Source organism: Thalassovita autumnalis, from assembly GCF_001458255.1.
In the GTDB taxonomy this organism is placed as follows: domain Bacteria; phylum Pseudomonadota; class Alphaproteobacteria; order Rhodobacterales; family Rhodobacteraceae; genus Thalassobius; species Thalassobius autumnalis.
Window position 1 is genome coordinate 1 of record NZ_CYSB01000037.1, and the last position, 56815, is coordinate 56815.

Consider the following 56815-nt stretch of genomic DNA (forward strand, 5'->3'; position numbering starts at 1 on the left):
AACAACAGGTTATGAGGAACGGCGCGGCATAATCCGAACCTCGGCATTATGGGCCTTATGCCGATGTCGGCATAAGGGCCATGCCACGAAGGCCCCCCATCGACTGAACCGCGATTTCGGGTTCTCGAAGTTTGGCAACACGTCCTATGCGCGCGAGGAGATCGTCGCGGAATTGACCTCGGTGTTCCTGGGTCAGACGCTCGGCTTTACGGCGCATACGCTCGAGATGAATGCCGCCTACCTCCACAACTGGTTGCGCGTTCTTCGGTCGGACAAGGGCGCGATCTTCAAGCACGCCGCGGATGCGCAGCGCGCCTGCGACTATCTGATCGCCAGATCCGAGACGGGCAGGGCAGGGGGCCGCGCCGAGGCCGCCTGACCACACGGAGAACGGAGACTCGCATGTCACGCAAGGAACCCAAGACGCTGCGGGTGGCCTGCTTCAACGACGGCCGCCGCAAGATCATCACCTTCAAACGCGGAGCTTATTGGTGGAGCCCGTCCGACGGCGCTTATCCCCTCTCGGCAGCGCTCGAGAGCATCAAGCACCAAGGCGGCTGGATCGAAACCATCCCCAACCCGAATTACAGACCCAAGGGGCTGTTCGGGTAGTGCACCTTCTGCTTCGGTCCTTCCGACAAGCAGAAAAGAAAAAGCGGGCTTTGGGAAGGGTGTTTCAACTTCTCAAAGGAGATTCCCCATGTCCATGACCGTTCAACCCCAGCCAGACCGTCCGGATCCGAACGTGATCGCGGCGCAGAACGACGCGTTTCGCAAGCTCGCGTGCCTTGGCGTGCCGCCCGCGCAGCCCATCCAAGGCCGGATGCATGTCACCCGCTCGCTCATGGAGGCCGGTGACGGCTTTATGGCCGAGGCGGTGAAAGCCACCGGTGAGTTTACCACCTTTGAGCAGGACAATGATCCCGAGGGATGGCATGATTTCGGGGCGGTCGAGATCCGAGGCGAGACCGTGTTCTGGAAAATCGATCTGTATGAAGCGGATTCCGATTTCCGCTACGGGGCCGAGACCCCGGACAATCCGGCCACCACCATGCGCGTGTTGACGATCATGATGGCGCGCGACTGGTAGGGCAGGGGCTCTTCCCAAGAAAACCCATTCGCAAACTCAAGGTCCGCTGACCCCTCAAAAGGGAGAGCGGACCTTTTGTCCTTGTGATCCCCAGATCCGGGGATTGGCCGCACATTTGAATGCGCGGGCCGCTCCAAACCCACCGAAAAGGAAACCCCATGACCACAAGCTTCAAACCCGTCTCCGTCGCTATTGGCGATCTGACAGCCCACCCCGCCAATGTGCGCAGCAACTCCCCGGAAACCTATGACCCCGAGAACATCGCACATCTGAAAGCCAGCATCGCGGTGCTGGGCCTCTTGCAGCCGCTCCTGGTCCAGAAGCTCGACGGCAAGTTCGCCGTGCTGGCCGGTGGTCGACGCCATGCCGCCCTGAAGGAACTGGTCGCGGACAAGAGCGAGAAGGGGTTCACCGCGAAAACCAAGGTCGACTGCCGCCTCGTGCCTGAGGATTGCGACGTCACCACGGCTCTGTCGCTCGCCGAGAATATCACGCAAGCGCCGATGAACGCGATCGACGAGTTCGAGGCCTTCGCTCGGATGATGGAGGTCGACGGCCAGACGCCCGAGACGATCGCCAAGACATTCGGCACCACCGTTGCGGCTGTGAAGGGCCGGCTGCGCTATGGCCTGATTCAGCCCGATATCCGCGCTGCAGCCCGGGCCAAAGTGATCACGCTCGACACGATGAAGGCTTTCGCCGAGCACCCGAGCCAGGAGGTGCAGAAGGAGGTCTACGAGGCGCTCACCAAGGAAGACAGCTACCTGCAGGCCTATACCGTTCGACAGGCGCTCAAATCCCGCGGGGTGCAGGTCAGCGATGATATCGGGGCTTTCGTGCGCGCGGACTACGAGGCGCGTGGCGGCGCAGTCGCGGCTGACCTTCTGGAAGAGCATTCCGTGCTCGAGGATGTGGCGCTGGTCGAGACCATCCTGCTCGAAAAGCTCGGTGCCGCTGCCGAAGAGGCCCGCATAAAACTGGGCTTTGCCTGGGCCGATGCGATGGTCCGGTATGATTACGCGACCATGGCCGACTACGGCCGGGTCTATCCCGGCCCGATCGAGCCTGATGAGACCGCCCAGAAGCGCATCGATGAGATCACCGCCGAGCTCGAGCAACTGCAGCTACAGATGGAGGATGAGGGGCTCGAGGACAGTGCCTACAACGCGCTTTACGAGCGCGTGGACGCCTTGGAAGAGGAAGCGCGCGATCTGCAGGAGGCCTATAGCGCCGAGGACTTGGCCCGTGCAGGCGTGGTCGCGTCCTGGTCGAGTGGTCAGGTGACGCTCCATATCGGCCTCGTACGCCCGGAGGACACCGTAAAAGCGGAGGGCACGCGCGGCGCCTCGAGTAGTCAGACGGGGGAAGAGGCCCCTGACCCGGGCGAGATCAGCTACCCGGCCTCGCTGGCTGAGGACCTCAAGACCGAGCGAGCCATGGCGCTTGGGGCCGCGATGGCGCTACATCCGGAGGCCACGCTGGATCTGACGCTCTTCAAGCTGGTCAGTGACGTTCTGGCCAGCGGCATGAGTGTCACGCAGGCGATCAAGATCGATGCCCGCAAGGAATACCGCAGCCATGCCAAGATGGACGAGATCGACGAGACCTCGCTCGAGCAGGTGGCGGCGGCGCATGATGCACTTGATCTCTCCTGGCTCGATGACGCCCGCGCGCCCGCCGATCAGTTCGCGGCGTTTCGCGCGCTCGAAGCAGGGGAGAAGGCCAAGCTCGTGGCCTATGCCACGGCCAGCACCACGCAGTCCTGCTTCGCGCGGGACCGCCAGCGCGACAGCCTGATGCATGCGTTCGAGATCGAGATCATGCCCGACATCCGCGCCCACTGGACGCCGAATGCGGCGCTGTGGGGCCGCTTCAAGAAGGCCTGGCTCCTGAAAATCCTCGGCGAGGATCTGGGCCTCGCCCAGGAGGCGGTGACGTTGGCTTCGTCCAGCAAGAAGGAGATTGTCGCCTTCTGCGACAAGCTCTTTGCCGAGCCCTTTGCCACGCTTACGGACGCGCAGCGCGCCGCGGTGGCCGCCTGGTGCCCGCCGATGATGCAGACCGCCGGTGCCGCCTTTGATGAGGCGGAGTCCGCTGCGGAAACCCCGGAGCCTGACAGCGAGGTCGCGCAAGCGGCCTGAGTCCTCACGCGACCCGCGCGAAGCATTTCGCCCGCGCGGGTCGCCCCTCCCACACCCAACGGAAAGACATCCCCATGGCTATTCTCAAGTTCTCTGCGTCCGCTGTTGCGGCGCAAATCGCGCATGCGCGCGCCTGCAAAACCTTCCTGCCCAACTGGAACGGGCCCGTGGACAGGCCGGCCCTGATCCTCATCGTCGGCAATGGTGTGCATCTGCGCTCGAACGGCATCGATGGCACGACCACCCGTATCGTCACCACCGAGCAGGCCGATCCCTCCTTTGCCTTCGCCGACGGCATGAACCCGTTCCGGGACACCGACTGGATGGCGCAGCGCCGCATGTCGTTCCGCGATCTGACCGGTCAGTTCTACACGGACATTCTCGACGATGTGCAGGTGCTCATCGACCGGGGGCAGGGGGCGATCCGGCTTGCCACGGATGGCCACAGCATCCGCGTCTTCGTGCGCCGGGCCTCGGATTATCTCATCGGCGGAACCTACGAAGTGCCCTCGGGCCTCGGCGGCACCTTCCGGGTCATCCTAAAGGATGCCTGCGACACCTTCGCGATCGTGCAGAACTGCGGCAATTGTGAGGATTTCGACGCGATGCAGCCCTACCGCGTGCCGCTTGATGCGCTTATGGAAATCGATGACCGGAGGGTGGCGTAATGGGTTGGCTCTTCTATACCGATCGCCGCGTTCAGACCTATGCGGATGAGAAAGCGGAGATTGCCCGGCTCTGTACTTTCGAGAGCGACACGCGCAAAACCGAACTGGTCAAGGCCTGTAAGGTTGGCTCCACCTGGTATGCAGCGGCTAGGGTTACCAATCGCGACGGCACCCCTGTCGAGGACGCGACCTATGTCACCGATCCTGACGGCTCGATCACTTTCGCCGCCGTCTTCCTTACCCGATATGATGACGGCTGCTGGGGCTACAAGGACATGGAGGAAAGCGCGGGACCGGTCGAATCCCGCGCGCCACTGAGCCTGTTGGCCCTGCTGTCCGAGCTGAAGGACCCAGACAGCTATGCTCATGCCTGGCGCCAGCGCTGCCAGGACTGGGCTGCGATCCCGGACTACGAGGAAGGCGACAAGATCAAGCTCGCAGCACCTGTGACGCTCACCGATGGCAGCACCTGCCAGATCGTCACCGCGACCCACTACAGGCGTGGGCGGCAAAAACGCCGCTGCTACCGCATCGAGGAAACCGGTGGACTCGTGCGGCTTTCGAAGGCCTCGCTTGCGGGCTCGGAGCTGCTCAGCTCTGCAAAGGGCGAGGCCAGTCCTGTGCTGGCGGAGTTCCTGGCGGGGCAGGGTGGCTGAGTTTCCCGCTGAGACAACACCAGAGGACCACGCGCGCACATACTGCCGACTTGAAATCGTATCTCAAATGAGATACATCACTCCCATCAACTGGAGGACCATCCATGCCTGCCCAAACATCCATGCTTCATGTCCGTGTTGACGATCAGCTGAAAGCACAGGCTTCGGACGCACTTGCGGGCGTCGGTCTGACGCTCTCCGACGCGGTGCGTATTCTTCTGACCCGCGTGGCCGCAGAAGGCGGATTGCCTGCCGGATTGACCGCTGATCCGGATGCCTATGACGCCTGGTTCCGGGCGAAGGTACAGGAAGCGCTGGACGATCCAAGGCCCACAACGCCCCATGCCAAGGCGATGCAAGACGCCCAGGCATTGATTGACGGGAAACGCCTTGCCAAATCTTGAATGGAAAGCCATGGCCATCGCCGATCTGTTGGCCATCATTGACTACATTTCCGACGACAACCCGGATGCGGCTCAAGTTCTCAAAGACGAGATTGAACACAAGACGTCTCTCCTTCCAGAACGCCCTCAGATGTACCGCGCGGGCCGTGTCGATGGGACTCGGGAGATGGTTGTCCGGCCAAACTACATCGTGGTTTATGCTGAAAGCCCTGAGATGGTGACCATTCTGCGGGTACTTCATGCTGCGCAGCAGTGGCCTTGATTGGGGTGCAGGCCCCCCGCTAAGAAATTGCCCGCTCTACGCCTTCAAAGTGTAGGGCGGGCTTTTTTTCCTTTGGAACTCAGACCCTGATCCAAAGGAAACCCCCATGTCCAAGCCCCGCTCAACGCTCCCCAATCCTGTTGAATCCGACGCTAACCTCACCTCTGCACTCGCGCAGATCGGCACGGAGATCGACCACCAACCCCTGCGCAGTTCAGCGCTCGCGCGTATCATGCGCGAGACGTTCCAAGGCAGCGATGCCGGGGGTGCCTGGGACTGGCGCATGGCCTACGACCTGATGCAGGCGGCGGCTGTGCAGGCGCTGCTACGTGGCGACAACAGTGAGGATGATTACTCCGCCGCAAAACTCCTTGCGTCACGTCTCCTGACGGAAACCCGCCGCTCCGAGCAGCAGATCCGGCTGCAGCAGTTTTCCACGCCGCTGCCATTTGCGGCGCTGGTCTTGCGGGCCGCGGCGATCCGCGAGGGCGAAACCGTGCTGGAGCCCTCGGCTGGCACTGGTGCCCTGGCTGCTTTCGCCGCCCGGGCCGGTGCCACGCTTGTGCTCAACGAGATCGACCCCTTTCGCCAGCGCCTTTTGCGCGCGGTTTTCGGTGGCGAAGTGATGGGCCATGACGGCGAGCATATCGATGATTTGCTGCAGACGCCGGTCCTGCCCGACGTCGTGGTGATGAACCCGCCCTTCGCCTCCTCGGTCGATCGCTCCCGGGACAAACACATCGCCGCCAAGCATCTCATCGCGGCTGCCAAGCGCCTGGCGCCCGGTGGGCGGCTGGTGGCGATCATGCCGCCGGGGTTCACATCTGAGCGTGATGCCGCGCATTGGTCGCGCGCCTGCGGTCTCCTGACGCCGCGACTGGCGTTGACGATGCCGGGGCAGGTCTACCGCAAGCTCGGCACCTCTGTCGAAACCCAGCTCATGGTCTTCGACAAGGTGCAGGAGGATGGCGAGATGATCCGCGCCACGGTTCATGATCTGGAGGAAGCCTTGCCTTTTGTCGACGCCGTGGCCGCGACCCGGCCCGAAGCGCGCCCCGCTCAACGGGCGGCGACAAACCCTCATGCGCGATCGGTCGGTCCAGTACCTGTCACGCGCAAGCGCCCAGTTGCCACAGTCGCCGCCTCCAAACCACGCGCCAATGCTGCCATCCCGCTCAGCTTCACAAGCTTCGATGTCCCGCGCGACAACACGCCCGTCTCGGATATCTATGCGCGCTACCGCCCGCAGCGGATCGCGATCGCGGGGGCGCAGGAACATCCCACGCCGCTCGTCGAAAGCATCGCCATGGCCTCTGTGGCACCGCCGGTGCCCTCAGGTGCCGCCAGCGCAGAATTGCGTCTGCCCGGAAAGCTGATCGAGGAGGGACATCTCTCCGAAGCGCAGCTGGAGACCATCATCATGGCCCATGATGCCCATGGGCGTAACCTGCCAGGACGGTTCACCATCGACGAGGATCAGACCAAGCTGACGCGCGCCGATGATGACCCGGAGGCACGTGCCTTTCGCCTTGGCTATTTCCTCGGCGACGGCACCGGTTGCGGCAAGGGCCGCGAATGCGCGGGGCTCATTCTCGTGAACTGGCTGGCCGGCCGCAGGAAGGCGATCTGGGTCTCCAAATCTGCGACGCTCATCGAGGACGCGATCCGCGACTGGACCGATCTCGGCGGCTCGCCCGCCGACATTCAGCCGCTGTCGAAGTGGAAACCGGATCAGCCCATCCCCATGGGCGACGGCATTCTCTTCGTCACCTACGCCACGCTGCGGTCCGCGGGCAAATGCGGCACCACGCGGCTCAGCCAGATCTTCGACTGGATGGGCGAAGACTTTGACGGCGTGCTGGCTTTCGACGAGGCGCACGCGATGCAGAACGCGGCCGGGTCCGAGCAGGGTAGGGGGGTCAAACCCTCCCAGCAGGGCCTTGCTGGCCTACGGCTGCAACTGGCCGCGCCGCGCGCCCGCGTCTTTTACATCTCGGCCACGGGTGCCACGAGCGTGCACAACTTGGCCTATGCCGCGCGGCTGGGGCTCTGGGGGCAGGGGCCAGAGTATCCCTTCCCAAGCCGCGAAAGTTTCGTCTCGGCAATGGAAGCCGGCGGTGTCGCCGCCATGGAGGTGGTTGCGCGCGATCTCAAGACGCTCGGGCTCTACACGGCCCGCGCCCTCAGTTTCGATGGCGTGGAATACGACGTGCTCGAACACGCGCTCACCCCGGCTCAGATCGAGATCTACGACGCATACGCGGGCGCGTTTCGGACGATACATCACAATCTCGAGGCGGCACTGACTGCGACCGGTGTCAACGACGCCTCGGGCGAGAGCAATGCGTCGGCCGCACGCGCCTCGGCCAAGTCCCGATTCGAGAGCACGAAACAGCGCTTCTTCAACCATCTCCTGATGGGCATGAAGGCGCCGAGTATCATCCGCGCCATCGAGGAGGATCTGGCAACGGGCCACGCGTGCGTCATCCAGGTGGTCTCGACGGGTGAGAGCCTGCTGAAACGTCGGCTTGAAACGATGGACGCGGAAGACGAGCTCGTCGAGGGGGCCTTGACGCCGCGCGACTTCGTAGTGGGCTACCTTGAGCAGGCCTTCCCGATCCATGCGCAAAAGCTGGTCGAGATCGACGGCAACATGGTGGCCGAGCCGCTCCGCGATGAAACTGGCGCGCTGGTTGTTTCGCGCGAGGCGCTCGCCCTGCGCGATGCGGCCATGATGGAGTTGATGACGCTGGCGCCGATCCCCTCGGCGCTCGATCAGATCCTCTGGGCTTTTGGCGACGAGGCCGTGGCCGAAGTGACCGGAAGGTCGATTCGACCTCTGAAGGCGGACGATGGCCACCTCTTCATCGAGAAGCGCGCCGCCAGCAGCAATTCATCCGAGACCCAAGCCTTCATGGACGGCGAGAAGAATATCCTGATCTTCTCCGATGCGGGTGGGACGGGCCGGTCCTATCACGCGGCGCAAACGGCGAAGAACCAGAAACGGCGGCGGCACTACCTCTTGGAGCCAGGCTGGCGCGCGGATGCGGCCATCCAGGGGCTCGGCCGCACGCATCGCTCTGCCCAGGTCAGCGCGCCCTTCTTCCGGGTCTGCACCTCGGATGTGCATGGTGAGAAACGCTTCACCTCGACGATTGCCAAGCGCCTCGACCAGCTGGGGGCCTTGACCAAGGGCCAGCGCGAGACCGGCTCGCAAGGAATGTTCCGCGAGGAGGACAATCTTGAAAGCCCGATCGCGCGGGCGGCATTGCGTGGCTACTATGCCGATCTTGCCGCCGGGCGCACCGAGGCGATGAGCTACGAGAGCTTCACCGACTGGACAGCCCTGCGACTGATCGACAAGGACGGTGTGCTTCTCGAGGAGCTTCCCCCGATCCAGCGGTTTCTGAATCGGGTGCTTGCCCTTCCCATCCACATGCAGAACGCGCTCTTTGCCGAGTTCATGCGCCGGATCGCTGATCAGACCGAACGGGCGCGCGCGGCAGGCACGCTCGATCTCGGCGTGGAAACCCTGCGTGGCGAAAAGATCGAACAGGTCTCCACAGAGGATCTCTGGACCTGCCCGAAATCCGGCGCCGTGACGCGGATCGTCGGGCTGGAGGTTACCGACCCGGTCCACGTGCTGTCAGCAGATGACGCCCTCTTGCGCAATCCCGATAAGCTGCCGATGGTCAATCGTGCCTCCGGCCGCGCGGCGCTCATCTCGGCGCGCCCCATGCAGATGTATGACGAGGACATCGTCACGCTCATGCGCAAGACAGTGCGGCCCAACGGGTCGAGCTATCTGGAGGAAACGCGGTTCGCGTCCTCGGCCTGGGAAGAGATCGGCAGGCCCGAGTTTGCAGGGCTTTGGGATGCCGAGGCTGCGTCCCTGCCAAAAACCACCACGACCAGGCTCTACCTGCTGACCGGGCTGCTGTTGCCGATCTGGAAGGAGATTCCGGCCACCAATGAGCGCATCTACCGGGTCACGCCCGACGGGGCGACCGCGATGATCGGGCGCACGTTGAGCGAAGAAGGGGCGGCCGCGCTCCGCGCCCGCTTCCTTGTCTCCAACCCGCAAACGCCGCAAGAGATGCTGACTGCCGCCCTCGGCACCACCGCGCCGGTCGATCTGGGCCGGGGCCTGAGCCTGACCCGTCGCCGGGTCGCAGGCGAGATGCGCCTAGAGTTGGGCGGCGCGGATCGGGGCATGATCGAAGGCCTCAAGGCAATGGGGTGTTTCACCGAGATCATTGCCTTCCAGCTGCGGGTGTTCCTGCCACATGGGGACAGGGTCGACACGGTCAGCATTCTGGCCCGGATCGTGGGGCAGGGAACCAGCAAGGCGGCAGACCAAGCCGCCTGAAAAGCCAAAGCGGGCTTTGTGTCGGGCATCGCGGATCGGCGTTTGGCCGGTCTGCGCTTTCCGGGCGCGCGCTGACCAATGCCGCGCCCGGCCCCCCAATTGCAGACAAAAGGACAGACCCATGATCAAACCCCAAATGGACTATGCCGCAATGGCGGCTCAGTGGCGCGCGGAGCGCGAAACCACCTTGAAGGCATCCCGAGCGGAGCTGATCGCGCAATTGCGCGCGCTTGGCATCAACGAGGTCATCGCTGAATACGAAGGCTATGGCGACTCTGGCAATGTCGAGGATGTGACGGTGCAGCCTGCGGAGGTCAAACTGCCGGAGGCGCTTGTGACAGAGGTTGGCGACTTCGCCTGGTCACTCGCTTATCACCATCACCCGGGGTTCGAGAACAACGAGGGCGGCTACGGCACGCTGACCTGGGACATCACGGGCGACAGCATCACGCTCGATCATGCGGACCGCTACGTTGAATGCTCGCACAGCCATGACGAAGGACTGTGAGATGGCCCATCCGCTTCATCATGCTGAAAGCTCCGCCCGGAAATTCGGCGGGGTGCCGTCTGACTATCAGGCCGTCCACGATTGGTTTGACGCCTCGAAAGAGCACCTCGCGCTTTTCACGCACCGGGCCTTGCGCCATCATTCCCAAGGCCTGTTCGAGGCCGAACGGGTTTTCGGCCTGACCCTGACCAATAGCGCGGGTCGGGACATACCCGTGCGCTGGATCGGCGAGCAGCATGTGCGTGAAGACTGCCAGGGCCGCATTCCGAGCATGGCGGACTGGCTGCGACGGATCCAGCCAGAGCCATGGATGGCCAATGGCCATATCGAGCAGCATGTCAGCGGGGAGCCCTGCGGCGACCCAAGGGTCGCCTGGGCCTCCGAAGTCGCCGCCGGACGAACGGTTCTTGGCCTGAAGGATTGGATGGCTGCGCGCGCGATGCAAGCCACGCAAGGTGCCTGACAGGACCCGGCTTTTTGCCAATTGAATGCCGCACTGAAGCCCGGTTGGAAGATCGGGCTTCTTGCGTCGTTTCCCCACCATTCTTCGTGAGGAGGATCACATGACACTCGATGACATCAAGGCGGCCGTTGATGCCGGCCAGACCGTGCATTGGACCAATACCGGCTACGTTGTCCACAAGGACAGGCTCGGTCAGTACCTGATCACCTACGTGCCGAACGGCAGCTGCATCGGCTTGACCGATCGGGGCGGGCAAAGGTTGAACGGTAAAGAGGGAGAGTTTTTCGTCGCGCAATCGGAGGACAGCGCGGAAAATCCGGGCAGCCAATCAAGACCAGACGGGCAGGAGAGGGGCATAGCACCCGGAGGCGCGGGAGCATTCCCACTCGGACGGCAGCTCTGACCCGTGGGCGGGGCTGAAAGGAAAGCAGGCTTTCTGATTTGTGATCCCTCAAGGGGTCGAGAAAGCAATCCCGGATGCGTTGGCAAGAACGTCAGGCACCGGCCAATCCAAAAGGAACCATCCCATGTTCGCAGGAACCCTCACCCGCAATGTCGAGACCGCAGCCGCTCAGTACACCGGCATGATCCACTCGACGCGCTTTGACATCGCCATCCAGTTGGAGGCGCGGGCCAAGATGTCCGAACGCAGCCCGGATTTCGATGTGACCGCAGTCAACAAATCAGGCCGCAAGGTGCGCATCGGCACGGCCTGGAACGAGACCGGCAATACCAGCGGCAACCCCTACATCTCGATGCAGATCGATGTCGGCTTGGGCCCGTTCCGGATCAACGCGGTGCAGACGAAAGAGGCGCGCGCGGCCCAGAGCGGCGAATTCGAGATCATCCCGCTGGTCTCGAACGGCCTGATGAAATCCGGCTCGATCTCGGGCGAGCTGACAGCCATGGACGCCGACAACGCCTTCACCGGCTACATTGCCAACATGATGTTCGATCTGGAGTTCATGCTGATCGAGAACAGCTATAAATCCGAGGAGACCCACCCCGATTACCGGATCGAGGTCAGCTCGCCCCGGGGCACACCGATCCGCGTCGGCTCGGCCTGGATGGCGAAAAGCAGCCGCACGGGCAATGACTATCTGTCGCTGCTGATCAACACGCCCGATGGCGACCTGCGCGTCAACGCCGTGCAGAACGAAGAGCAGCGCGGCGGGCAGACCTTCTCGATCATCCCGTTCATCGATAGCGGTGAACAGCCGCAGGACGCGGGCGCGGGGCTGTCGCTGGTCGCGTGATTAACGCGCGAGGGGAGACGATCTGAACCGAAAGGGGAGCCGTGGGACCACGGTTCCCCTTTTGCTGTGCTGGCGTGGTTGATTGAACCCGGCCTACATTTCAGACGTTCGTCTCGCCCGCAGCTAATGCTACCGAAGAGCCCAAAATGCGTAATGCTGCATCTTGCACGGATGGCTTCGAAGCGCGCGATGCTGACATTGGGAATGGTAAGGGTGACCCATTCCTGCCGTTTGCCAACGTGTCCGGATGCTGCGGCTGCGACCCGCTTTGCTTCCATTCGCCGCACCAGAAAAGGACCTCGAGCTGGTCAAACGCCAAGATTCTTTGACCGATCCTTCAATTTGAAGCACAGTGCTGAGATGGCGTCGCTTACTCAAATTGAAGTTCTTCTCCCGGAATTCCGGGCCTATGCGATTGCCATTTGTTCGTCCTCCGATGATGCCGAAGACCTTGTGCAGGACGCCATCGAGCGGGCACTGAGAACCGACAACCGTCCTACGATACTCAACGAACTGAGACCGTGGATGTTTCGGGTGATCCGCAACCTGCATTACGATGAGTTGAGAAAAAGACGTGTGCGCCGGGAATATTTGGCGGCGGAGAAACGTCTCTCTGATGAAGCAGGAACATCGGACGTGGCACGGGACATCCTCATTCGCATGGCCTTCGAAAAACTGCCGCCGGACATGCGCGAAGTGCTGTGTCTTGTGGACATTATGGGATTGAAATACGCCGAAGCAGCGAATGTGATGAGTGTAGCGAACGGGACGATCATGAGCCGTATCAGCCGCGCCAGGAAAGCCCTGTTGGCGCTGGTCGAGGGGACGGACGCACGCAGTGAGATTGAGAAAAGCAGAAGATGAACGAGTTGAACGAGAAAGACTGGAAACTGATTAACGCCTATCATGACGGCGAGTTGGGCGATACGGAGCGCCGAGCCCTGGAGGCGCGGCTATCGTCGGAACCGTTGCTCGAAGAGGCCTTAAGGGATGTTTCGAGCGTCTCAGCGAGCCTTGGTGCCCTGCGTCCGGATACGCAGCAGATTCCTTCGCTGCAGCCGGACATGCCAGCGAACCAGAACTCGCGACCCGCACAGTGGCTTATTGGCGGGGCGGTTGCGGCCGCGATTGCTTTGGCCGTTGCAGCTGGTCCTCAGTTTTTTAAAGCACCGTCGGCCTTCGACATCCACGCAGACTTTGCAGCCCAATCATTCGTGGTTGAGTCGGAAGACATGCGGGTGCTCGCGGCTGAGCAGAACGTAGATGCCCCGAACCTCGGCAGCGCAAATTTGATGGCTGTTGCCGTGAAAGACATGAATGACGGCCATGTGACCCACTACGCGGGCCGCAATGGGTGTCGTCTGACTTACTTCCGTGGGGCGCTTTCCCCGGGTGAACAGAGCCCTTCGGCAGGAATGCAAGTCGCTGAATGGTCCACGGCGAACAATATGTGGCATATGATTGTCGCAACTGGCATGGACCAAGAAAAGTTTGATGGGATTGCATCCTATCTGAAGCTGACGACCGGACAGCAGGCCAACGAACAGATGATGGCATCTTTAGCCGAAACGACGGCGAATGCAGCGCGTTGCGTAGGCTAGCTAAAGCAGCACGAACTTCAGACCAGAAATCAAGACCGCCAATGCCAGGATAAAAACCAATGGTTTGACAGGCAACGACCGTACTCCCAGCCCAGTGCCGACAATTGATCCGACGAATACAAGCAGTGCCCAAGGCAACAATTGTCCAGGGATGCTGCTCACATTCGTAAGGTTTCCAGCCAAACCAGCGAGCGAATTGAAAAAAATGAACACGGCAGCGATGCCTGCAGTCTGTCTGGCACCCGCCCAACCTGAGATCACAAAGAGCGGGCTGAGCAGGACACCACCTCCGATACCCGAGAGGCCGGAGAAAAGCCCGATTGCACCGCCTGCCGAAACACTCCCGATCAATGGCAATCTTCGCTTGGCATCGTCGTAGAACTGCGGTGATCGGGTCACGGACCACACCATGTAGACGGCGGAAAGAACTAGCAGCGTGCCGAGTAACGGCCGATATACACTGCCTGGCAACTCTATGCCGCCGCCGATGAACGCCAACGGCATTGACGCTAAAATGACCGGAATGGCCGATCGCCAATCCACGTAGCCAGCCCGCGAAAACCGCCAAGTCGCGAACCCGGCGACCACAACATTGAGTGACAGGGCAATCGGTCGGATGACGTCTGGTGACAGACTGAAAAGCGCCATGATCGCGATGTACCCTGAAGCGCCGCCATGACCAACAGAGGAGTACAGGATCGCCGCCACTCCCAAAACTGCACCAATCAAAATGACGTCAAATGCTTCCATCGCATATCCTCAGTACAGCGCGAGATCAGGATGTCGGGCCCTGACAATTCGACTTGTTACTGACCCCATCTATTCAGTTGAGCGGGCGCGGAAAGTTCGGCCTGTCGGTGTTGTAGTGTTCGGCAAGATAGTCGAGGATCTCGGTTCTGTCGGGTTCCTCGATTTCGGACATCCCTTGCTCTTCGACCATCCACTCGAACATTTCGTCCCATTCGGCGCGGGTCAGCCCCTGTTGGGCGACAATCATCTCGGAATGACAGGCGATACAGCTATAGTACGTTGTCTCGACGCCCGGCGCATCGAACAGAACTCCGAATTCGTACTCTTCCTCACCCTCAGTCGTCTCTAATACAGCCTCGGTCGCGCCGAGGGTTAAGGGGTTGTCGGAGAACGTGTTCAGATAGGCGATCAAGTTCGCACGATCTTTTTCTTTCTTGAGCCCGGCAAAACTCATCTTGGTGCCTTTTACCTCGGCTTTAGGTTTCGTGAGAAACGCATCAAGCCGTTCAAGAGTCCACTCGCCACCGTATTCGGTCAGGGCTTTGGAATACTTGAAGCTGTCATCAGCGGCGACTGGCCCGCCTAAGGTGCCATAAAGGTTGGGGCCGACCTTTTTCTTACCACCTTGTTCGACGGTGTGACAGGCGGCACATTTCTTGAAGACGCGCTCCCCCTTGGTGGCGTCGGCGGCGGCGAGGGCTGCGTCAAGATCAGCAAGAGCGGGTGAGGCAAGGCCGAAGGCAAGTGCAAAAAGAGAAAGATTTCGCAGAGTTGCGAAGCACATGAGGTTACTCCAGTCTGGAAGTGTTGGTGGGGGCGGCTTCAAGCCGCCCCGGTATTGGTCAGCTTGCGCGAACACCCACGCGGTGCATGGTATTGTTCAGATAGCCTTTCGGGTTCCAGTCGATGGCAAAGGGCTGCATGGTGCCTTCGCTGTCGGTGGCACGCGCCCAGACCTCGTAATATCCCGCTTGCGGGAATGTGACGTTGGCGCGCCAATTCTGCCAGGCACCGTCATTGACCGGCGCATCCAGCTCAGCGTCCATCCAGGTTGAACCGAAATCGGTCGAAATCTCGACCTTGCTAACGGTGCGATCGCCTGACCATGCATGGCCGCGCACCTCGGTCTCCATTCCGGACTCCGCGCCATTTGCCGGGAAGGTTACCAGCGATTTGACCGGCATCCTCTCGATGATCACGAAATCTTCCTTCGGCACGTCCTGCCCTGCGGAAACTGGATAGGCCGGAACGCGATAGGCCGTTCCCGTCATCTTTGGGCCGTCATGCACCTGATCGCGCAACTCGATCCGGGTTAGCCACTTATGTCCCGTCGAGGCCGGCCAGCCCGGCACGACAAGACGCAGCGGAGCGCCGTTCATCGGGTGCAACGCATCGCCATTCATCTCGAACGCGATCAGGATGTTGTCGGTCATGGCCTTTGCAATGGGTACGCCACGCGAGATCGGCAGTTTGTCCGGGTCGCCCGACAGGTGTCCGTCGGCGCCGTAATGCGCGGTGTAGACAACGTTCGACTGCACACCCGCCTTCTCGAGCACGTCCTTGAGGCGCACGCCGGTCCATTCCGAGCATGCAACGGCCCCGTAGGTCCACTGGTTCCCCTTGGCTGGTGGATTGAAAAAGCCACGGCCGTTACCGCCGCATTCCAGAGTCAGCGCCATAGTCACGACCTCGAACTGCTCACGCATGTCAGCAATGGTCAGTTCAAGCGGCGTATCGACGAAACCGTCAATGGTCAGCGTCCACGTAGCTGGATCGACATCTTCCGGCGGGATGCCGTTGTTGCGAATGAAGTGGCGGCTGGTGGGCGTGATCGCATCGTCAAGAAGTTCGGGCGGGGTCTCGGCATTCACCGGGCGGTCATTGAGCAAAGTCAGCCCGTCTTTGCCGAACAGCACATTCTCTTGCGCCATTGCGGCGGGCACGAAACCGATAGGCATGTTGCGGTGGAAGGGGATTGATGTGCCAACCATCGCGGCCATCGTGGCCAGGCCGGTGCGCTTCAGAAACCCGCGCCGGTCTGGGTTCGCGACCCGTCCGAAAAACTCTTTGTCTGCCTTCTCCGGATCGTCCGCAAAAAACTCCTGAACCGAGCGTTTCTTGTCCTCATCTAGCGCCATGTTTTCCTCCCTAGGCTGCTGGTGCGGTGCACAATCGCACACCGTCATTTGATAGAGAGACGTACAGGGAAGGCGATTTATTCCGAACGTTTGAGAATTTTTTGACACGCAGGTTCGTGTGTCCGAGTTTGCAGCGCAAAAAAGCCCACTGATGCCAGCCACCGGCTATCTAACGCGATTTCCAGTGTCCGCTTTTGAGTTTGCCGTTCGACGTGAGTGCATGAGCTGCGAAAGACCGTCTCCGCCCTTGCTGTTTTTCGTTGCCGTCACAAAACGCAAAAAACAGCCGTTCGCTACAAAGTGGCAGACGGCGGCAAAGTCCGCATCTTGTCCGTTCAACTCGAGCGCAGCGAAGGTTCAGTCTACAACTTCTTGGCCACTCCATGGCTGTAAGGCTAGTCAGCGAACAGCTGTCTCGCTGACGCCAGTCGCATCCAATCCCGGCCGCCGAACGCGACAAGAGCGAGATATATCTGTGCGGCGTCCACATCCGGTTTGAATACGATGGTCAGTCGCTGACCGGTGCCGCCATGGCGCACCAGCCATCCGTCCAACTTGCCGCTGAGGCGAGCACCAGATTTTGGGTTTGCGGCAATGTTCTGGATAAGGGCATCGATTTCATCGAGCCTGTGGCTCGCTGCTACAACGTCACCGTCAGTCACGTCGACAATATGATCAACGATACCGATAAGGTCCCGTTCGAAGAACGGATGCCTGATAAATCGCATCAGGTCTTTTTGGCCATCGCGGCAAGATGGGCCCGTGCGCTGGCCGTGACGTCGGACGCTTCGCCGACGGGTTCCCATTGGTCGAGTGGCAGAGACAGGCGGCGTTCCAATTCAGCCTCAAACAAAGACCGTTCACGATCCCGCTCTGCCTTGGCCTTCGCCAACTCACCCGAGACCGCCGCGCTCATATTTGGGTACTCGCCAGCTTCGACCAGTTCCTTGGCAAATGTGTAGGCCGTGTCGGTGAAACTGACGGATTGCTTTTGAACGCTCATTGCGGACTCCTTGGTGCTCCAATAGACTACCGAATTTCGCCGCTTCTGGCAAGCAGATCAGGCCGACCGAGCGAAATGCGTCAACAGCCTGTCGGCCTCCCCAGCTCGGTACGCCAAGTCGCAGGTGAGAACGGCCCTTCGGTCCGTCGCGCATTCGGCCATGCGGCCTCACCGCGGCGTCGCGCCTGGCATCCCGGTTTGCCCGCCTCGCGAGCACGTCCCTCCCCGGCCGCTCCGCCGGATTGCGCTCTGGTCTGTTTTGGCCTGAGGCCAAAACGATCCCGCCGCTCCATCCGTCTCCCGCGTCCGGTCGGGCCGTTTGCCTGCTCGGGTCGGGCAAACCTATCGTCAAAACACACACACATGAGCGTGGAAGCATATCCTCCGGATGGCCCCCAAATCAGCCCGCGTCAAGGATCGCAAAACTTTTCGGCGAGGGCGGCGCCAGTGGTGGGGGGTGGTCCCGTGCACAAGGGTGCGCGTGTCGCGGGTGCTGCGCGCAGAAAACTTTTGCGCCCGGCAAGCCGGCGGCTGCGCCGTCCCTGACCCGGGCAGATTCGGAAACCAGGCATTCGGCCATGCCCCCACACTCACGTGGTGGCCTTGCAACCGAACACTGGAGACCAGACATGGCTTACGACACCGCAAACACCTACGAGACCATCGAGCTTTTCGGACTGACCGAGAAGGACGCGCAGCTGCCGATCCCGGAGGATCGCGTCCTGACCGACCACATCATTCGCGAGAGCTTCGAGGTTTTGCTCGGTCAGCTGCGCGGGACCGGGCTTGAAGCCGAAATAGAACCGCTGGCCCATGGGCTCGCCACGATCCTGCAGCGCCGCAAGGTGGCACTCGGCAAGGAGGTCGACCGCACCGCCGACAAGATCGGCGCGCTGGCAAAATCCCACGACGGATCGGAGATCGCCGAGACCGCGCTCGAAGAGGCGCAGGCGCGCTTTGTGCAGCTGCGCGAGATTGTCAGCGCCATCGAGGTGATGAGCGAGGCAGCGGCGGAATGCTACGAGATCGAGACGGGCCACGCCTACATCCCGGCAGCCGGGTCGCGCGCAAGCGTCCGGGCGCAGGAGACCGGGGCGGTCTTCGAGGCACGGCAGCTCCTCGAACAGCACGATCGCGAGACTGCCGAGAAGTCGAAAGTCGAGGGGGTTCCCCTGATCGTCTCGGGCGCCACCGACTGGACCGATGTCGATGTGATCTTCAACACGCTCGACAAGGTTCGCGAACGGATCAAGCAGAACCGCAATCAGGAGATCTTCCTCTGCCACAAGGGTTGCAAGCACGGGGCGGAGATGATTGCGGCTCGGTGGGCCCGGGCACGCGGGGTCGCGCAGGCGCGCTTCGATCCGCGCTGGTCTGCGCATGGGCGGGCGGCACCGTTCAAGTGCAACGACGAAATGCTGGATGACAAGCTCGCGGCGACGGGGGTTGTACTCTTCGGCGGCAACGGGGTCGCGCTGAACCTCGGGCAGAAGGCGGAAGCGAAAGGTCTGACGGTCATGCGGGTTGCTGACCCGGCGAAGAAGACTGCGCTGGATTGAAGAGAGGGGGTCGCGCTTGGCGCGGCCCTTTCGTCGTTTCTCAGGGATGTGGAGGTGACCTCAGTTTCTTTTGCCTAGCAATTTTGTGTTTTGATAGGTATATGCGTGCCAAGCAAAACTTTGAAATGATAGGCATGACCCCACTCAGCAGCATCGCGATGAGCGCCTACACCGATCTGGTACGTCTTTTGAAGGACGACGCTTTGTCCGGTGTCGAAGGCAAGCCGACGCTCAAGGAGCGCGGCGACAAGGCTTATTGGTATGCGGCTCGGCGCGTTGGAACCGAGATGCGGTTCATCTATATCGGCGAGAACAGTGACGAGACGCGTGCACGTATCGACCGGATCGAAGAGCTGCGCGCAACCGCCAAGGATCGGCAGGCGGCACGGTCGCGGCTTGTTCGGCTCTTGCGTGCGGAAGGCATGACGCCCACCGATCGGGCAACGGGGTCCATCCTGTCGGCGATGGCGGCTGCTGGGACTTTCCGTTTGGGTGGCACCATCGTCGGAACCAATGCATTTCGCTTCTATGAAGGCGAGCTTGGTATCCGTCTGCCAATTGGCGGTATGGCCAACACCGGCGACATCGACATCGCCCAGTTCGAAAAACTGAGCGTGGCGCTTCAGGATCAGGTCGACCCGGGTCTGGCCGAGACCTTCTCGGCACTCAAATTTGATCCGGTCCCTGGGCTCGACAAGGGCCGGACCTGGCGATGGGCCCAGGGTGGGAGTGGCCAGTTGGTCGAGTTTCTCACACCAGCGTTCGGGGATGAGACCATCCGTGATTTGCCAGCATTGGGCGTGAACGCCCAAGGATTGAACTATCTTAATTTCCTGATTGCCGAGCCGATCCATGCGGCGGCGATCTATCGATCCGGCATACTCGTGCAGGTCCCGCGCCCGGAGCGCTATGCGATCCACAAACTGATCGTTGCCAATCGGCGGCGGGATGGGGCAGGCAGCCTCAAGTCGGCCAAGGACCGCGAGCAGGCGGCCTTCCTGATCGAGGCGATGGCCGAGGATCGCCCTGATGATCTGGCCGGCGCCTATGCCGCTGCTCTGGAGGTTGGCCCGCGCTGGCGGGAGCATATCGGCAACTCGCTGAAGCGGATGCCGGAGACGAAACTAATCCTCGACGGGTTGGGAGTGTGATTGTCATGGCGAAGACACACAGGATCCACCCAGTTACTGATCTGCAGCTCTCAGGATCGTTTGCCAATCCTGACCTGCTCCCAGGACGCGTAAGATGATCAACTGGTCTTGCTCAACCCGATAAATGATCAGATGCCTCGAGCTTGGATGGATGCGCACAGGTGGATCGAACTCCGGGCGCTCACGGGCCATCTCCGGCATGAAGAGCAACCGATCGAAGGTATCTTCTATGATGTCAGTATAGCGGTCGGCCTGCGCCATAGACCACGTCTGCGCTGTGTAAAGCCAGATGTCTTCCAGGTCGCATTGGGCTGCCGGTGTGAGCCGGTAGGCAGTGAGATTACTTGCGGGCATGTTTCTCCCGCATCTGCGCCTTGAACGTCTTAAAGTCGAACGGCTCGGGGTTGCCGCTCTTGAGGCCAACATCGATCGCTTGTTGCAAAGCATCGATCGCTTGCGCGCGCTCCTGGTCACGGCGTATAAGGTGACGCACATAATCGCTCGTATTGCTGAAGCTGCCATCCTTCAGTCGTGCTTCAACCCAGGTCTTCATCGGATCGGGGAGAGAAACATTCATCGTTGCCATAGCAATCCTCCTTCATTGGGTAAGATATCATCGTATGCCAAGTCTTGTCAAAATATTTGGCAAAAATTGCCATACACTTGTCCGCCTCCAGCTTCTCGCGGACCTTTCGTCATGTCTCATGGCGCGTGCGGTCGGTCACGCATGATCGACAGTCTGCGGCGGCCAGCACCGTTATCCCTCTACCAAGTCCGTCAGAGTGCGGCCCATCCGCATCGGTATGGGCTGGGGATGGTGCGCACCTCACGCACATCGTTAGCGGGGCAAGACGCGAGGGGTCGAGACATCGCATTTGAGGCCGAAGACTTGCGCGTCCCTCGGGTGGTGTTTCGGAACATCGCATCCACGCGGGCGGGCTCCGTCAGCACCCCGGCCAGGCTCGGTGAACTTGACGCGGATGGTGGCGGCTGCGTGATAGCAAGGGTCATCCGGGTCTCTCCTTTTTGCTCATAGATGTGGATCGCACGGGGTCGGCCCAATCGTGCCCTCAGCTCACGCTTCGGCAAGCACAAATACGGCTTCCACGGCTAGCCGCGGACCCTCCGCATTTGCGCTTGCGACCGGCCCTCTTGCCCCCGTGCCGGGTGATCCCCATCGCAACAAGGAGTAACCCAAATGACCAACCACTACGTCGCCACCGTCCCCGTCAAGTTCACCGACACCGATGGCCAGGAGCGCACCCGCTTCCAACGCGTCGGCGCGATGTTCCGCAACACCCGCAACGGGGACGGCTCGGAGTTCTTCAGCCTCAAGCTCGACTTCCCGGTCGCGGTCTCGGAGCTGGTGATGTTCCCACCGAGCGCGAAAGATCCCCAGGACTAAATCCTGTGACGAGGATGGGCCGCCCCGGGACGATCTTGGGGCGGCCCGATCCCTGTTCCAGGGATGCCGGGTCCGGCGGTCAGATCGCCCGAGGCTGCCTCACGAATCTGCCGGTCGCTGCGCATTCAACGGACGCACTTCCCCCGGAATGATCAGGTCGCGACAGACCGGCCAGTCAGCCTCAAGGGGGCCATCCACAAAAACCTATCGGCCAGGGCCTCCCGGTTTTTGCGGCAGAGATTTGGCAAGCCAAATCTGGCCCTCCTTGACCCTGCCTGTCCGCCCTGTCGGTGAGGTTTGCGCCCGCCCGCGGTTCCGTCCGAACACATGCGTGTTCGGCCAGACCCTCGGGCGGTGCTGGAGAAGGGGGCCTTTGAAGCTGGAGGCTGTGCTGGTGGTGAGGGCGGCAGAGCCGCGTCCCTGCGGGCCGCGGCGTGAAGCGGACACCAAGGCTGCCTGAGTCTGAATGCGACGCAAGTATATAATTGACAGCGAGGTATATTATCGTAAGGTAGAGGCAGCCTTGGTGGAAGGTGGCAGGAAATAGGGGGTCTTTCTTCCGCATGTCCCGAACAAAACGCCTGACAGAGATCGAGAAGATGCAGATCGTCCGCGAGGCCGTGGAGGGTGTGTCGACGTCCGAGCTGGCCGAGCGTTTCGAGGTCACATCGCGGGCCGTGCGCTACGTCCTGAAAGCCGATGCCGAGCGCCAGACGGATGCCGCGATCCCGGTCTCAGCAGTCAGTGTGAAGGTTACGGCTGCGGAGCTTGAGGCGCTCGATGCGGTGTTGGCGAAGGCGGGGATCGAGAGCCGGGCCGAGGGGCTGCGGCGGCTCATCCAGGCGGCAGGCGGGGTGTTCGTTCCGGACGTGCAGATGGCAGTAGAGATGGCGCGCTACCGCGCCTCTCTGCACGAGGTTGGCAATGGCGTCGCGCAGATCGCCAAGCAGATGGCGCAGGCCAACCGGCAGGGGCAGGGCGCTGGCCCAGAGTTCACGGAATTGCGCCTTGCCCAGATGCGCGGGTTGGCGCGGTTCATCCTGGATTCCGCTGACGAGATCGACCTTCTCCTGCGCCGCCGTCGGGACGCCATGCAGCTGCAGGCCACGGCCGCGCTGAGGGAGTTTGCCCATGCGGCTGAATGATGCTGTCGACGCTGTTACCGGGGAGGTGTTCCGGGATGGCTGGAGCCGCGTCCGGGGCTCGATGCAGGGGCTGCATGTCGCCAAGCAGAAACAGCTCATGCGCGCGGCAGCTGGGCACAGGCCAGCCGTCTTCAAGGCGATCCGGGGCGGGGGCACGCATACAAAATCGCAGCTCGCAAACCAGCTCGATTACCTGACCACCAAGTCCACCCATATCGTGGATTCGTGTGGGTTCTTGGATGGCAAGGTGAAGCTCGAGGCGGGTGAAATCAAGGATCTGACCGAGCGCTTTGCCAAGCGGTGGGATGCAGGCTTCAAACCCAAGCTGGGCCAGACCACACAAATGCTCATGTCCTTCCCCATCGGCACGCGGGGTGAGGATGTGCGCGACATCGCGACGGATGTGGCCGAGCGGTTCTTCCAGAGTGACGCGGGGCATTTCGACTACATCATCGCGGTGCATGAAGACCGCGATCACCCGCATGCGCATCTGGTGCTGAACCGCCGCTCGCAGGAAGGCGAGTTCTTCTTCCTCGGCCGCAACCACCGCTTCAACTATGACGACTTCCGCCTCGCCATGGTCGAGGAGGCGGAGAAGTATGGTGTGCGCCTGGAGGCCACGCGCCGGGTGGATCGCGGGGTTGTGCATTACCCAGCCCGCACCAGCGAGGTTTATGCGGCGAAAGAAGAGGGTCGCGCGCCTGTTGAGCGGGAGCGTGTGGGGCAGGACCTGACCCGGACGCTGGCGGAGATCGCCAACACCAGAACTGTCTACCATTCGCTTGCTGCGGAAGCCTCCAGAGAGGCCCGCGAGGATATTGCCGCGGCACTCTTCCGCGCGGGCGAGGTGCTGGCGCGTGGCGGGCAGGTGGACCGAACAGGAGATGTGTATATGGCCGAGGATCAAAGCTTTGAGGATTTGAGAAGCCTCTATGCGGAGAAGCTCGCGCGGGTACAGGGCATGATCGCCGAGAAGGCGGACGCGGAACGCCCCCTACTGGAAAAACGCCTCATCGAGATCCAGACGCAGGTCCAGCACATGCAGCCGCTCGGATTGCGATCATCCACGCTGTCAGAGACCCCCTCGGAGGGCGGGATCTATTCCGAAGCCAATATCGACGCCAGCCAGCGCGAGCGACTGGCCGAGCCCGACCTGAGATCGCGCATTGACGTAGCACTACGGGGCACCGGGATCAGCACATCGGAAGTGGTGGCCCGGATCGAGACCGGGGCGTCAAATGCAGCGCTTGAACATCAATGGATCGCAGATGATCTCTCCAAGGTGGCCAAGGCGCGCGATCTGAACCTCGAACGCCGCGCTGATCTGGAACAGGCGCGCGACATTCTCAACGATGTGCATGTCGCGCTCGGCACGCTTCTGGAACGGGAAAACGTGCTGCGCCGGGATGGTGTCGTTGAAGCCGAACCGGTCAACGAGCGGTTCCACTATCAGGAGGACGCGGTCCGGGCGATGGAAGGGACAATCCGTCAGGAGATGCGCGCCGAGGGTCTGACATCGCAGCAGATCGAAGAGCGGGATTGGGAGGTGGTCTCACGGGCAGAGCGCCGGATCGAGGCGGAGCAGCGCGCGTATCTTGAGGCACATCCGCAGCTGCTCGCCCGTCCGGACGATGTGATCGACCGGTCTGAGCCCTACAGGGAGACCATCACCGATGCGGTCCGCGCCAGAGAGATCAGCCGCGAGGTCGACCGGATCATGGAGGGTCGCGATGCCCGCACCCCTGTTGCGGATGCAGTTACGGATGAATTGCGCGCGCGCTATCCGGACATGCCGTCCCACCTCGCCCGTGGTCTCGGCGCGACCTATGCGGCCGTCGTCGAGATACGTGACACGGAGGTCATCAATCAGGTCCGCCGCGAAAACGAGTTGCGCGAGGGGCTCGGGTCTGGCACGCGCGACGAAATCGTCGCAACCCGCGATGAAACTGCGCCGCAGTCTGGCCGTGCCGACCGCCTTGCAGACGAGATTGCGCGTGTCCTGGACCATGAGCGGGCGGGGGAATTGTCCGCGCCCTTCGAGACCGAGGCGGAGCGGGACGCCTTCCGCGACGAGATCGCGCGGGTGCTGGGTGAACGCCAATTGGCCCGCCTCACATCCGGCGACGCCGACGCGCTGGACAAGGTCCTCGAGGACCGCCTCGACCGGCTCTATGTCGCCAAGGTCTACCTGCAATCGGATGCAGCGACGGCCAACACGGAGGCCTTGCGCCAGGTGGTCGATGATCTTGCCGACACCGAATACGAAAAACACCGCGCGACAGACGTGGATGGCGAGACCGAGCGGGGTCAGGTCCATTGAGCGCCTCCATGGGCAAAGCGCGGATCGCCACGGGCGTCCTGCTGGTGACGCTTGTGACCGGGGCCATGGGCTATACCATCGCGTCGGCGGTGCTGACCTTCCAGGACCTTGGCTTCGGGGCCGAGATCGACTTCGCCTATATCGCGCTGAACTACATGGCGATCCTCGATCGCCGCCCGGAGGACGCGCAACTTATTCACCTGATCATCGGCAGCTTCGCCGCCGCGGGTTTGATGTTGAGCCTCGCCCTCTCGGGATCGGCCCTCACACGCTTTGGCCAGACCCATTGGCAGTCTGCGCGCGAGATGAAGGCCAACGGGTTTTTCGGGGCGCCCGGGACCGGGTTCATCCTTGGCAAGCTGGGGACGCCTGGCTCCCGCGCCAACTACATTTGCTCCAAGGTCTTCCCGCATGCGCTGATCGTGGCGCCCACGGGCCGCGGCAAGACCACGGGGTTCGTCATTCCGAACCTGCTGACCTGGCAAGGCTCCGCCGTGACGCTCGATGTGAAGGGCGAGTGTTTCGAGGCCACGGCCCGACACCGCGCAGCCCAAGGCGACAAGGTCTATCGCTTTGCCCCCACCGATTGGGAGGGCAAGCGCACGCATCGTTACAACCCGCTCCTACGCATCTATCAACTGAAAGATCCCGCGCGCCAGCAGATGGAATTGCAACTCCTGGCGACGCTCTTCCTGCAAAGCGACAATGACCGGGTGCAGGGCCTCCTCAAGGGCGGGATCGATCTCTTCGTGGCGGCAGGACTGCTGGCCTTCCAGCGCAAGCGTCCGACCTTGGGCGAGATCTACCGCATCGCGGCCTCGGGCGGGAACAAGCAGAAGGAGTATTTCGCGCGGGGCCATGAGGTGGACAACAGGGCCGCCAAGCTGATCTTCACGCGGCTGGCCTCGACCAACAACGACACGCTGACCTCCTATGTCTCGCTCCTGATGACATCGGGGCTCGATCAATGGCAGAACCCGGCCATCGATGAGGCGACGGCAGTCTCGGACTTTGATTTCCGGACGATCCGCAAGAAGCCCTTTTCGGTCTATCTCGTGGTCCAGCCGCTAATGGTCAAACCCCTCGCGCCGCTGATCCGACTCTTCTTCTCCGATCTGCTCTCCGCCATGCAGGAAAAGGATCCCGGGCCAGACGAGCCGTGGCCCGTGATGATCATGCTCGACGAGTTCAACCGTCTCGGCAAGATGCCCATCGTGGTCGAAAGCATCGAGACCCTGCGTACCTATCGCGGCCATTTGGCCGTGGTCACCCAAACCATCCCCGCCCTTGATGAAATCTACGGCGAAAACACCCGCCGCGCCTTGCAGGGGAATGCGGGCGTGAAGCTCTACCTCACGCCCTCCGATGAAAAAACCGTCGAGGAGCTGAGCAAGGCGGTCGGCAAGACCACGAAGACCGTGGTCACGCGCTCCCAGTCCATCGGCAAAAACCCCTTTGAAGGGCGCAGCCAATCCACACGGACCGAGGAGAGCTCTCTGCTCCCCGAAGATGAGGCGCGCCGCCTGCCGCTCGACGAGATTGTCATGGTGATCGATGCGCAGATGCCGGTCCGGGCAAAGCGGATCCAGTATTTTGACGACCGCCTGTTCAAGGCGATCCATGCGGCGCAGTCGGGCGAGTTGCCGTTTCCAGAGCCTCGGGGAGGGGGGCCGCAGGGCAATCTGCCGCTGAGTATGCGGGCCATGCCGATGACCCCGCCTTCCAAAGGGCCAAGTGGACCTGAGGATGTCGTGCATAGCGCAGGTCCGGCTGCTGACGGTCTGCCGTCTGAGCAACCCGACGCCGTTCCAAAGAAGACCGCGCCCGTCGTTCAAACCGTCATCGCCGAGGAGCAGCGACAGATGGAGATGGATTTTGGGGGTCAGGTCGCGGACGCCGAGGCAGCAAGCGTAGTTGACGAGGCGCAGATGCGCTCGGCTGTTGATGGCTTGGACGCGATGCTGCGGGAGGGGGATGGCGAAAAGCTGGTTGCTCGATAAAGTGGCGGGCATCGCGTGTCTGTCAGGGACGGCGGGAAGCGCACGCTCGCTGCAGCGGCATGGAGCCGCTCCTACGACTGACAAAGCCGACGTCCACAAAGGACGAGTATGCTCCATTGGGTGTTTCTTTCGAAACTACCGAAGTTCGCAGCAGTTGTGACTTGCTTCAAAAATTGAGAATCTATTGCTAGAATGCGATTGCGAAGAACCAATGACTTGCGACCGCAAGCCGTGCGGAAGAGTTTCAAGTAGTTGCAACTGATTTTGCCGCGAAGTTCAGAATGAAGAAGTTGGGATTAGGCACGACGCAGGTTCGTGGCGCGCACTTTGGCGAGTGAACGTCATCTTGGAACACAGAGGGACTTGGTCCCAAGTTTGCCTTGACCACTTCTGGGGAATATCTTCGATGCTCAACTTAGCATAACCCGGCGAACCTGATGTTAAGATGGGACGGATACTTTTTCCGTGGCATTGATGGGCTACAGGTTGTAGCGTCGGCGCTCTACGGCCCAGGAATTTGTATGTCGGCGCTTATGACTCGGAGAACACATATGACCGCTGTCCCGCACGGTTTCACATTCATTGACCTCTTCGCGGGCATTGGCGGCCTGCGCATAGGTTTCGAGGCAGCAGGAGGAACCTGCGTATTCACCAGTGAGTGGAACAAGTTCTCGAAGGAGACCTATCGCGCGAATTTCGAAGACGAACATGAGATCAAGGGCGACATCACAAAGGTCGACGAGCAGGACATTCCAGCACACGACGTCCTCCTCGCCGGATTTCCGTGCCAGCCATTTTCCATCGCCGGGGTGTCGAAGAAAAACTCATTGGGGCGGGCCCATGGTTTCGCAGACGAGACACAGGGCACATTATTCTTCGACGTGGTTCGTATCCTGAGGCACCACAGGCCAAGAGCGTTCTTGTTGGAAAACGTAAAGAACCTCCTATCGCACGACAAGGGAAATACGTTCCGGGTCATACTACATGCCCTCGACGAACTCGGGTACGATGTCGACCATAAGGTGATCGACGCGCGCCATTGGGTTCCGCAGCACCGGGAGCGTATCTTCATCGCTGGCTTCCGGCGCGACGTGCCCGCCGCGTTTTCCCTCGACGAGGTGATGCTCCCGGAAGGTCCTGCACCGACACTTGCAGACATACTGCACCCGCAGGACGGTTCGGAAATTGTCGAGGAGCCTTATACCACCGGGCCCTTGGCCCGAGTAGGAGACAAATATACGCTCACGCCCAACCTATGGAAATATCTCCAGAACTACGCTGCCAAGCACAAGGCCGCCGGAAATGGTTTCGGATTTGGCCTGTGCCAGCCATTCAACGTCGCGCGCACACTGAGTGCCCGTTACTACAAAGATGGCAGCGAGATACTGATCGCTCAGGACCACGGCACGCCCCGGCGCTTGACGCCAAGGGAATGCGCGAGGCTGATGGGGTTTGACCGGAAGGGCTCAAACCAACCTTGGAAGATCGTTGTCTCCGACACCCAGGCCTACCGGCAGTTCGGCAATGCAGTTGCTGCCCCAGTTGCAATTGCCATAGCAGAAGCCATGGCCCCTTGGATCACCAACACGGTCGCACTGCACCCCAAACGGGGCAAGCGTGCCTGACAAGCCTCCCATGACCCGGTCCGCGATGATGTCGCGGATCGGCCCCAAGGATACCAAGCCCGAGATCATGGTGCGCAAGGGCCTTCATCGGATGGGATTCCGCTACCGCCTTCACACCAAAGACCTTCCTGGAAAACCGGACATCGTGCTCCCGAAATACCGGACGGTGATTTTTGTTCACGGTTGTTTCTGGCACGGGCACGAGGGCTGCCGTTATTTTCGGATTCCCAAGACGAATACTGTATTCTGGCAAACCAAGATAGGGCGGAACCATGAAAGGGATGCTGCAGTCCGACAACGCCTTGTAGAGTCAGGCTGGCGCGTCCTAATTGTATGGGAGTGCGCAATACGACAGGTTTCAGAGGATTTCCTGATACCCGTCATTGCAGATTGGTTGGCGGGCCTTGAAAATGAGGCCAGCATTTCAGAGCAGAACTTTTTTTCTCGTTTGGAGGGGAAGTCCTGCTCGCGTGTGAAGTGAAAGAGCAGGAAGATGAACGACCTCATCAACGATCCGAATGCCGCACGGCTTATCGTCGGTCTTCGGGATACCGGTTACAATGTCAAGACGGCTGCGGCTGACATCATCGACAATTCCATCGCTGCCGGGGCCAATACCGTGAACGTCAACATCGAGTTGATGCACGATGGACGGAAGATCGTTTATTTTGGAGATGATGGGCACGGTATGAACTTTGACGAGGTCCGCAGAGCAATGCGTTACGGGGCCGACAAACGCTCGGATGCGAAAAGTCTCGGGAAATTCGGATTGGGGTTAAAGACGGCCTCCAGTTCAGTCTGCAAGCGCTACAGCCTGATTTCACGGAAGTCGCCGGACGAGGAATTGGCCAAGTTGACTTGGGATCTCGAACATGTCGAGGCACAGAACACTTGGGAGATGCTCGATGATCCGGTGACACCCGATCAGGCCGAGCTTTTCGAGGAGCTTTGTGGTGAGACCGGGACCCTAGTCGTTTGGGAAAACTGCGATCGCATCCTGTCAAAGGATTACGACCCCGGCTCCAAGGAAAAGGCGGCGATCAAACGGCTGTCAGAGACCTTGGCGAAGCACCTTGCGCTCGTCTTTCACCGGTTCATCGACACGGCAGACGACCGCGAGAGGAACGTGGCGATCCGGATCAATGGTGCAGATGTAACCGCATGGAACCCGTTCTATCCTGACCGGTCTGATCAAGTCCTTGCCGAGTCAAAGCAACGCATCTTGGTCGAGCTGCCAGATGGCAGCGAAGCCGAAGCAGGAATCAAGGCGTGGATCCTGCCTCACCGTCGCGACATGACAAAGGAAGAAGAAGCCGAATTCGCGCGCATTTCGAACCGGGCGCAGGGCTTTTATGTTTATCGCGAGGGACGCCTCATTCAGGATGGCGGCTGGTTGGACGTATTTGGTGCACCTGAACCCCATACTTCGCTCCTGCGCATTGAATTCGACTTCACTCATGAATTGGATGAAGCCTTCCGTATCGACGTGAAGAAATCGCGCATCCTGTTCCACCCAGAATTGGAAGACGGACTTCGCAGCCTCCTGCAACCGGTCTACCGCGAGGCCGGAAACCGGTATCGCCGTATCACCCGCGACGATGCCAACAAGAAGGCAAAGGTCAACCACGGGAGTTCAAACAAAAACATCGCTGCAACTGCCAACGTTACAAAACCACAGGTAGCCAGCGCAGATCCGGCAAGCCAAACCGTGGAGCTCAACAACCGGCGCGGTGTGAAGATCCGTATCAAGGTGCCCGTCCAAGATCACGTCAATCCGGACTCGATCTACGTGGAGGCAGTTACAACCATCACCAGCGGACACCTGTTCGAACCGGCTTATCGCAGTCCCGGTGTGGAGGACCACGTGCCTAGCGTGCTGTTGAACAAGCATCACGACTTCTACCAGAAAATCTATCAGCGGGCTGCTGGAAGCGGCTATGCCGTAGAAGGGATGGACCTGCTGCTCTATGCCTTTGCCATGGCGGAACAGAACAACACCGATCCAGAACTGGAGCCTGTGTTTGAGGACATCCGCGAAGAGATCTCCTCCAACCTAAAGAAGCTGCTCCGCAACCTCCCTGATCCAACGTCGGTGGAGCTGACCGAGGATGACGAAGACTGAGATGCTGTCAGCCCGCCAAACCCTCATCCGTGAAGAACTGGAGGCTGGAACCGGCGCCGCGATTGGCATGGCCGTCGACGGGTCGAAATCGCGGACTGGCTTGCGGATCTGGTTTGCTGATCTTGAGGAACGGCACGGCCCCGTGGCCGAGCTGCGTCCGTACGGTCTAAAGGGTTACGCGGTGACGCTGGGATTCGGTGCTTTTGCTGGTGAGGTCGTACGTCGGATCGCCTGTGCCGTGCCCGAAGATGTCCGTCTGGCACGAGCACTTGTCGCGTCAATTGACAGCTCTGTGGAGGTCGAAATCCAAGGGCAGGACAAAGCCGACTGGAAAATCACCTCCGGAGATTTCCGGATGACGGCCATCACCCGGAACCTTCCGCGCGATCCCGAGGTCGCACTGACCGAGGTCAGCCGCGACACAATCGTACCCATGATGGCTGCCATGGCCGAGCTGATCGGATACGATGTCATTGATGAGGACGACATCGGTGAGCCAGAATACGAAGGGGCGGAACTCGTCTCGACAGTCAGGCGCCGGGAACGAAACCCCCGAAATCGGCTCCTGTGCATCAGGCTGCATGGCGAAATCTGCGCCTGCTGCGGCGTCGATCCACGCGAAACCTATGGTGCCGCAGGCAGCATCATCGAGGTTCATCATCTCGAACCGCTTTCGCTTCTGAAAGAGCCACGCCCCTATGACCCGGCACGCGACCTCGCGCCGCTCTGCCCGAATTGTCATCGCGCCGCGCATACGCGCCGTCCCGAACCATGGTCGTTGGAGGAACTTCGCGAATTGATGGCCGTTCCGATGGGCAAGGCTGGTGCCCAGTGAACAAACAGGCCGAAATGCCCATCACCTTTGACGCGGTTGTCGCTGAATTCAGCGACCGTTTCAGCGTATCGGAGCGGGTGCTCGATCCGGCCCTCCGGATTGGCAACGGCACTTTGCGCCTGGCGGCACGTCTGGGTGGCATTCGGACGTTGCGTGGCACCCAGACCTTCATCGAGGCGCCCTCACCGCGCCATGCATGGGTGCTGGACGGCAACACGATCAGGCCTCTGCCGCAGGATACACCGGATATGGTCAACGAAATCCTTGAAGGTGCCGATCCACAGGACGTCCCGTTTGCCTTGGGCGTGAGGCTTACCCAAGAGCCGAACGAGTTGATCCTGATCGAAGCAGACCCTGATGTGTTCCGGTCCGGCAGGGCTGCCGCCGACGAGCTTGTCTCGGCAGTGGTCATACCCGGGCTGGACGCGAAGCTGTTTCCCTATCAGGCGCGCGGTGTCCAGTGGATGTGGCAGACCGCCAGGCGAACTGGAGGCCTGATCCTTGCGGATGAAATGGGCCTTGGGAAAACGCTGCAGATCATCGCGCTCCTGATGATGGATCCTCCTCCGCAGACTGCGCCGGCGCTCATCGTCTGCCCGACAAGCCTGATTGCCAATTGGGTCCGTGAGATCCGCCGCTTTGCACCGTCACTTTCAATTCTGGTGCATCGGGGCGCGTATCGCGCTGGTATCTTCCGCGACCTGCAGGTCGCCTCCGTCGTCATCACGACCTACGACACCATGGTCAACGACGTCGCCGTGCTTTCGTCCCTGGAATGGTCGTGGTTGATCTGTGACGAGGCCCAAGCCGTCAAGAACCCTGAGTCCAATCGCCGTCAGGCCTTGGCGACCATTCCACGGCGCTACGCCATCCCCATGACCGGCACGCCGGTCGAGAACACACTCCTCGACCTCTGGTCGCTGGTCGATCTGGCTGTGCCCGGCATGCTGGGCGAGCGCAGCGTCTTCGAGGTCGAATATCCCGACACTTTGGAAGCTGGCCAAGGCTTGGCGCAGCTGACCGACCCGGTGATCCTGAAGCGGCGAGTGGCCGATGTAGCAGGCGACCTGCCCGAACGGATCGATGTCGACCTACCAGTATTGCTCGACGACGACCTTGCCCGGCAATACGAACTGGTCAGGCAGTCGACCCTCGAGAAATACCCGGTCGCAGGGGCGCTGGTCGCGACACTGCAATTACAGCTGTTTTGCGCCCACCCATGGCTAAGAAGCCAAGACGACGCTCAAGACCACGAAAATGCCCACGTTGTTGCAAGCGATGCAGCGCCGCTCATGACGCCTAAGATGGAGCGGGCAATTGCGCTGCTTCATGAGGCATTCATCAATAGGCGCAAGGTGATCGTTTTCGCGTCCTACAACAAGATCGGCGATCTGCTGAAGCGAGCCGGATCGGAACTGCCCGCCGCTTGGTGGGGTGCCATCAATGGCAGCACAGCTCAAGAGGACCGCCAATCCATCGTAGACGAGTTCTCGGCTTTCGACGGCCCTGCCTGTCTCGTGCTCAACCCCCGAGCCGCTGGCGCGGGGTTGAACATCACCGCTGCGACCATCGTTATTCATTTCACTCCCCTCTGGAACCCCGCACTCGAGGCGCAAGCGAGCGCCCGCGCGTATCGCCGGGGTCAAACCGAGCCGGTCACGATGTACCGGCTGTTCTACGAGGATACGGTGGAACAGGTGATGATTGAGCGTTCTGCCTGGAAGAATGACCTTGCAAACGAAACCGTGCCTTTGGCGATCCGCGACGACGAAGATCTGACACGGGCACTCAAGTTGACACCCAATGGAAACTCCCCATGAAGAAATTCCTCAAGACCCTCAGCGCAAACGATGTAGGATCGACGGGCGCCCACATGGGCGGCATCCTAATTCCGAAAGGCGACGATGAGCTTCTGGCGTTCCTGCCTCACCTGGACCCCAATGAATACAATCCAGACGAATGGATACTTTGCGTGACACCTGACGGTCGGGAGTTTCGCTTGCGGTACGTCTACTACAACAATCGCTTTCACAAACCCAATGGAACACGCAACGAGTACCGGATCACACACCTGACAAAATACTTGAAGTCAGAAGGGGCAAAAGAGGGAGACATCTTTGAAATCTCCAAAGAAGACGGTGCAACCCGTTACCTGATGAACGTCGTCCCGGCCACAAAGGACGAAGAAGAATCTGCTGACAACGGCCCTGTCCGCATCAAGATCTCTGCGGGGTGGCGCCGCGTACATTGACTCTCAGTCGATCGGGAAACCGGAAGGCCGAAGGTGGTTGCCAGAACGTCCTACTTACTCGATCAGATTCTTGAAAAACGAGAGCGGTCCCGCACTCAACAAGCTCCGATCAAGAAAGCCATTCCAGACCTCACAGCTGGTTTCCGGAAGGAAAACACAGTTATGGCAGGCCGCGTGGTTTCCGTTCGAACCACTCCGCGCCATCCCTTCATAACAAAGCGGGTCAGCGGAGCAAAGCTCATGGTCGGCCAGCGCTTGCAGTACCAATTGCTCCATGCGGGCTGGTCGTGCCTGCCGTGAGAGGCCGCCCATCGTTCCGTCTGCATCCGGCGTCGAGGTATAGATCAGCAATCCGGCCATATCCGGCCCGACATAGAGGCGCTCACGCAAAGCGCTCGAGGAATAGCCGCTGTCGAGAGACATGCGCGCAATGAGCGCATGCGCCAAAGTGTGGATCAGCATGTATCTCGCGTTGAGTTGTGACGGCGCGCCATCCACCTGCTTTCCCTCGGCACGAGCCGTGTCCATGTGCGTCTGGATCAGCAAAGCAAGATGTTCGACAACTTCCGGCCGACTTTCCCATGCCGAAACAGCTTCGAGGTCCAACGACAGGAAAACGCCTTCCCCATGCATGGCAACGGCTGGCAGCCATGACAAATCAGATCGAGACAGCGGCACCGCGTCCGGCTTGCCACCGACCTGCGCCCTCAGCCTCGTAAACCCGGTCAGGGCACGCACCTCCCGAAGACGTTCCACCGACGAAATCCAGGAGATCATCCCTGAGAATGTGGCGGGCACAGGTTGCTGGCGGTTGAGCAGGATCATCTCGCTTTCGTCAGACGAAGAGGTATCCGTCAAGAGCATCCGGAACTCGTCCAGTCGTAGATCACCTTCAATGCCGGAGTTGTCTTCCTTCATCTCCCTAAAGCGAAGGGCGATTTCCTCGGCACTCTCGGGGGCGTCCCAATTCGGCAGGATCTTCTTTTTGATGAAGTCGATCATCTTGTCTTCATCATCATCAAGGTAATCGAGCATGTCGACGAAGTCCGCGATCTTTTCCCTGAATGGCACCTTCCAGTCAGGAAGCGTAATCGCGCTTTGCTCAATCGAGAAGTAGACGTTGCTTGCGCCCCGTTGCGTGATCCGCGGGGCAGCCTCGCACCCGGTTTCGCGCCCGCCAAGCCATGGCCTGCCGCCTCCGCACTTGTGTTTTGGGATGCCATTGGGTGAAAATGCTTCGGCCATTGAGCGGTCAGCCCCGCAGGACTTGCACGTCAGGAGAAGTCCTCCAATGCCCGCGCCGACCGTCTTCAGTGCCAAGACGGGCCGAGAACACCCGGCTTCGTGCGTCAGCCATGAAGTCCAGGGAAAGTCGTTCAGGTGGCCATTTTCGCAAATCGTGACAAAACGCACAGGTACCACCGCCGGTTTTCCACGACATTTGCCGCAGTGCAGGCTGTCGCCGTTTCGCGAGGGCGCCCAGTGCCCGGAGCGGTTGATCACATGACACTCAGGACATGAGAGCCAATCGGGAAAGCGTTCGATAGGAAGCACGCGATCCTTCGTCTGACCATCCCTTTGATAGGTCCCGACCGGGGGCGCCCGGAAATGATCGACGCCCAAAAGCACTTCAAGTCTCGGTTCGCGGACGACATCCTGTTTATAGCCGCCTTTGGTATAGGCCTCCCACGCTTCCAGCCCCTGCATGACACCGGAAAGCAACGCTCCGCTTCCCGGCAAACGGAAATCGACAATCGCACCAGGACCGAAGGTTGAGATGATCTGGCTGCGACGGATGCTGCCGACATTCTTGCTCATTGGATTTCCTCAGCACCGGACGGCGCAATTTCCTTGATGACGAATTCTGTCGATGGCTCGACAGCGCGCAGCGTTCCGGGGGTGGCTCGCGCATTACCTTTGGTGAAGCCGGACGCATTCGATGTCGCCTGTGCGTCAGCTGAAATCAGCAGACCGTTGTCTGACCAGTTGTCCCAGTACTTCGGCAGCGCTCCACGGCGCAACCAGAGCGTCAGGAATTTTTCAAGCTCCCGACGTGCGGCAGCTGCCTCACCCGGGTCTACGTTGGAAATTCGCTGACAAATAAGATCTATCAACGCTTTCAGGTCCGCCTCATGGTTCTCCGCCGCGGCCGGTGTGTCCAGCATGCCTGGCACCAGATGCCGCGCCATAGCAACGAACGGGGCATGGAGCGCCTTGTCCCGTGCCCTCGGTGCGAAGGGCGTCACACCTGTCGCCTCGACATCCCGATAGAGGGCACCATGCCACGTCGGGAAGGTCTCATAACGGCTTCGGTCGCGGGACTTGCTCGCATTGTAAAGCGTGACAACAAGACCGGGTACGCGACCACGGCCAACGCGGCTTGTTGCCTGAATGTATTCGGCAATAGTCTTTGGCTGGCCATTGACCAGCATCAGACCAAGACGCCCGACGTCGAGACCGACCGAGATCATGTTTGATGCCAGCACGACGTCGGCCGACTCGCCGCTGTCTCGGGTTGCATCCAGTTCCAGCAGCTTGTCGCGGATCTCGTCCGACTTCACCCTGCTTGTTAGTTCAGTCGGCGGCTGCAGGTGACGCGGCTGTTCCTGCCGTCGCGCTGAAACCAGTTCGAGCCCATGCGTGACGTCGTCCTGCATGATGATCGAAGCGCTGCCGAGTTCGCGCAGCGAGTTGAAGTAGCCAACAAGCGTCCAGTAGTAATCTCCCTCCAAGCCGGAAAATGACGGATCGGCAGCGGCTTGGAGGAGCGACGATGCGATCGCCTGATAGATATAGCTGCCAGTGCGACCAGCCGTGGTCACCCCCAGGTACAGTCGGCCAGGGCTATCCTTTTCGACACAGGCGAAGCCTGAGTTGGAATGATGCAATCCCGGAGGCGGAAATTGCATGACGGACCGATCAAACAGGTTCAGCACCTGATCCGACGCTCGCCTGATCGTAGCAGTGGAGCCAATCACCTTCGGGCGCCTTCCTTCCCGGCTGCACATTGCGTCGATGGCGGTTTCGAAGAGGCCCGCCATGCTGCCCAATGGCCCAGAGATGAGATGAAGTTCATCCTGGATGATCAGATCGGGCGGAAACCGGCTGGCATCGCCAAGACCGAAAAGACGACCGGTTTCCTTCTTTGTGACGATCTGGACGAATTTGTCCGCAGTGCCCAGCAGTAATGTCGGAAGTTCGCGGTAAATATCCTCGTCAACTGTCCAGAAGGGAAAGTGGTCGCGCGCAAGCCCTGATTTGCATCCGGTGTCACGGCAGCATGCATGGATCCGGTCGCCACTGGACGCGATGTCCCATTCGAGATGCGAACCGCAGTCGGGGCAATGCTCGATCTGTGCAGGTGAGCCTGTCTTCTCCGTTTCGACGATCCTGTTCGGGGTGGTGTTCCTGCCGACCCAGAGACCGATGGAAATCGGCGCGCCTTGCACGAGGGAGGTAGGGATGTCGATGCCTGCGCAATCACAATCCCCCGTCCTCAAGAGATCGCAGGCAAGTATCATCGCTGCGGCCCGCTGGAACTGCTGCGCTGTCAGCAGACGCAGCGTGTAGCGCATCAGGACGGTCACACCTCCCGTGTCGGGTCCACCCTGCTGACGGCGCAGGAATATGGTATAAGCGGTCAGCAGGAGGTAGGCCTCGGTCTTGCCGCCGCCCGTGGGAAACCAGAGCAGATCCATCACACTACGATCAGTATGATCCCTGTCCCCCGCCGAAGCCATACACAGAAGCACGAAGGCCATCTGAAAAGGTCGCCAAACGAGGGGGCCGATCTCGGGGTTCCGCTTCCGTTTCCATTCGTTCTGCTGCCAGAGTGCGCGGTTGGCGAGCCGGAACGCGAGGAGCTCAGGACCATCCTTCCGGAGCAATTCCACGCCCTCTCTCATCCTTGCCAAAGCTTTGCGACAGTCATTCAGATGACGCTGCGCAGTTTCCTGCAGCCCTGATGGCAGCGCATCAACCTCTGCCTCTCGAGCAGAAATCCATTGATCGTAGCACGCGCAGAGGTCATCAAGCGCCGCGCAAATGTCGGCATGGGACGCGACAGACAGCCACTCGGATCCCAGCGCCCCTTCAAGCTTTGTCGCGACGAGTTTCGCAAAAAATTCTGGGTCACCCAAAGGTCCCGGCGATCTGACCAGAGTTGACGGCAGCCACTCCGTTGCAAGGCGGACCGTTCCATCCGGCATTTGCTCGTTTCGGATGGAGCAAGTATGACCAGCGCCATAGTCAGGAGCGTCGCGGTAAAGCAGTGCGGCCGTGGCGCGGTCTTCATCCGGCATCCGCTGCACCGGATCTGGACGGGGCACGATGACGCCAAAATCCGGATCGGCCTCGACGCGGAAGCCGACCTGATACAGATTGCCGACATCGCGCAATCCGGGCTCGGGCTTCTCTGGAGAGACGTTCTTGTTCAAAAGAATGATCGTCACAAGGTAAAGGTCGCCGTGTTTGCGCGTACGCAACCAGAGGGCCAGATCGGGAATCCCCGGCACATCGTATTCGCCATCGTGATCACTTGGCAGCTCGATGAAGCGGTGTGCCGTCAGCTGTTCGCGTGCCCAATCGAACCGCGGACGCCCGTCATCCGAGGTTGCACGGGGTAGGGCATCGTAGCGGGCCGCTGAGACATCCACATTGAGCAGGGCGTTTTCGCCATCCTTCGAGCGAACGGCGAATGACAACCCTGCCGAACTTGGGCGGAAGGTATCCGGCGGCACCCGGGACGCAGCATCGTCCTCCTCATCGGATCCAAGAACCGCTTCCTCCGTCTCGGCTACGCCCTGCGGGCTCTTCTGGGCGAACAGGATGCCTGTCATGTAGATTTCGGAGGGGCTGTCTTGCAGGATCTCATCATCCGCCAAGGGCCCCATCAGATCCTGCCTGAGGCGTTCGATCATCCGCTGGCGCGCTACATCCTCGGCGTTACTGGTCATCTTCATTGTCCTCGTTCCCGGCGCCCCGCACGACGCCCTGAAGCACCGGCAGCAAGGTTACCGCTTGAGTTTTACCATCGGTCCGACGGTCAACCACAGTCGTGGCTCCGACCACGCGCAAGGTTCCGGAAGCGAAACCGCCCCGGGTGGCCTCGATGTAATCGAGATCACCGGTCAACGGGCTTTCAACTTCCGCCAAGAGGTCTCCACTGTCTGTGACGAGATGCCAAGGCGCTCCATCACCAGATCCAATCCGTCGGAATGAGCAATTCGGTTGAGTGTACGCGGCCTCCCAGATCGACAATGCAGGAGTGACCCCAGCGAGCGGACGCAATCCTTCCGACCCTGACAAAAGAAGGCCCCCGCCGTTTCCACGCAACCATCTGCTGCCATTCTTGCCAAGCCGAACCACTCCCGGCTGCGCCCTACCCAGATAAAGGTGTGTCGATGCCCGTGTCGCCCCAACGAACAGAACTCGGGCTTCCTCCCGCCAGTCAACATCATCGCCGGACGGAACCGGAGGCAGCATGAGAAGCACGTTCGATGCTTCCCGCCCCTTCGCACCGTGTATGGAACCCAATATTGGACCTGCAGTGCCGACATGATCTCGTACCTGTCCCACAGGCTCTCTTTCCACAACTTCGGCGATGTCCTGAGGACGGGGCGTCGGTCCATTCCCGAGGGACTGAAGGTCAGAAAGCACGTGCTCTGCGATAAGTCCAAAAGGCGCGGGATTGAGGTCTGCAAGTCGCCTTCGTATATGCTCAAGCCGGATTGCGCCCGCCGGAGCAACGCCGGCGCAAATGGCTCCGACCGTTGGATTACAAACCGTGGTTTGCCCCGACAATTTCAGACGATGCACACGGGCTGCCCGCGTTAGCCGAACCGACGCGGCCTCGGTTGCCGCGCGGCCCCGGAAGAGGACCAGGCTATCGTCCCGCCACGGAAAAACCTGCCCGGTCAGGCTAACGCTCGGGTCGGTTGCCACATCCTCGAGCATTTCCCGGATTTCGAGGTAGGTCGAACGGGGATCGCCGTCTGCCTCGAGTAGCGTCCGCGCACGTGAAAAAAACTTCCGCAAGCTGTCTGATTTTGTCCGATGGTTCGCCGCCAAGGAATGGTCTTCCCAACCATGGGTGCCTCTGAGCTCGGCATGGAGGGACCCACCGCCCCCTTTGTCACCGGCCCAAGATCCGTAGATCGCCTGCGCTCCGTCACCCAGTATCGTTACGCCAATACTCGCTGGCAGCGCATCGATCAACGCGCGACAAAACATGCGCCGCTCTCCAACGATGTCCTGTGCTTCGTCGATCACCAGATGGGAAATGCCTCTCACCAAATCCAGCATCGCCTGGTCTCCGTCCGAAATCGCTTTTCGAGCAACACGGATGATCCGCTCATGTCCTCCGAATGGCGCATCCCCAAGAGAGGTCACCAAGTTCCACGCAAGCGAGTCGATGGTCCCGCAAATGACTCCGCCGGAGTAAGTATGTTCAGCCAAGGCATGCGAGATACGACGCCCCACCTCTTCAGCGGCAACCCTGGTAAACGTGATGAGTCGAATACCTGCAGGTGGAAGACCTTGCTTCACGAGATGGATAACGCGTTCGGTTGCGCTGTGGGTCTTGCCACTGCCTGGCCCGGCGGTAACGATTTGCCTAGCACCTGCCGAACGCTCGATGACTGCCGTTTGCGATGGATCGGCAGCGTTTCCCTCAGCCCGGGGCAAAGGGAAATATTCCCGCAGCCAAGCAGATGTATCCGTGGGGATAGGCTGGTCAGGCACGACGCCTGCAAGACACAGCACCCGCGTTACTCCTTCGCAGGATGTCGCTTCCCCCGTCCAGACTCCTGCGTCCAGAATTTGCCAGAGCCCGGCAATATCAGCATTTGAAAGCGCGCCAACCCAGTCGAGAAAACTGACAACATCCGGAGGGACCACATCCGTTGTCCGCAACAGGCCATGGGGTACACCGTGAGAAGGGTCGCCCCCAAGCACGATGCACCGATCCCCTTGGTACAGAACTGTCTCCAAGCGCCGCTTGACCAAAACCTTGTCACCGTAGGACTTGGCGGAACCGAGATCGCCGCAAGCAATCAGAGCTGAGACGACAACCCATGCCTGCTGTTTTGCTGCTTCCTCAGATAATCCGTCGGCTAAGGCAGCCCTGCTCAGACCTTCGATTGCCCGAGATGCCGGAACGGCACCCAGATCATGGACGTCATTGCGCAATTGCGCGGCGAGCTTTTGAGCCGGGACGATGGTGTCCAACGTGTCGACATCAGTGTTTTGCATTGCGCGTTGCACTCGACCCAAAGTAATGACGTACGTATTGAAATTTACTACAAACCGCTTCAAGCATTTGAAACCATTATTGGCAAGCGTGTGACGAATAGAAGAGATGAATGATTTGTTTGCCAGTGAAAATCTGCTGGCGCAGATTTTTTCAGACCTATCCCGGCAACGGGATGGTAGAACGATCTACCTGATCGAACACGGGCTCACTCGCGACGAAATCGAGCAATTGCTTTACCTTGTCAGCAACCGGGCTCAGCTGCACCAGTTCACCAAGCGAGCGTGGCAGGACTTTCCATTGTCGCTTTCTGTAATCGTGACCGAGGTCGGATACGAATATAGGGGGACCGGGACGGACTTCTGGCCATTGGTTGAGTCAGCAATCAAGATCGACATCCCAATTCCGCAACGAAGCGGAATCTCCGAACTGTTCCGCGATTGCTCGAGACGGCTCGGAAGTGCGCGACCTCTGGATGATGCGTGGTCCTCGGCCTTCCCGCATCTTGCATGGCCTGTGCGCAACGCAATGGTCCCTCGCGAGGTTCATGGTCCCCTTGCGCGGCTCGTCAGGGAGTTCCTCAGCCAGACGCGCGGCCTTAGCGTAACCCGCGCCACACTGCCGGGCCTGCGAGAACTTGCCCGCGGCTTCGGTTCACGACGGCTGGAGTCATGGCTCCAAGATGACGACCTTGCGCTGGCGGTCATCAGCCATCTCGTCTCCGGTCGGACAGGCGATCTGGGTATGGCAGCCGGCTTCCTGCAGCGGCTCACCAAAGACTTGCGTTCCGAAAGCGAGGTCAGGCGGCTTGAACGCGTCATCCGGGCGAGGCGCCTTTCACAGCATCAGGGATTGGGGAGTCTTCCCAAGGCGACTTACGAACTTCTGCTCGATGATGCCGAAGCCCGAGGCTTGTCCGTAAGAGGACCGAGCCTCACCCCTGCCGAACTCGAAGCTGTCAGGTCAGAAGTAGATGTCCCTCTTTCGGCATTGACGGTCACCGTCGGCGCGCGCTCCACAACGCTTGAGCGTTTCCTTTGTGGAGATGTGGTCTTCATCGGACGTCCAATCGGAGTAGCCCCTCGCCCGCAAATCAGCGGAATCGAGGTGCCGGCTTGGCTTGAAGCCGTCGTTGATCCCGCGCCGGGACTGCTCTTCCGAGACGAGGGCGACGACGGCTATCAAACGCAGCTCAGACCCACTGACCGGGTGACGCCGGGCGTCTCTTTTTACGAGCTGGTTCTTGAAGGACTGGCCCTCGATGAATGGGGGGACGGACTCTACCACTTCATCAGCGGAACTCCGGAGGGCGATGCGGTGCTGGCCCGGCAAGGGATCCACGTCGAAGCTGAACCATTCTTCGACTTTCTCGGCGGCCTGACCTTGCGCCACGATGGTTCCACCGTAAGCCAAGCGTCGGGACGGCCAGTCCAGGCGCGCCCGCGGACAGCGGTCACAATCCTTGCTGAACGCCTCGACCAGTCAGAAAGCATCGAGTTCCGGCTTGCCGATGCCCTATGGCACGGGTTGCCGATGACCGAGGGGATCTGGACACTGTCGCCGCTCGACACGTCGAACGTTGCGCCGATCGACTTGGTTTTTCGCGAAATCGAACCACCAGCCCCCGTAAGCCTGTCCCTTCAACCTGATGGGATCGGCCTCGCGGAAGTCGCACGAGGTGCCGGGGCGCTGCATCTATCGACCCCGATTGCCCTGCATGATGTGGACATTGACATCACGTTGAGTTCCAGTGACGGCCAGTCCAGTGTAGTGCGTATCTGCGCGCCGAGCACGCCCCTCAGAATCGCTTTCGACGGCCCCGAGTTTGCTGATTTCCGGGCCACAGCCCGTCTTTGGAGCGGGGGCGGAATGCACGCTCGTCTAAAGGCTCGCGCGAAAGGCCTGGACACCAACGCTTGGGCACTGGCAGCTCCAGAGCCAGAGTGGAAATATGATCGCCGAAGCGGAAAATGGACTGCGGAAGGGCGAGAGACGTTCGAGTCACTCGTCTGCGACCCAGTGACGTCCTGTACAGTTTTTCACCCGTGCACCAAGACGCCAGCGGCTCCGTCTTCGGGATATGGTCTTCTCCGTCCAGCCGAGGGAACTGACGGCGCCTTGCGCAGTGGCGTTCTGGTGGAACCCGAAGCCGGCACGCTGCTCAGCAGCATCCCCAAGGCCGTCGCGGATCCAATTGCGCGCATCGCGACCACCCAAGGAGATTCGCGTGGCCTTGCCGAAGGGATCGAAGCGTACATCAGCTGGAGCCTTGCCTCAGCTGGAACCGTAGTTGGTGAAGGTCTTCGATCCAGCGCCCGCCGAAAACTCGAGGATCAGCTCGTCGCCGCGCTCTGCGGTGGTCTATGGATGAAGACGGAAAAGTCCTGTCGCGGACTTGGGACGGGCTTTCACCGGCGGCTGGTCGCCGAAGCCATGAAGGCAGACCTCGTCTGCGGCACCACAGCGTTTTCCCCACTGGATGACGATCAGGAGCACGAACTCGCCGTCTATCTTGAAGACTGCTTTCGCCAAGTATTGCCCGCGCCGGATCTGATCGTCATTCCTGACGGAGAGATGTGGCCGGAATTGGACGATGCGGTCCTCGATGCTTGGGAGAGGCTTTCGGAGAACGCCAAGTCCAAAGGCGCAGCTGAACTCGAATTCGACGCTGGCAACGCTGATGGCAGCTGGCAGAAACTCGTGGCGCGTGCCCGTGAAGCGGCCCGCCTTCCGGAATTGTCTGCACTGGTGCTGCCCTCACAGCGCGCGCAAAGCCTCGAACGGGTGCCGTACGAATCCAGCCATAGCGACGATCTGATCGCAGCCCTGGTGTCCAGCCATGTGGATATTCAGTCCCGAAGCGGACGCTGGATCGCGCCCGCCGACCTGCGAGCCTTGTTGAACCTTTTCCTGGCACCAGAACGTGTCATGGAGGACCCGGAATGGCGGGGCAGACTGCTGCGCTTCGGCGCGGACCGCTTCACCGCGCGTGCCGTTCGCTACGCCGCCTTGCGCTATCGTGCGACAATGAATGTTGACCTTTCATGAATACGTTTCACCTTGCCCAGTCGGGCTTTCACGCCCTCGAACGCCTCGTCGCAGCCGAATCCTGGGAAATGGGTGGGGCCCTCGGCGTCGCAGCTGACCCCTACCCACATCAGATCGCAAACCTGCGTCGCATCCTTGCCGACACGGAAATCCGTCACTTGCTCGCCGATGAGGTCGGCATGGGCAAAACGGTGCAGGCTTTGATGATCCTCAATATCCTGCGCAGGCGCGATCCGTCCTTGCGGGTCGCAATCGTTGCACCCGAACGCATCTGCTACCAGTGGCAGGTCGAGCTTTCGGCGCGCGGCCACATAGCGGCCCACATCCTGACAGACGCAGATGAAGAGCAGGAGCATCCCGATGGCGAAGGATATGTCCACCTGATAAAAGCGGACATGGTCTGCAGGCAACCGGCACGTCCCTCGCCTGAATATTATGACATGCTCATCGTGGACGAGGTCCATGCCATGAATCTCGATGACGCAACGTTTCTTTCCAACATGTGCCGTGAGCGTGGAAACTCTCCACGGTTCAGACACGTCCTGCTGCTGACCGCAACGCCACGGCTGGGCAATCCTGCTTGGGCGCAGGCGGTAATTGGCGCGATCGAACCAGAACGGTCTGCAATAGCCAATCTCCTCGGTCGCGAGCCCCTCGAATTCATTGCTGAAGAGGCCGCTGCGGCGCGGGGGCGCGTGGCGGACGGCGCACTCTCCGCCGCGGCATATAGAACAGCCTTCGCAGCAGATCGTCGCATCCTCCGCCAAACGCGGAGCCAGTGGCCCGGCGTTGCGCCGACGCGAAAGGTGCGCACGGTCCGAACCGCGCCCTCTGATGCCGAAATTCCGAAGATCATGCTGCAAAATGCAGCCTGTCGCGACGGTCGCGACAGCACGATAGCGTCTGCCCCTTGGTTGCAGTGCTGTCAGATGTTCCGTGCCGGATCAAGCCTACGCGCCGTTCTGCGCCACCGAACCTTCTCGGCTTATCCGGACTTGCGTGACGAGGTGGAGTCCACGCTGTCACGCAATCCCGGCAATGCATTGTTCGACGACCTTTGCGACGTGTTGCTCGGCTTCTGGCAAAAGGATGCAGAGCGGCGCATAATTGTTGTTGCCGGAGACACGCCCACCGTCGACATGCTGGAACGGCGCCTGTCGGACATGTTCCCGCACCTCTCAGACGGCGGGATCGCGACCATGCGTGGTCGCTACAACACCGATCTGGTGGATGTGGTCAGCGCCGTGCAGAGCCAAGCCACGGTCCTGATCATGGAGGAATTTGTCGAGGCGGGTCTCAACCTTCACAATTTTGCTGCTGACATGATCTTCTACAATCTGCCGTGGCAGGCCTCGCGTATTGATCAGCTCATCGGTCGCCTCGACCGCCTCCGCTCCGGCGGGCTGAGTGCGTACATTAAAGATCGAACTGTAGGCACGATCGGCATATGGCGCTTGGTTGTCGCCGGTTCCGCAGATGAGAGGGTTCTGGAAGCCCTCGACCTTCTTGATGTTTTCGAGCACCCTTTGCCGTACCTCGACGAAGCCCTGTCCCAACGCATCGACGGGATCATCACCGACGCGGCGGCTGGTCGAGCCAATTTCAGGCAGGCTGCTTCTGAACTGAAAGAAGAGCTTTCCTTCGGTCTAAATCAATCCGGAGAAAGCGTTGCTACGGTGGCACCGGGCACGCCGGATGACATCACAGAGGTCGTTGGTAGTATTCGTGAAGCGGAGCATGCAGGAAATACTTGGTTGCGTTTATTGCACGTTAGTGGCGCGTTGAAAGGCGGTTTTCCAAAAGCCAACGATGGCGAGCGTGTCGCGACATTGTCTTTGCCGCTGCTCTTGGAAAAGAGCCCCTATAAACTCGGTGCAATGACAACGCAGGAATCCGAAGTTTTCCGCTGGCGCCGGGACCGGCTTGGAAAGCCTCCCAAAAAAGATGTGGTCCTGCCAAATGATCGCCTCGGAAAACGGGCACGTTTCTTTTCGACCGGAGACGAATTGCATGATGACTTGGTTCGTCAAGCATACGCTACGTTGAAAGCCGGGACGGTGTCACCGATCCCGGTCGGCGTCCATTTGTCGGATGATAACCTGGCTGCAGATCTGATCGGGAAGACAATTCTTCTGGTTCGTAGCGCTTGGCGACCCTCATTGCTCAAGGACAAACAGCTCAGAGTGCGCGACGACGATGTTCCTGCTGTTCGCGTGGGCCGCCTTTCAGACCGCCGGTGGATCTCCACCCTGTTCCCGGATGCTGTCAGAACGCGCTGCCTCGTCGTCTCCGATGACGGGAGCGTCGAGGTCTGCACCGACGAGATCGCAAGAGCCCTCCTCAGAGAAGGCTGCAAACCGACAACGAACCGTCAGATCCAAATGACGATTTCGCCTTTCCGCCAAGTTCAGAAGCTTGTGACCGCGCTGGAACGGGAGATGATCCATGAAGATCGCCAGTGCCTTGGGAAGTTGCGCGAGGAAGCAACGGCGGCCTTTTCAGACAGAAAGCAGATTTTGACGTCTGAGACAGAAACATATGTTCGATGGAAGCAACTCAGCATCGAGCAATTGCGCTTACGCAACATCACAGACCAGCAACAGATTCAGATGACAGAAGGTCAGATCGCCGCTGAACAGCGACGCATGGAAACGCGGATATCAGGAATGACGGACCGGTTGAGAAGTCTTGAAGACGCGCTTTTAAGCCTTGCAAACCATTCGAAGACGGAAAGCTACGTCATCTTGGTCCGTGTCCTTCCGTCACCCAAGCTTTCGATCTAAGATGTTTTCGGAATGCCGGAGAAAGGGTGACCGTTTAGTCTGGCCGATCTGGCGGAGCCTATCGGAAATCGACATTCTTGCTCTCCTTCAAACGACGTCAGAGCGGGTAGACCGGACGACTACTCCCTTCGCCCGCGGCTTTGGGCCGTCACCGTCGTCCAAGTCGACCCAGTCTCGCCAGCTGCGCCAGCATTTTTGACCCCGAGTCTGCGGATCCTGTGCCTACTGCGGAACCCGTCTGCCCCATGCCTTGTCTCACGGGCATCTGCTGCACGCCGAAGAACTGCCGCGCCCGGAGAGCTGCGTATTCCCCCCCACTTGCCCCACCGATCAGGTAGCGATTGTAGGCCTGCTGGCTGCCCATGGCGGCGCGGGCGAAGCTGTAACCGCCGCCGAGACCACCTGAGAGGGCGGGCATCATGATGTTTCCGGAGATCGCGCGAACGATGAACGGCGTGGCGATAATGAAGCCCTTGGCCATGAGGACCATCATGAAGAAGGGGATGAGCGCGCCGATGTTGGAGGCCCCTTCCGGGTCGCCAAGCTCGCCGATCAGAGCGGAAGAGACGCCAGTGATCGTTGCGAACACCCCTGCGACGACGATTGGGTAGAGTGCGAAGGAAACCAACGCCGAAAGCCAACGCGCGAAGTAATCCTTGGTCACTTCGAACAGGGTCAGGAAAATCATGACCGGTGCGATCCCGATCAGAAGTGCGATCATCAGGCGGGATGCCACGAGGATGAACGCGGCGAGCCCACCGAGGATCGAAAGCAAGAGGACCCCGACAATGTCGAGCATGGCACCTGCCATCCAGTTCAGCTCTGATCCGGCGGCATTGAGGTAGTCGCCGAGTTCCGCGATCAGCCGGTCGAATTCTTCGGCGAAAGTTCCAGAAGGCCCCGGGGTGCCGCCACCAACCGAAGCAACCAACGCGCCTGCGATGCTGTCGATGCCGGCCAAGATAGCGGCGGAGAGGGCGTTGAACTGCACCCAGTTGGTGGAGAATATCCCGATCAACCCGATCTTGACCGCGAGCCAGAAGGCCGTGCGCCCGTCCATCGCTTTGTACTGGTAGATCATGTTCAGGAAGACGAGGATCACCACGAGCGTTGTTCCCAGGACGAGAAGCGTGCCGACCGTTGCCGCGACCGACCCGAACTGGGTTTCTGCGGCGGTGTCGAGATAGCCCTGGGAGGTTTCAACGAAATAGGTGACGACGCTCATGACGGGGCTGCCTTACCAATTGCCCGCGGCTTCGCAGATGGCCTTGGCGGCAGGGCGGGCAGCGTTTGCGCGGCGGTTGTAGGCGTCCGAGGCTTGCAGCATCTCCCATCGTTCGTCACTCGCGTACCTTTCCCGAAACACCGCCTCGGCAGCGTCCCAAGAGGGGAACCGGGTTTCACAGTCGCAGCTTTCGGTCTCGACGATGCGCTCGAGATTCTGGGCGCGGTAGATGTCTTGAACCAACACGCGCTGATAGGCTTGGCGCAGGGGGATCTCCTGCATCCACATGGGTTCAGCGGGCCGGTCTGGACAGACGTCGAAACTGCGCTCGAGGGTCGGCACGAGATTGCGCTCAGCGAAGCCGGGTGCCGACGTCAGGCCCAAGACCAGCGCAGTCAGTACGAGGGTACAGCCCGCCTGCCTCATGCCGTGGCTCTGGCGGGTGTGGTCTCGCGCTTAAGGAAGACAGTGTGTCCCACGTTGGCGAATTCCGAGGAGCTGATCGACACGACCTCCCAGCCTTCGGCCCCCTTCACATTTAGGCTGGCCTGCATGTCGGCAAGACTGGTTTTGCGGGTCATGGGAAAGGACAGGATATCGTATTCAAAGGTTTTCATTGGGAAGCTCCGATCTCATTGGTGCCGGGGAGGTAGAATTCGGTGATGCCGCGTTTGCCATCATGGCGACCGGCCTGGATGATTACGTCGATGGAGTTCTCGATGTACTGGATCATGTCGGCATAGGTCATCGGGATCTCGGTCTTGAGTGCGGCGATGGCCAGACGCTGCACGGCAAGTTGCGGGGTTTCTGCGTGCAGCGTGGTCATTGAGCCGCCATGGCCAGTGTTGATCGCCTCGAGGAAGGTCATGGCTTCCTTGCCTCGCACCTCGCCCAGGATGATCCGGTCGGGGCGCATGCGCAACGTTGCGGTGAGCAGCACATCGGCGGTCTGGAACTCCGCATCGCGATTGGCGATGAGGGTCACGGCATTGGGCTGGGTCGGCAGAAGCTCGGCGGCTTCCTCGATGGTGACGATGCGTTCCTCGGATGGCACGTGCGAGAGGATCTTGCGTGCAGCCACGGTCTTGCCGGTGGAGGTGCCGCCAGAGACGATCATGTTAAGCTTGTTGTCGACGCAAAAGGCCAGCGCATCGTCGATCACGCCCGCGGCCACCACTTCGCGCAGTTCGTGGGTTTTCTCGAGGCGGAGTTCTTCAAGCTTGCGTTCCTTGCCAAAAAGGAAATCAAGCGCAATTCCCTCGAGCGGCAGGCTTGAGAAGAACCGAAGGCTGATCGACATGGCCGAGAGCACGGCAGGCGGGGTGATGACCTGTGCGCGGATCGGACGGCCCTTGTAAGTGATCGAGACCGAGACGATGGGGCGGTCCTTGCTCATCGTGGTGTTGGCAGAGGAGGCGATCTGGTTGCCGAGGTCCTTCACTTCGGTTGCTGTCAGCTTCTGGTCCAGCTTTCTCATGAAGTGATCGCCCTGGAACTCGCCCCAGCAGGTTCCGTCTGGGTTGATGCAAATCTCGATGACATCGTCGCGGGCGGCGGCGTCGATCCGGTCGAGCGAGGTTTGAAGATAGCTCAGCGACATGGGCTCAGAATATCTCCAGATCGCGGTCGACCATGACCGTGACGCGGGCGCCCTGGTCGACATAGATGACCGGGCCGATCGAGAGGTAATCGCCAATCACACTGTCCGTGGCATCGGCAAGATCATCGCCCACGTCTTCGAGCACATCCGCGGCGGTTTCGTCCTGCACATTTGCAGCGGCTGCACTAGGCGCGGCGGAGATCAGTGAAATCAGCGCGGCCGAGCCGAAGCGCTCGTCAAAGCGCGTGTCGACAAAGCCGGTGACGCCGGAGCGACCCAATTCATCGCCCCCAAAAGAACTGATCTGGATGGTCTGGTTGTCGGGCAGAATGATCCGGTCCCAAGCGATCGTGACCCGGCGCTGCGCGATATCAACGCCCGAACGATAGCGCCCGATGAGGCGGGATCCACGCGGGATCAAGAGCCGAGAACCGTCGAAACTGAACACGTCTTCGGAAACAACGGCCCGGGTCTGGCCGGGCAGAGAGCTGTCGAGGGCGGTTTCCATGACGGCCTGGATCATCGTGCCCTGGATGATCGTGTTGGAGGGGTTGGCGATGACCTCAGCTTGCGTCACCGAAGTGGGCAGCGCACCATTCAGCACAAAATCCGTCACTTCCCCAAAAGTCCGTTCGGTCAAAGCAGTTTCATTTGCGCCTGAGGTGCCGCCAAAGGCGATGGTGGGCGAGGTGATGCGGCGCTCCTGAAACGCGCGCTCCTCAGCAGCGCGGCGTTCAAGTTCCGCGAGCCGTCGTGCTTCTTCCTCGCGGCGCAGCCGTTCTTCTTCCCGCGCGCGCAACTCGTCCTCGGTGGGCCCGGTGGGTGCGGGGAGGGGGCGGTTGGCCTCGAGTTGGGCCAGTTCCAGATCCATGCGGAGTTGCTCAAGGCTGCGATCCCGCGCCGTCAGTTCGTCCTGGAATCGTTGCTGTGCGGCTTCCGAGGCGGCTTGGAGCGCAGCGATCTGAGCGGTCAGCGCGTCGATCGCCTCTGCGGCGGCGGTGTCTTCCTCGACGACCGGTTCAGGGGCGTTGCGCAATTCCTCGATCTGGGCCTGAAGGGCTGCGAGCTGTGCCAGAAGCTCAGCATTGGGCTCGACCGGATCGGGTGCGACGAACACAACCTCGGGCTCGGGCGGGGGCAAGGTCTCGATGGTGCCGAACCCGTCGCCTTCGTTCTGGAAAACGTCCGGCGTGGCCGTGGGAAGGGCTTCCTCTTCCTCGGGTTGGGACATGAGATAGAGCAACGCACCGCCCGCGCCGATCACGAGGACGACGACCAAAGCGAGCAGCGGTGAGCGCCGTGGGGCAGGGGGCGAACCAGCGCCCTTACCTTGTTCTAGAGCAGCGAGGCGTTTCTCGAGGTCTGCGTTTCCAGTATCGCTCATGAGCCTACCCCCGCAGGTGGTGTGGCCTCGATGCAGACCACCTCCTCCCCGATCCGCAGCACCCATTGTCGGTTCACGCCTGAAACCCGGATCACGCCGTCCTCGGTGGCTTGCGTGTTGACCGTGCGCTCACGGCCATTGGCGTAGCGGAAGATCGCAGGCACCGGCGCGTTCCGCGGAAATTCGAAATACGTAAAGGTCCCGTCATCCCAGACACGGGTGGGGGTGAACTCGGTCCGCGCGCTGGCACCGTAATTATAGTTCGGCGCTTGGGCCGCGATGGCACGTGTGGGCCGCGTATTGTCTTCGGGGTAGCGGAACTGGACCACGTAAAAGGTCGGACTGCGGGTCTCCTGGACGTTGAAGTAGTAGCTCCGGCGGTTCGTATAGACTGTCACATTGGTATGCACCCCGCGTGCGACGGGCTTGATCGCGAAGGCCTGCCCGCCCGGCACACCGTCGATCTCGAAGCCCTCCGTGTCGCCGGCGATGATCGAGCGAATGCTTTCCCCCTCACCGAACTCGACCGTGGTCACATGGGTAAGCGAGACATTGAGACGGTAGACCTGACCCTCCTGGTAGGTGGCCAAGCGCACCCGGCTGTCGTTGGGACCGCCACGCGGGATGGCTTCGGCAGAGGCGAGGCCGGGCAACAGGGCAATGACAAAAATAAGCGATCTTATAAACAACAACGTCAGTTCTCCAATCTGTCGGAGCGGATGGAATATTCGAGGACGGTGAAGCCGAATGGATTGGTCCAGACCTCGTCGATGGAGCGGCGGGTCTCGGGGCGGAACTCGAAGAGAAGCGTGGCGGTGAAGAGGCCTGTCTGGACCCCGTTGATCGATGTCAGGCGCTTGCGCAGGCGCACGGTGGCGCGGTTCGTGCCGATGCGGTTGATGCTGAGGATTTCGACATCAAGCCGGGCATTGGGGCCATAGACGGTCGGCGGGTAGTTCTCATTGGCGCTGTTCCAGATCTGTCGCAGCCCGCTCTCGGCAGCTCCGTCCGAGCGGCGCAGGACGCTGCGGATGCGCAGATCGTTATCGAGCTGGTTATAGACCTCCCGGTCGGTCACGTAGCGGAAGACTTCCGCCTCGATGATGGCCTGGTTGGCTGTGACGGACGTCGCGCCCACCGAGGCCTCGGGGAGCGCGAAACCGGTGGCGGGATCATAGGGCACGACCACGGGCGGCGGATCGACATCAAGGATGGCAACGGCCGCTGCGCTCAGGCATCCGAGGATGCCTAAGATGAGGCCGATGAGCCCAAGGCGTTGCCAGAGCCGTTCGCGGCGCAGGGCACCATAGACCAGCTCTTCTTCGATGATTTCTTGTTCAGTCGCCACCATTCATGCCCCCGCTCGGCGTTTCGAAACAAGCGGCATCGGTTCTTCGCTGCCTCTCGCTGCGCTCGAACGCGAAAACCGATATTTGTTTTTGCGGGTCAATTTCGAAACGCCTTAGTCTGCCCGCAGGTCCGGCAAGGTGAAATCCATGAATCGCTGTTCTTCGGCGATGGTGGCGGCATCGATCACGCCGCCGGTGCCATCGCCCACGGTCTGGATGGCTTCGAGCTGCCACATGGCGACCAGCGCAATGGCGAGCTCCGCGGTCACGCGCGTGTTGAGATCGATGCTTTCCTTGAGTTCGTCCATGTCGTCGATAAGCCCCACAAGGCGGTCGACCCGCTCGAGCGATTGGCCGGCATCCTCATAGCTGTTCTGGGCGGCGGCTGAGACGAGCGCGCCGGTTGTTGCCTGCGTCGCCACGCGGTTCGCGCCCGGATTGCCGCTGGTGGCCATTTCCGAGAGGGTGTCATCGTCAAATCCGAGATCGGCCAGCACCCGATCCATCTGGGTTTCGATTTCGCCTGCGCCGGAGCCCGAGAGGCCGGAGAAATCCCCCGTCTTGATCGCCTCAATCGTGGCGAGGATGTCCCCGAACTCCTGGTCGAGTAGGCCATTGAGTTCGTCTTCCATCTCGGTGCGGATGATTTCGGGAAGCTCGGCGAGGCGGGTGAGCGCTTCATAGGTTCTTTGCAGCTCCGCGAGTTGATCCGTGAGTGTGGCTAGCTGTTCACGGAGCTGCGTCAGCTGCTCGTTTTGCAGAATCTCGTCTTCGATCATCTGCCGGAGCTGCTGGATGTTTTGCGCGATGTTCTGGGTATCGACGACCGGCACGCCTTGCGCGAGGGCAGGGGATAGGGCGCCCAGATGCAAACCAATCCCAAGCGTTGTGGCCAAGGCCGTCCTCAAGAATAGATGTCCCATCAGTCTATCTCCCTGATCGTGAATTCCATGAATGCACCCTCGGCCATACGGGCGCTGGCCTGTGCCAGTTCATCGGCAGACAGCACGCGGGTGCGAGCCGCCTGTAGCCGGCTGCGTGCGGCCACAAGGCGCACGAGTTCGGCGCGGGCATAGGTGTTGAGCGCGACGCTCTCCTGCACGTCTTCGGTCTCGGAAATCCGCTCGACGATGTCCGCGATGCGCAGGGCGGCTTGCCTGATCGCGGCGGGCGCGTTGTTGCCATAAAAGGCCGCGCCATGCCCGGTGATCGAGAGGTTCGCATTGGCGAGAAGCGCGGGGTCGATCGTGCCGAGTGCTTCGATCCCGCCGATACGGCTCAGGTAGAGATTGTAGCGTTCCGGAATGACCTGGACGTAGTGCTGGGTCTCGGTAAAGGGCGGCACGCCCCCATATTCGAAGACACGACCGGGTCCGGCGTTATAGGCCGCGAGCGCGTTGATGATGTTGCCGTCGAAGGTGTTGAGCTGGGTCGCGAGATAGCGAGCACCGCCATGCACCTGCAGGTAGGGGCTGTCATAGTATTCCGGATTGATACCCAGATCGCTGGCGGTGCCCGGCATGATCTGGGTGAGACCATAGGCGCCGACGGGAGACCGTGCCCCAATGGTGAACCGGCTTTCCTGCCAGATGAGCGCTTGCAGCAACGCGCGCCACTGGACGGGTGAGAGCCCTGCGCGGCCAACTCCCGCAAAGCCGCTGGTCTCCTGGGCGACGCGGATAATGAGCTGCTCGATGTTTTCCGCCGCATCCCCGAACATCTGTGCGCCGCCGGGATTGGGATCGATCTCGCCCGTGCCATAGACCGCCTCGACGGAGCGGGCCGGATCCCCGCTGCCGCTTTCCAGCCCCGAGACCATAGCCGGCAAGCCCTGACCGCCGAAGCTGGTCTGGGCATCGAGGATGCGTTGCAGGGTTTCCAGCTGCTCCCGTTCGATCTCGGCAATGAGTTCGCGCACGGCAAGCTTGTCCGACTGAACGGCCAAGTCAGCCTCGCGATCGCCGGTCTCAACGATGTCACGCGCGGTCAGCCCACTGTCATTGGTCGGCACGCCCTGAGACAAGGCGAGACCGGGCAGCAGGCAAAGTGCGAGGATATGAGGCGGGCTAGACTTCAATGTGGCCCTCCGGGGTGCCAAGGGGCGTGAAGTCACAATCGGGCGCGACGGGTGCCGTGGACGCAAGGAATGTGAAGCAATTGGCCTGCGGCTCCTGGTACTGGGCGCAGGAGGCCAAAGCGCCGAGCGCGGTGAGAAGAAACAGGGTACGGATCATGAAAGCCTCCAGAAGTCTGGGCGGTCGCGGTAATCGGGGCCGACGAGCGCCTCGCCTTTCTCCATGCCGCCGAGGATGGTGAGATTGGGCCCGAGAGCACTGAGATCGGCATCGACCACGATTGAGCCCTGATCGTCGCGGATCAGTGCGAGGCGGCTGTTGCTGCCCGTGTTGAGAAGGACGTCGAGCTCCTTCTCCGTGAGGTTCAGCATGGCGTAATCCGCAGGCTGCGCGCGGATATTGGGCAGCAGGATCTGCGTCGGAACGGCCTCGACGATGGTCTTACCGGTCCGGGTGCGCTCGAGCTGGCTTGCGTATTGCGTCATCATCACCGCGACGGTGTTCTGCTTGCGCGCGGTCACCAGCCAGTTCGACAGCCGCTCGGCGAAATACGCGTTATCGAGGGCCTTCCAGGCCTCGTCGATCACGATGATGGTGGGGCGGCGATCCTCGATCTCGCGCTCGACCCGGCGGAAGAGATAGGAGAGGACCGCCATCCGTTCCTTGTCGGCCTCGCTGTCGAGAATGCCGGTCAGATCGAAGCCCACCACATCGCCTTTGAGGGAGAAGGTGTCCGCAAGGCTCTGCCCGAAGATCCAGCCATAGCGGCCGTCCTCGGTCCATTCGAGCAGGCGCTGGTGCAGATCGCCGCCATCATCGGTGGACACAAAAAGCGATGCGAAATCCCGCCAGTTCCGCAGGGCCGGATTGGAGGCCTGTGCGTTCTGGCGGACGACTTCCTGGATGCGGTTGGTCTGTGCGGGCGTCAGGGGCTTGTCAGCGCGGTAGAGCAGGGCGGCAAGCCAATCCGACAGCCAGGCGGTGCCGCGCGCATCGGTCTCGGTCCAGAGCGGGTTGAGGCCCGTGGGCTGACCGGCGTTCAGGGACGCGTAGCGCCCGCCATTCGCGCGGACCGCCATCTCCATACCGGATCGGTAATCGAAGACGAAGACCCGGGCGCCCGCGCGACGGGCCTGGGTCATCAGGAAGGCCGAAAGCACAGACTTACCTGACCCGGGCCGCCCCATGATCAGGGTATGGCCGCTGGTGGGTTCTTTGTCGGGCGCGCCCTGCTCGTGATAGGAAAACCGGTAGGCGCTTTGCTCCGGCGTGGGCAGATAGGTGACGACCCGGCCCCAGGGGGTAAGTGCTGCAGGTTTGCCGAGCTGTGTCCGGTGGAAGGCCGCGAAATCCGCGAAGTTGCGATTGGTGACGGCGCTGGCACGCACGCGCTTGGGCTGGTTGCCGGGATGCTGGCTGAGGTAATGCGCCTTGGCGGCGACCCGCTCGCCAATCATCTTCACGCCTTCGGTTGCGGCGGCGTTCACGATCTCGGCGCTGAGCGTTTGCAGCTCATCCAGCGTTTCGCAAAAGAGCGTCACGACCATATGATGCTCGCCGAAGCTTTGGCGCTTGGCCTCGAGATCATCGGCGGCGATGTCGAGGGCTTCCATGAGCGAGAGGGCCGCGTCCTGGCTGGCCTGCATCTGGCGCTTTTGTCGCTTGATACGGCCCGCCATGAGGTTCGAATTGATCGGCGTGAAGGAGTGCGTCACGATCATGTCGACCGGCAGGTTCAGCATGTCGAACATGGTGCAGGAGGTGCCTTCGGAATATTCCCCGATGGTGAAACTCTTGCCGTAGCGGTGGCCCACGACGCCCTCGGAAAGCTCGAAATGGTCGCCGTGAAACGTCACGCGGGTATTGGCGACGTTGAAGGACAGAAAGCCGTAGGTGTTGGCCGGGTAGAGCGGCAGCTCGGTGCCCGTGTTGAGCGCGCCCAAAAATCCCACCAACTCTCCCGATCCGGCTGACAGCAGGCGCGGCCTGAGCTCGGTCAGCCCCGAGAGGAAGACGTTCACAGCCTCACCGAGGCGCTGCAGGCGTTTGCGGGTCTCCTCCTTCAGTCGGTCCGGCGCGCTGCGGCTCAGGAACGGCAGGAGGCTTTTCGGGGGCGGGCGGTGAATGACGGTGAGCGTCAGGGTCTTGTCGCGGAGCCCGCTGGTCTCGAGTTTCGCGCGCCAGCGCCGGTCCACCTCGCCTGCGAAGCTGTCCTCGCGGATGGGGTCGAGATCAGGTTTGATGGCCTTGGAGACCTTGTGGACGTAATAGCTGAATTCCGGCCCGAGCTGCGCGACAATGCGGGCAAAAAGCGCCGTCACCTTGTCGAGATAGGCATCGTCCGTCGTGTAGCTGTTGATCCCCTCGAGCCGGATGCAGC

General features: G+C 60.8%; 50 protein-coding genes (1 of these 50 cut by a window edge). 29 read left to right on the forward strand and 21 right to left on the reverse strand.

Translation table 11 applies throughout. The features are described from left to right. The 15 genes from TL5118_RS14285 to TL5118_RS14355 all read left to right on the forward strand — a co-directional run. Positions 1 to 379 (forward strand): zincin-like metallopeptidase domain-containing protein (locus TL5118_RS14285; RefSeq protein WP_242601788.1); only part of this gene is annotated, 379 nt, incomplete at its 5' end. Between the two features lie 23 nt (positions 380 to 402). Beyond that, positions 403 to 612, forward strand: coding sequence for a DUF6330 family protein (locus tag TL5118_RS14290; protein ID WP_058243475.1), 210 nt, complete (start codon positions 403 to 405; stop codon positions 610 to 612). A gap of 88 nt (positions 613 to 700) precedes the next feature. Then, the gene (locus TL5118_RS14295; protein WP_058243474.1) at positions 701 to 1090 is read left to right on the forward strand and encodes a DUF3768 domain-containing protein; all 390 of its coding nucleotides are present in this window, start codon (positions 701 to 703) and stop codon (positions 1088 to 1090) included. Between the two features lie 158 nt (positions 1091 to 1248). Further along, positions 1249 to 3231, forward strand: a complete 1983-nt coding sequence (locus TL5118_RS14300; RefSeq protein WP_058243473.1) for a ParB/RepB/Spo0J family partition protein — start codon at positions 1249 to 1251, stop codon at positions 3229 to 3231. 74 nt (positions 3232 to 3305) lie between these two features. Continuing rightward, entirely contained in the window at positions 3306 to 3899 is a 594-nt protein-coding gene (locus tag TL5118_RS14305) for a hypothetical protein (protein ID WP_058243472.1), read from the forward strand. Beyond that, the gene (locus TL5118_RS14310; protein WP_058243471.1) at positions 3899 to 4555 is read left to right on the forward strand and encodes a DUF6927 domain-containing protein; all 657 of its coding nucleotides are present in this window, start codon (positions 3899 to 3901) and stop codon (positions 4553 to 4555) included. Before TL5118_RS14305 ends, TL5118_RS14310 begins: the two co-directional genes overlap by 1 nt. Before the next feature lie 104 nt (positions 4556 to 4659). Next, entirely contained in the window at positions 4660 to 4959 is a 300-nt protein-coding gene (locus TL5118_RS14315) for a type II toxin-antitoxin system RelB/DinJ family antitoxin (RefSeq protein WP_044353023.1), read from the forward strand. Between the two features lie 10 nt (positions 4960 to 4969). Further along, a complete protein-coding gene (locus TL5118_RS14320) occupies positions 4970 to 5221 on the forward strand; it encodes a type II toxin-antitoxin system RelE/ParE family toxin (RefSeq protein WP_058243470.1) in 252 nt (83 codons plus the stop codon). Positions 5222 to 5327: 106 nt separating this feature from the next. Continuing rightward, complete coding sequence (locus tag TL5118_RS14325) at positions 5328 to 9590, forward strand: strawberry notch-like NTP hydrolase domain-containing protein (RefSeq protein ID WP_058243469.1); 4263 nt, start codon at positions 5328 to 5330, stop codon at positions 9588 to 9590. A 121-nt stretch (positions 9591 to 9711) separates the two neighbouring features. Beyond that, a complete protein-coding gene (locus TL5118_RS14330) occupies positions 9712 to 10098 on the forward strand; it encodes a DUF6878 family protein (protein WP_058243468.1) in 387 nt (128 codons plus the stop codon). A 1-nt stretch (position 10099) separates the two neighbouring features. Then, positions 10100 to 10561 carry a DUF6915 family protein gene (locus TL5118_RS14335; RefSeq protein ID WP_058243467.1) on the forward strand — a complete coding sequence of 154 codons (462 nt, stop codon included), beginning with the start codon at positions 10100 to 10102 and terminating at the stop codon, positions 10559 to 10561. A gap of 100 nt (positions 10562 to 10661) precedes the next feature. Then, positions 10662 to 10964: a hypothetical protein gene (locus TL5118_RS14340; RefSeq protein ID WP_058243466.1), complete on the forward strand. Its 303-nt coding sequence runs from the start codon at positions 10662 to 10664 to the stop codon at positions 10962 to 10964. A 124-nt stretch (positions 10965 to 11088) separates the two neighbouring features. After that, positions 11089 to 11817, forward strand: a complete 729-nt coding sequence (locus TL5118_RS14345) for a DUF736 family protein (RefSeq protein WP_058243465.1) — start codon at positions 11089 to 11091, stop codon at positions 11815 to 11817. A gap of 153 nt (positions 11818 to 11970) precedes the next feature. Beyond that, complete coding sequence (locus TL5118_RS14350; RefSeq protein ID WP_242601789.1) at positions 11971 to 12681, forward strand: sigma-70 family RNA polymerase sigma factor; 711 nt, start codon at positions 11971 to 11973, stop codon at positions 12679 to 12681. After that, a complete protein-coding gene (locus tag TL5118_RS14355) occupies positions 12678 to 13418 on the forward strand; it encodes an anti-sigma factor (RefSeq protein ID WP_058243463.1) in 741 nt (246 codons plus the stop codon). Before TL5118_RS14350 ends, TL5118_RS14355 begins: the two co-directional genes overlap by 4 nt. Here TL5118_RS14355 and TL5118_RS14360 read toward each other — a convergent pair whose 3' ends face one another. The 5 genes from TL5118_RS14360 to TL5118_RS14380 form a co-directional block, all read right to left on the reverse strand. Then, a complete protein-coding gene (locus TL5118_RS14360) occupies positions 13419 to 14168 on the reverse strand; it encodes a sulfite exporter TauE/SafE family protein (protein ID WP_058243462.1) in 750 nt (249 codons plus the stop codon). Positions 14169 to 14241: 73 nt separating this feature from the next. After that, positions 14242 to 14952 carry a c-type cytochrome gene (locus TL5118_RS14365; protein ID WP_058243461.1) on the reverse strand — a complete coding sequence of 237 codons (711 nt, stop codon included), beginning with the start codon at positions 14950 to 14952 and terminating at the stop codon, positions 14242 to 14244. A gap of 58 nt (positions 14953 to 15010) precedes the next feature. Next, positions 15011 to 16306, reverse strand: coding sequence for a sulfite oxidase (locus TL5118_RS14370; protein WP_058243460.1), 1296 nt, complete (start codon positions 16304 to 16306; stop codon positions 15011 to 15013). A 395-nt stretch (positions 16307 to 16701) separates the two neighbouring features. Next, positions 16702 to 17034 carry a type II toxin-antitoxin system RelE/ParE family toxin gene (locus tag TL5118_RS14375; protein ID WP_058243459.1) on the reverse strand — a complete coding sequence of 111 codons (333 nt, stop codon included), beginning with the start codon at positions 17032 to 17034 and terminating at the stop codon, positions 16702 to 16704. Then, positions 17034 to 17309 (reverse strand): hypothetical protein, encoded by a 276-nt coding sequence (locus TL5118_RS14380; protein WP_009807941.1) that lies wholly within the window; start codon positions 17307 to 17309, stop codon positions 17034 to 17036. Before TL5118_RS14380 ends, TL5118_RS14375 begins: the two co-directional genes overlap by 1 nt. Positions 17310 to 17938: 629 nt before the next feature. Between TL5118_RS14380 and TL5118_RS14385 the strand changes: the two genes are divergently transcribed. Both TL5118_RS14385 and TL5118_RS14390 read left to right on the forward strand, forming a co-directional pair. Next, entirely contained in the window at positions 17939 to 18868 is a 930-nt protein-coding gene (locus TL5118_RS14385; RefSeq protein ID WP_058243458.1) for a DUF2493 domain-containing protein, read from the forward strand. Positions 18869 to 18969: 101 nt separating this feature from the next. Further along, complete coding sequence (locus tag TL5118_RS14390) at positions 18970 to 20019, forward strand: nucleotidyltransferase family protein (RefSeq protein ID WP_370701682.1); 1050 nt, start codon at positions 18970 to 18972, stop codon at positions 20017 to 20019. 33 nt (positions 20020 to 20052) lie between these two features. On the opposite strand, the gene TL5118_RS14395 is transcribed toward TL5118_RS14390, so the two are convergent. Together TL5118_RS14395 and TL5118_RS14400 are read right to left on the reverse strand one after the other, a co-directional pair. Beyond that, positions 20053 to 20466 (reverse strand): type II toxin-antitoxin system RelE/ParE family toxin, encoded by a 414-nt coding sequence (locus TL5118_RS14395; RefSeq protein WP_306434281.1) that lies wholly within the window; start codon positions 20464 to 20466, stop codon positions 20053 to 20055. Then, positions 20360 to 20605 (reverse strand): type II toxin-antitoxin system ParD family antitoxin, encoded by a 246-nt coding sequence (locus tag TL5118_RS14400; RefSeq protein ID WP_058243456.1) that lies wholly within the window; start codon positions 20603 to 20605, stop codon positions 20360 to 20362. The genes TL5118_RS14395 and TL5118_RS14400 overlap by 107 nt, the downstream gene beginning before the upstream one ends. Before the next feature lie 612 nt (positions 20606 to 21217). Between TL5118_RS14400 and TL5118_RS14405 the strand changes: the two genes are divergently transcribed. The 10 genes from TL5118_RS14405 to TL5118_RS14450 all read left to right on the forward strand — a co-directional run bounded on the left by TL5118_RS14405 (position 21218) and on the right by TL5118_RS14450 (position 33722). Further along, positions 21218 to 21424, forward strand: a complete 207-nt coding sequence (locus tag TL5118_RS14405; RefSeq protein ID WP_007120662.1) for a hypothetical protein — start codon at positions 21218 to 21220, stop codon at positions 21422 to 21424. A gap of 563 nt (positions 21425 to 21987) precedes the next feature. After that, entirely contained in the window at positions 21988 to 22569 is a 582-nt protein-coding gene (locus TL5118_RS14410) for a hypothetical protein (protein ID WP_058243455.1), read from the forward strand. Then, the gene (locus tag TL5118_RS14415) at positions 22556 to 24889 is read left to right on the forward strand and encodes a relaxase/mobilization nuclease domain-containing protein (protein WP_058243454.1); all 2334 of its coding nucleotides are present in this window, start codon (positions 22556 to 22558) and stop codon (positions 24887 to 24889) included. Before TL5118_RS14410 ends, TL5118_RS14415 begins: the two co-directional genes overlap by 14 nt. Positions 24890 to 24897: 8 nt before the next feature. After that, positions 24898 to 26889 (forward strand): type IV secretory system conjugative DNA transfer family protein, encoded by a 1992-nt coding sequence (locus tag TL5118_RS14420; RefSeq protein ID WP_058243453.1) that lies wholly within the window; start codon positions 24898 to 24900, stop codon positions 26887 to 26889. A 551-nt stretch (positions 26890 to 27440) separates the two neighbouring features. After that, complete coding sequence (dcm, locus tag TL5118_RS14425) at positions 27441 to 28514, forward strand: DNA (cytosine-5-)-methyltransferase (RefSeq protein ID WP_058243514.1); 1074 nt, start codon at positions 27441 to 27443, stop codon at positions 28512 to 28514. A 10-nt stretch (positions 28515 to 28524) separates the two neighbouring features. Further along, a complete protein-coding gene (locus TL5118_RS14430) occupies positions 28525 to 28995 on the forward strand; it encodes a very short patch repair endonuclease (RefSeq protein ID WP_058243452.1) in 471 nt (156 codons plus the stop codon). Positions 28996 to 29007: 12 nt separating this feature from the next. Beyond that, positions 29008 to 30636, forward strand: a complete 1629-nt coding sequence (locus tag TL5118_RS14435) for an ATP-binding protein (protein WP_058243451.1) — start codon at positions 29008 to 29010, stop codon at positions 30634 to 30636. Next, positions 30623 to 31471, forward strand: a complete 849-nt coding sequence (locus TL5118_RS14440) for an HNH endonuclease (RefSeq protein WP_242601790.1) — start codon at positions 30623 to 30625, stop codon at positions 31469 to 31471. The genes TL5118_RS14435 and TL5118_RS14440 overlap by 14 nt, the downstream gene beginning before the upstream one ends. 14 nt (positions 31472 to 31485) lie before the next feature. Further along, complete coding sequence (locus tag TL5118_RS14445) at positions 31486 to 33291, forward strand: DEAD/DEAH box helicase (RefSeq protein ID WP_058243513.1); 1806 nt, start codon at positions 31486 to 31488, stop codon at positions 33289 to 33291. Further along, entirely contained in the window at positions 33288 to 33722 is a 435-nt protein-coding gene (locus TL5118_RS14450; protein ID WP_058243449.1) for an EcoRII N-terminal effector-binding domain-containing protein, read from the forward strand. Before TL5118_RS14445 ends, TL5118_RS14450 begins: the two co-directional genes overlap by 4 nt. Before the next feature lie 54 nt (positions 33723 to 33776). Here TL5118_RS14450 and drmB read toward each other — a convergent pair whose 3' ends face one another. Genes drmB through TL5118_RS14465 form a run of 3 tightly spaced genes read right to left on the reverse strand, consistent with a single transcriptional unit; the run spans position 33777 to position 40973 of the window. Continuing rightward, complete coding sequence (gene drmB / locus TL5118_RS14455) at positions 33777 to 35540, reverse strand: MrfA Zn-binding domain-containing protein (protein WP_082638149.1); 1764 nt, start codon at positions 35538 to 35540, stop codon at positions 33777 to 33779. After that, entirely contained in the window at positions 35537 to 38677 is a 3141-nt protein-coding gene (locus TL5118_RS14460; protein WP_207383455.1) for a helicase C-terminal domain-containing protein, read from the reverse strand. The genes drmB and TL5118_RS14460 overlap by 4 nt, the downstream gene beginning before the upstream one ends. Further along, entirely contained in the window at positions 38667 to 40973 is a 2307-nt protein-coding gene (locus TL5118_RS14465; protein ID WP_058243511.1) for a UvrD-helicase domain-containing protein, read from the reverse strand. Before TL5118_RS14465 ends, TL5118_RS14460 begins: the two co-directional genes overlap by 11 nt. Before the next feature lie 106 nt (positions 40974 to 41079). Here TL5118_RS14465 and TL5118_RS14470 point away from each other — a divergent pair, with 106 nt between their 5' ends. Both TL5118_RS14470 and TL5118_RS14475 read left to right on the forward strand, forming a co-directional pair. Further along, positions 41080 to 44019, forward strand: coding sequence for a hypothetical protein (locus TL5118_RS14470; protein ID WP_058243510.1), 2940 nt, complete (start codon positions 41080 to 41082; stop codon positions 44017 to 44019). Then, complete coding sequence (locus TL5118_RS14475) at positions 44016 to 46802, forward strand: SNF2-related protein (protein ID WP_058243509.1); 2787 nt, start codon at positions 44016 to 44018, stop codon at positions 46800 to 46802. Before TL5118_RS14470 ends, TL5118_RS14475 begins: the two co-directional genes overlap by 4 nt. Positions 46803 to 46950: 148 nt before the next feature. Here TL5118_RS14475 and TL5118_RS14480 read toward each other — a convergent pair whose 3' ends face one another. The 11 genes from TL5118_RS14480 to TL5118_RS14525 all read right to left on the reverse strand — a co-directional run. Then, positions 46951 to 48027 (reverse strand): TrbL/VirB6 family protein, encoded by a 1077-nt coding sequence (locus TL5118_RS14480; protein WP_058243508.1) that lies wholly within the window; start codon positions 48025 to 48027, stop codon positions 46951 to 46953. Positions 48028 to 48039: 12 nt separating this feature from the next. Next, on the reverse strand, positions 48040 to 48453 hold the full coding sequence (locus tag TL5118_RS14485; protein WP_058243507.1) for a hypothetical protein: 414 nt from the start codon (positions 48451 to 48453) through the stop codon (positions 48040 to 48042). Next, a complete protein-coding gene (locus tag TL5118_RS14490; protein WP_009807516.1) occupies positions 48450 to 48644 on the reverse strand; it encodes a hypothetical protein in 195 nt (64 codons plus the stop codon). Before TL5118_RS14490 ends, TL5118_RS14485 begins: the two co-directional genes overlap by 4 nt. Beyond that, the gene (locus TL5118_RS14495) at positions 48641 to 49627 is read right to left on the reverse strand and encodes an ATPase, T2SS/T4P/T4SS family (protein ID WP_058243506.1); all 987 of its coding nucleotides are present in this window, start codon (positions 49625 to 49627) and stop codon (positions 48641 to 48643) included. The genes TL5118_RS14490 and TL5118_RS14495 overlap by 4 nt, the downstream gene beginning before the upstream one ends. 4 nt (positions 49628 to 49631) lie before the next feature. After that, positions 49632 to 51011, reverse strand: coding sequence for a TraB/TrbI/VirB10 family type IV secretion system protein (locus TL5118_RS14500; protein ID WP_058243505.1), 1380 nt, complete (start codon positions 51009 to 51011; stop codon positions 49632 to 49634). Further along, positions 51008 to 51703 (reverse strand): TrbG/VirB9 family P-type conjugative transfer protein, encoded by a 696-nt coding sequence (locus tag TL5118_RS14505; protein WP_058243504.1) that lies wholly within the window; start codon positions 51701 to 51703, stop codon positions 51008 to 51010. Before TL5118_RS14505 ends, TL5118_RS14500 begins: the two co-directional genes overlap by 4 nt. A 2-nt stretch (positions 51704 to 51705) precedes the next feature. Next, positions 51706 to 52362 carry a VirB8 family type IV secretion system protein gene (locus TL5118_RS14510; protein ID WP_058243503.1) on the reverse strand — a complete coding sequence of 219 codons (657 nt, stop codon included), beginning with the start codon at positions 52360 to 52362 and terminating at the stop codon, positions 51706 to 51708. Positions 52363 to 52473: 111 nt separating this feature from the next. Beyond that, positions 52474 to 53283 (reverse strand): type IV secretion system protein, encoded by an 810-nt coding sequence (locus TL5118_RS14515; RefSeq protein ID WP_058243502.1) that lies wholly within the window; start codon positions 53281 to 53283, stop codon positions 52474 to 52476. Beyond that, positions 53283 to 54371 carry a lytic transglycosylase domain-containing protein gene (locus TL5118_RS14520; RefSeq protein ID WP_058243501.1) on the reverse strand — a complete coding sequence of 363 codons (1089 nt, stop codon included), beginning with the start codon at positions 54369 to 54371 and terminating at the stop codon, positions 53283 to 53285. Before TL5118_RS14520 ends, TL5118_RS14515 begins: the two co-directional genes overlap by 1 nt. A gap of 55 nt (positions 54372 to 54426) precedes the next feature. Continuing rightward, positions 54427 to 54594, reverse strand: coding sequence for a hypothetical protein (locus TL5118_RS21410; protein WP_165590051.1), 168 nt, complete (start codon positions 54592 to 54594; stop codon positions 54427 to 54429). Next, positions 54591 to 56815, reverse strand: the 3' portion of a protein-coding gene (locus TL5118_RS14525; RefSeq protein ID WP_058243500.1) for a VirB4 family type IV secretion/conjugal transfer ATPase. Its footprint extends 151 nt past the window's final position; 2225 of the gene's 2376 nt are visible here — the last part of the coding sequence; its start codon lies off the right edge, out of view; the stop codon is at positions 54591 to 54593. The genes TL5118_RS21410 and TL5118_RS14525 overlap by 4 nt, the downstream gene beginning before the upstream one ends.

What these genes read in the sequence shown, in the direction of transcription:
- TL5118_RS14290 (WP_058243475.1), top strand. Translation starts at nt 403, where the DNA reads ATGTCACGCAAGGAACCCAAGACGCTGCGGGTGGCCTGCTTCAACGAC.
- TL5118_RS14295 (WP_058243474.1), top strand. Translation starts at nt 701, where the DNA reads ATGTCCATGACCGTTCAACCCCAGCCAGACCGTCCGGATCCGAACGTG.
- TL5118_RS14300 (WP_058243473.1), top strand. Translation starts at nt 1,249, where the DNA reads ATGACCACAAGCTTCAAACCCGTCTCCGTCGCTATTGGCGATCTGACA.
- TL5118_RS14305 (WP_058243472.1), top strand. Translation starts at nt 3,306, where the DNA reads ATGGCTATTCTCAAGTTCTCTGCGTCCGCTGTTGCGGCGCAAATCGCG.
- TL5118_RS14310 (WP_058243471.1), top strand. Translation starts at nt 3,899, where the DNA reads ATGGGTTGGCTCTTCTATACCGATCGCCGCGTTCAGACCTATGCGGAT.
- TL5118_RS14315 (WP_044353023.1), top strand. Translation starts at nt 4,660, where the DNA reads ATGCCTGCCCAAACATCCATGCTTCATGTCCGTGTTGACGATCAGCTG.
- TL5118_RS14320 (WP_058243470.1), top strand. Translation starts at nt 4,970, where the DNA reads ATGGCCATCGCCGATCTGTTGGCCATCATTGACTACATTTCCGACGAC.
- TL5118_RS14325 (WP_058243469.1), top strand. Translation starts at nt 5,328, where the DNA reads ATGTCCAAGCCCCGCTCAACGCTCCCCAATCCTGTTGAATCCGACGCT.
- TL5118_RS14330 (WP_058243468.1), top strand. Translation starts at nt 9,712, where the DNA reads ATGATCAAACCCCAAATGGACTATGCCGCAATGGCGGCTCAGTGGCGC.
- TL5118_RS14335 (WP_058243467.1), top strand. Translation starts at nt 10,100, where the DNA reads ATGGCCCATCCGCTTCATCATGCTGAAAGCTCCGCCCGGAAATTCGGC.
- TL5118_RS14340 (WP_058243466.1), top strand. Translation starts at nt 10,662, where the DNA reads ATGACACTCGATGACATCAAGGCGGCCGTTGATGCCGGCCAGACCGTG.
- TL5118_RS14345 (WP_058243465.1), top strand. Translation starts at nt 11,089, where the DNA reads ATGTTCGCAGGAACCCTCACCCGCAATGTCGAGACCGCAGCCGCTCAG.
- TL5118_RS14350 (WP_242601789.1), top strand. Translation starts at nt 11,971, where the DNA reads ATGCTGCATCTTGCACGGATGGCTTCGAAGCGCGCGATGCTGACATTG.
- TL5118_RS14355 (WP_058243463.1), top strand. Translation starts at nt 12,678, where the DNA reads ATGAACGAGTTGAACGAGAAAGACTGGAAACTGATTAACGCCTATCAT.
- TL5118_RS14360 (WP_058243462.1), bottom strand. Translation starts at nt 14,168, where the DNA reads ATGGAAGCATTTGACGTCATTTTGATTGGTGCAGTTTTGGGAGTGGCG.
- TL5118_RS14365 (WP_058243461.1), bottom strand. Translation starts at nt 14,952, where the DNA reads ATGTGCTTCGCAACTCTGCGAAATCTTTCTCTTTTTGCACTTGCCTTC.
- TL5118_RS14370 (WP_058243460.1), bottom strand. Translation starts at nt 16,306, where the DNA reads ATGGCGCTAGATGAGGACAAGAAACGCTCGGTTCAGGAGTTTTTTGCG.
- TL5118_RS14375 (WP_058243459.1), bottom strand. Translation starts at nt 17,034, where the DNA reads ATGCGATTTATCAGGCATCCGTTCTTCGAACGGGACCTTATCGGTATC.
- TL5118_RS14380 (WP_009807941.1), bottom strand. Translation starts at nt 17,309, where the DNA reads ATGAGCGTTCAAAAGCAATCCGTCAGTTTCACCGACACGGCCTACACA.
- TL5118_RS14385 (WP_058243458.1), top strand. Translation starts at nt 17,939, where the DNA reads ATGGCTTACGACACCGCAAACACCTACGAGACCATCGAGCTTTTCGGA.
- TL5118_RS14390 (WP_370701682.1), top strand. Translation starts at nt 18,970, where the DNA reads ATGCGTGCCAAGCAAAACTTTGAAATGATAGGCATGACCCCACTCAGC.
- TL5118_RS14395 (WP_306434281.1), bottom strand. Translation starts at nt 20,466, where the DNA reads ATGCTTTGCAACAAGCGATCGATGTTGGCCTCAAGAGCGGCAACCCCG.
- TL5118_RS14400 (WP_058243456.1), bottom strand. Translation starts at nt 20,605, where the DNA reads ATGGCAACGATGAATGTTTCTCTCCCCGATCCGATGAAGACCTGGGTT.
- TL5118_RS14405 (WP_007120662.1), top strand. Translation starts at nt 21,218, where the DNA reads ATGACCAACCACTACGTCGCCACCGTCCCCGTCAAGTTCACCGACACC.
- TL5118_RS14410 (WP_058243455.1), top strand. Translation starts at nt 21,988, where the DNA reads ATGTCCCGAACAAAACGCCTGACAGAGATCGAGAAGATGCAGATCGTC.
- TL5118_RS14415 (WP_058243454.1), top strand. Translation starts at nt 22,556, where the DNA reads ATGCGGCTGAATGATGCTGTCGACGCTGTTACCGGGGAGGTGTTCCGG.
- TL5118_RS14420 (WP_058243453.1), top strand. Translation starts at nt 24,898, where the DNA reads ATGGGCAAAGCGCGGATCGCCACGGGCGTCCTGCTGGTGACGCTTGTG.
- dcm (WP_058243514.1), top strand. Translation starts at nt 27,441, where the DNA reads ATGACCGCTGTCCCGCACGGTTTCACATTCATTGACCTCTTCGCGGGC.
- TL5118_RS14430 (WP_058243452.1), top strand. Translation starts at nt 28,525, where the DNA reads ATGACCCGGTCCGCGATGATGTCGCGGATCGGCCCCAAGGATACCAAG.
- TL5118_RS14435 (WP_058243451.1), top strand. Translation starts at nt 29,008, where the DNA reads ATGAACGACCTCATCAACGATCCGAATGCCGCACGGCTTATCGTCGGT.
- TL5118_RS14440 (WP_242601790.1), top strand. Translation starts at nt 30,623, where the DNA reads ATGACGAAGACTGAGATGCTGTCAGCCCGCCAAACCCTCATCCGTGAA.
- TL5118_RS14445 (WP_058243513.1), top strand. Translation starts at nt 31,486, where the DNA reads ATGCCCATCACCTTTGACGCGGTTGTCGCTGAATTCAGCGACCGTTTC.
- TL5118_RS14450 (WP_058243449.1), top strand. Translation starts at nt 33,288, where the DNA reads ATGAAGAAATTCCTCAAGACCCTCAGCGCAAACGATGTAGGATCGACG.
- drmB (WP_082638149.1), bottom strand. Translation starts at nt 35,540, where the DNA reads ATGAGCAAGAATGTCGGCAGCATCCGTCGCAGCCAGATCATCTCAACC.
- TL5118_RS14460 (WP_207383455.1), bottom strand. Translation starts at nt 38,677, where the DNA reads ATGACCAGTAACGCCGAGGATGTAGCGCGCCAGCGGATGATCGAACGC.
- TL5118_RS14465 (WP_058243511.1), bottom strand. Translation starts at nt 40,973, where the DNA reads ATGCAAAACACTGATGTCGACACGTTGGACACCATCGTCCCGGCTCAA.
- TL5118_RS14470 (WP_058243510.1), top strand. Translation starts at nt 41,080, where the DNA reads ATGAATGATTTGTTTGCCAGTGAAAATCTGCTGGCGCAGATTTTTTCA.
- TL5118_RS14475 (WP_058243509.1), top strand. Translation starts at nt 44,016, where the DNA reads ATGAATACGTTTCACCTTGCCCAGTCGGGCTTTCACGCCCTCGAACGC.
- TL5118_RS14480 (WP_058243508.1), bottom strand. Translation starts at nt 48,027, where the DNA reads ATGAGCGTCGTCACCTATTTCGTTGAAACCTCCCAGGGCTATCTCGAC.
- TL5118_RS14485 (WP_058243507.1), bottom strand. Translation starts at nt 48,453, where the DNA reads ATGAGGCAGGCGGGCTGTACCCTCGTACTGACTGCGCTGGTCTTGGGC.
- TL5118_RS14490 (WP_009807516.1), bottom strand. Translation starts at nt 48,644, where the DNA reads ATGAAAACCTTTGAATACGATATCCTGTCCTTTCCCATGACCCGCAAA.
- TL5118_RS14495 (WP_058243506.1), bottom strand. Translation starts at nt 49,627, where the DNA reads ATGTCGCTGAGCTATCTTCAAACCTCGCTCGACCGGATCGACGCCGCC.
- TL5118_RS14500 (WP_058243505.1), bottom strand. Translation starts at nt 51,011, where the DNA reads ATGAGCGATACTGGAAACGCAGACCTCGAGAAACGCCTCGCTGCTCTA.
- TL5118_RS14510 (WP_058243503.1), bottom strand. Translation starts at nt 52,362, where the DNA reads ATGGTGGCGACTGAACAAGAAATCATCGAAGAAGAGCTGGTCTATGGT.
- TL5118_RS14515 (WP_058243502.1), bottom strand. Translation starts at nt 53,283, where the DNA reads ATGGGACATCTATTCTTGAGGACGGCCTTGGCCACAACGCTTGGGATT.
- TL5118_RS21410 (WP_165590051.1), bottom strand. Translation starts at nt 54,594, where the DNA reads ATGATCCGTACCCTGTTTCTTCTCACCGCGCTCGGCGCTTTGGCCTCC.